The sequence below is a fragment of the Gemelliphila sp. 1F1 genome (assembly GCF_056897515.1).
The window spans coordinates 57,672-115,342 of the sequence record NZ_JBXHBE010000002.1 but is presented as its reverse complement, the minus strand read 5'-3'; the positions used below and the strand labels follow the sequence as shown (position 1 = coordinate 115,342).

Here is a 57,671-nt window from a genome sequence, read left to right as displayed (position 1 = left end):
ACAGGAATAGACTACAACACAACAGACAAAATAGAAGAGAAAATTACAACTGCAGACGGAAAAACATACAAACGAGTACCAGAAAGCACAATTGGAAATGAAACCGGAAAAGTAGTTGAAGGAACAACAGAAGTAACGTATGTTTATGAAGAAGTTAAAGGAAATGTAGTAGTAAAATATGTTGATAAAGAAGGAAATGAAATAAAAACACCAGTAAATGATGAAACAAATGTATCGACAGGAACAGACTACAACACAACAGACAAAATAGAAGAGAAAATTACAACTGCAGACGGAAAAACATATAAACGAGTACCAGAAAGCACAATTGGAAATGAAACCGGAAAAGTTACAGAAGGAACAACGGAAGTAACGTATGTTTATGAAGAAGTAAAAGGAAATGTAGTAGTAAAATATGTTGATAAAGAAGGAAATGAAATAAAAACACCAGTAACTGACATAGAAAATGCATCAACAGGAACAGACTACGACACAACAGACAAGATAGAAGAGAAAATTACAACTCAAGACGGAAAAACATACAAACGAGTACCATCTGAAACAAAAGGAAATGAAACCGGAAAAGTTACAGAAGGAACAACAGAAGTAACGTATGTGTATGAAGAAATAAAAGGTAATGTAGTAGTAAAATATGTTGACAAAGAAGGAAATGAAATAAAAACACCAGTAAATGATGAAACAAATGTATCGACAGGAACAGACTACAACACAACAGACAAAATAGAAGAGAAAATTACAACTGCAGACGGAAAAACATATAAACGAGTACCAGAAAGCACAATTGGAAATGAAACCGGAAAAGTTACAGAAGGAACAACAGAAGTAACGTATGTTTATGAAGAAGTAAAAGGAAATGTAGTAGTAAAATATGTTGATAAAGAAGGAAATGAAATAAAAACACCAGTAACTGACATAGAAAATGCATCAACAGGAACAGACTACGACACAACAGACAAGATAGAAGAGAAAATTACAACTCAAGACGGAAAAACATACAAACGAGTACCATCTGAAACAAAAGGAAATGAAACCGGAAAAGTTACAGAAGGAACAACAGAAGTAACGTATGTGTATGAAGAAATAAAAGGTAATGTAGTAGTAAAATATGTTGACAAAGAAGGAAATGAAATAAAAACACCAGTAAATGATGAAACAAACGTATCAACAGGAACAGACTACGACACAACAGACAAAATAGAAGAGAAAATTACAACTGCAGATGGAAAAACATACAAACTAGTACCTAGTGAAACAAAAGGAAACGAAACAGGAAAAGTTACAGAAGAGCCAACAGAAGTAACATATGTGTATGAAGAAGTAAAAGGTAACGTAATAGTAAATTACGTAGACAAAGATGGTAATGTAATAAAAGAGCCAGTAACTGATACAGAAAATGCGTCAACAGGAACAGACTACAACACAACAGACAAAATAGAAGAGAAAATTACAACTGCAGACGGAAAAACATATAAACGAGTACCAGAAAGCACAATTGGAAATGAAACTGGAAAAGTTACGGAAGGAACAACAGAAGTAACGTATGTATACGAAGAAGTCAAAGGAAATGTAGTAGTAAAATATGTTGACAAAGAAGGAAATGAAATAAAAACACCAGTAAACGATGAAACAAACGTATCAACAGGAACAGACTACGACACAACAGACAACAAACCAGAAAAAATCACAACAGAATATGGAAAAACATACAAACTAGTTCCTAGTGAAACAAAAGGAAACGAAACCGGAAAAGTAGTTGAAGGAACAACAGAAGTAACATATGTGTATGAAGAAGTCAAAGGAAACGTAATAGTAAATTACGTAGACAAAGATGGTAAAGTAATAAAATCTCCAGAAACTGATACAGAAAATGCGTCAACAGGAACAGACTACGACACAACAGACAACAAACCAAATACAATCACAACAACAGATGGTAAAAAATACTACTTCATAGAAGTAAAAGATGGAGATAGTGAAACAGGAAAAGTAGTTGAGGGAACAACAGAGGTAACATATGTTTATGGTAAGTTAGGAAACTATACTCCATATATTCCGACGGAACCTGATAAAGAAATACCAAAAGTACCATATGATGAAACTCCGGAAAGCCCAGAGGACAATCCACCGTTACCATATATAGAAGGATATACACCTAAAGATTCAAATGGTAAACCGCTAAAACCAGTAGATGAAAAAGATCCAACAAAAGGATATATCCCACCAAGTATTATCGATCCGACTGATCCAAGTAAAGATACACCGGTTCCTTATGAAAAAGATCCAGAACCAGAAATTAAAAAAGGAACAGTAGTAGTACGTTATACAGACGAAAAAGGAAATGTAATAAAAGAAGAAGTTGTAAATACTTCAGAAAGTCCAGTAGGAACAGACTACAGCATAATTGAGGCTAATAAACCAACAACAATTACATTTAACGGAAAAACGTATGAATTAGTAAGAACTGAAGGTGATGAAACTGGTAAGGTAGTAGAGGGAGAAACAGTTATTACTTATGTTTATAAAGAACAGAAAGAACCAGTAACTCCAACTCCAGAAGAGAAAAAAGGAACAGTAGTAGTTAAATATGTGGATGAATCAGGAAATCCAATATCAAAAGATGTGTTAGATACACCAGAAAGTCCTATAGGAACAAACTATACAACAGTAGATAACAAACTACTAACAATTACATTTAATGGAAAAACGTATGAATTAGTACCAGAAAAAACAATAGGAAATGAAACTGGTAAGGTAGTAGAAGGACCAACGGTAGTTACTTATGTTTATAGAGAAAAACTATCTCCAACGCCAGATCCAGAACCGGAAGAGAAAAAAGGAACAGTATTAGTACGTTATACAGATGAAAATGGAAAAGTAATAAAAACAGAAGTTGTAGATACACCAGAAAGTCCGGTAGGAACAGACTATACAACAACAGATAATAAGCCGACAACAATTACATTTAATGAAAAAACGTATGAATTAGTACCAGAAAAAACAATAGGAAATGAAACTGGTAAGGTAGTAGAAGGACCAACGATAGTTACTTATGTTTATAAAGAAAAAGTAACTACAACGCCAGATCCAGAACCGGAAGTGAAAAAAGGAACAGTATTAGTACGTTACACAGATGAAAAAGGAAATGTAATAAAAACAGAAGTTGTAGACACACCAGAAAGTCCGGTAGGAACAGATTACGATACAACTGATAATAAACCAACAATAATAGAAAAAGATGGTAAGAAATATATTTTAGTTAAAGTAAAAGATGGAGATAAAGAAGTAGGTAAAGTAGTATCAGGAACTACGATAGTAACTTATATCTACAAAGAAATAACAGAATCTTCTATCGTTCCACCAAAACAAGATGATAAAGTAGTTCCAAAAAATAAGGATAAATCACCAACAGAAGATCCAAAAGTAGAAAACAAAGTTTCTAGAAAATTATCAAATACAGGTGAAAGTTCTACATCGACTGCAACTGCAACAGCAGGATTATTATTACTGGCATTAGCAGGAATTGTTGGAATAAGAAGAAACAAAAAATAAGTTATAGAATTGCAAGGTATAAGAAAGTATTTTCTTTACCTTGCTTCTGTTTATTTATATGAGAAATACTGACAATATAATATTGAATTATTTATTAATTAATAATAATCAGTTACAAAAAAAATTATATCTATCTTCTGGAAAATTATATTGCAGTTAAGTATCTTTTTATTTGTTACTGGTATAGTTATATGTTAGAATTAGTTATAAAATTAGAATAGGAGTATTGTTATGTCTTATGCTTCTGATATGAAACAAGAATTGACTAGAATTAAAATAACAGATGATAGAAGTTTTTTGTCTGAATTATCTGCTTTAATAAAAATGAATGGTATTTTGACGATAAACAATGGAAAGCTTAGTATTAGTGTACAAACAGAAAATGCTGCAATAGCTAGACGTATATTTTCATTAATAAAATATTTTTACGATGTTCATATAAAAATATCCGTTAGAAAAAAAATGCAATTAAAGAAGAACAATGTATATATATGTCGTTTGGATGAGCAAGTAAAAGATATTTTACAAGACTTGTATATACTAAATAATGACTATACATTAAAAGGAAATATATCTAATAAATTAATAGATAACCCAGAAAAAAAGATAGCATATTTACGTGGCGCATTTTTGGCTGGAGGATCTATTAACAACCCTAGAACATCGAATTATCATTTGGAAATTTTTTCGCAATATGAAGAACACAATGAAGATTTAAAAAATATTTTGAATAGCTACACTTTAAATGCTAGAAGTTTAGAAAGAAAAAAAGGTTTTATAGTCTATATCAAAGAATCTGAGAAAATATCTGAGTTTATTCAAATATTAGGTGCTAGTAATGCTTTATTTCAATTTGAAGACGAGAGGATTGTTAGAGATATAAATAATTCTGTTAATAGAATGCAAAATTGTGATTTAGCTAATATGAACAAAACTGTAAATGCCTCTGCCAAACAAGTAGAAGATATTAATATAATAGCAGAAAGACTAGGTCTAGAAAATTTAGATGATAAACTTAGAGTAGTAGCTGAAGCTAGATTAAGATACCCAGAGTATCCGTTGAAAGAAATTGCAGAAGTAGTAGAAGATGGGAAATTATCTAAATCTGGTCTTAACCATAGGTTTAGAAAAATAGCGAAAATAGCAAATGAATTAAGAGAAGGAACATACGAAAAAGATAATTAACGTTAGCAAATCTAACATATATTAGTTCTTATTATATTTAATTGATATAATAGGAACAAAATTTATTACAGGGAGGATTTTATGTCCGATAAAATATTAGATATTTTAACAGTAATTAATGATTTTATGTGGTCTTATTTTATTATAGGATTAGTTATTATTACTGGAATATATTTCACATTTAGTACGAAATTAGTACAATTTACATTTATAAAAGAGATGTTTAGACTTATTACAGAAAAACCTAAAATAGATAAACATGGAAATCAAAAAGGAGTTTCTGCATTTCAGGCATTTACTATATCTGCTGCATCAAGAGTTGGAACAGGAACAATTGCAGGAGTTGCGATAGCCATAGCATTAGGAGGACCTGGATCAGTATTTTGGATGTGGGTAATGGCACTTTTTGGAGGAGCATCTTCTTTTGCAGAGTCTGCTCTTGCACAAGTTTATAAAGTTAAAGATAGAAAAGGTATTTTTCGTGGAGGTCCTGCTTACTATATGGAGAAAGGTTTGGGTCAAAAATGGATGGGAGTTTTATTTGCAATAGTTATTTCTATAACTTATGGATTTGCTTTTAATTCTGTTCAGACCAATACGATAGCACAATCACTTCACATATACAATGTAAACTCTAAAGTTGTTGGTATAATATTATCTATTCTAACAATCTTTGTTATTTTTGGCGGAGTAAAAAAAATAGTAAAAATTACTCAATGGTTAGTTCCCGTAATGGCTGTGGCTTACTTATTAATAGTTGTTGTAATTATGATAATTAATTTTGATAAAATACCGGGACTAATATCAACTATTGTAAAATCAGCTTTTGGATTAGAGCAAGTTGGTGGTGGAGTTATTGGTATGGGAACGGCGATACTATTGGGTGTTAAGCGTGGTATGTTTACCAATGAGGCAGGGCTTGGTTCTACTCCAAATGCTGCTGCAACAGCTGATAGTACGCATCCTGCAAAACAAGGATTTATTCAAACTTTAGGAGTTTATTTTGATACTTGTTTAGTGTGTACAGCTACTGCATTCTTGATTCTACTTTATCCAGGGATAGAATACGGTAATGGAACATTGAAAGGTATACAGTTAACGCAAGCTGCACTTACTTCACAAATAGGAAGTATAGGATCATCGTTTCTAATATTAGCAATATTTTTATTTGGATATAGTTCAGTAATTGGAAATTATTATTATGGAGAAACTAATATTCAATACTTAATACCTAAGAAATGGGCTGTTAATGTTTATAGAGTATTTGTATGTTTATTTGTCTACTTAGGCAGTGTTGCTGATTTGAATTTAGTTTGGGGAATTGCTGATGTTACAATGGGTCTTATGGCAGTGTTAAACTTAATAGCGATAATAGGTTTATCAGGAATAGTATATGTAGTATTAAAAGATTATGTCAAGCAGTACAAACAAGGAAAAGATCCACAGTTCTATTTGGATAATTTACCTATAAAGATTAATAATGCAGATTGTTGGAAAAATAAACCAGAAAAATAGAGCTTATATCTAAGCTAAAAACTATTATAAAAAGTTTTGTATTGCAAATATTAACAAGCCAGGAATAATATTTTCTGGCTTTTTTAATTGAAATAATTAATTAGATATTTCTTGCTTAAAATATATTTTTATGATATATTGAACGTGTAAAGTACTATATTTATTTAAGAGGAGGAATAGATATGGATATAATTAGTATTATTAATCACCCAATTGCTCTAACTGTTTTGGCTCTAGTAGCTTCTTTTGCGTTTATCTATTATATTTATATAGGGATAAGATTTATACAGAAAGGTCTACAAAAAGAAGATTAAGAATTTTAAAGAGCTGAAAAAAGGTTTGATACTTTGTATCAACCTTTTTTATCGTTTATAATAGTATAAATATAATTCATAAATTTAACTAGGAGGTAGAATGATGAATTGGTATGATTATACAATTAAAGCAGCAAAAAATTCAAAATATAATGTAAGTCATTGGTTTAGATATCTTAGAAAAGTAATTTTTGAAGACTATAGTTATCTACTAGAAAAAGATATAGAGAAGTTAATGTCTTCTGACGAACTTACTAATTTTCAAAAAGTTAGTTTAAAATATGCAATGAAAAAAAATTCTCCTACTAATAAGTATGTAATATCTCTTAATAAACCAGTTGAGTTAAATAATGTGAAACAACTAATGGAGAGATATCGAATTGGATAAAATGGAAAAGGTTTTTAGGGATTTTAACGAAGAATTAAAAAAAGAAAATTTATCTTTAGGAATAATTTGTGTTGGAGGATATGTTTTGGAGTATAATGGACTAAGAGCTACTCAAGACATAGATGCTTTTTATGAAGAAGACGAAAAGATAAAAGAGATAATAAAAAAAGTAGGAGATAAATTTGATATAAATACAGAAGAGGAACTTTGGTTAAATAATAGTGTTTCCTCTATGAATAAAATTCCTCCTCTACATATTTGTAAAGTAATATATAACTTTGAAAATTTAATAGTTTATATGGCTCCTATTGAGTATGAAAGCAGTGAGTACGAGAGAACAAGATTTGATAGATATTGGAGAGATAATCAAATATAAAAGTATTAAATCCCCTTTTGTGTTATATGATAACTTAAATAGTTTAGGTTTTAAAAATATAGACTTTTCTGTAATATTAGAAGGATTTTCTAATGCTTATGGTTTGGAATGGTTAGAGGATTTTTTTGAAAAAAATCAAAACGAACTGAAAAATTATTATTAATATAATTAAAACTTTTCAAAAAAAAGATGGTTAGTTTGTACTGAACCCAAAAAGTTAGACAAAAAATTATATATAGGATTTAGTCTTGTAATGAACAAGACTAAGTCCTTTTAATTTAGATTTGATTCTTTTTTTATTATCAATTAATATCCGTATTTCTTTTTGTTTGTAATGTAGAAGTATAGAGAAACAATTATAGCGAAAAATTCTGCAGTAGGTAATGCCAACCATATTCCAACTTCTCCCAAAAGCATAGGTAGTAATAAGATAGCTAAAATAATAAATATAAGAGATCTAAAAAATGATATAATTAGAGATACTCTTCCGTTAGAGAATGCAGTGAACATTGCAGATAAAAAAATACTAACTCCTTCTAATATAAAAGATAATGCAAAAATATAAAACCCTGATATTGCAATATTATAAACATTATTCCCTTGTTCAGTAAAAATTTGCAACACATAATATATAGATGTTATAGCTATAATATATATTATAATGCCACTAATACCAATAAATTTCAAACTAGAATTAATTATATATTTCAATTGTTTTTGTTCTCGGCTTCCATATTTAAAACTAATAATAGGTGATACTCCTAATGAATATCCAAAAAACAGTGAAGATAAAATAAATTGAAAATACATAACTATAGCTATAGCAGCTACACCGTCATTAGAGAAAAATTTTATAAACATCATATTAAATAAAAATGTTGATATTGCATTAGCTATATTGGTTAACATTTCTGATGATCCGTTATAACTAGCTTGTTTTAGAACCTTTTTTCTAAATTTAGGTTTGACAAAAAACAATCCATCTTTATTGAATATAAAAAATAAAGTTCCTATTACAGTAGGTATAGTATATCCTATAATAGTTGCATAAGCAGCTCCAGTTATACCCATATCTAATTTTAATATAAAGTAATAATCAAGTACTACGTTAGTTATTCCTGCTAATATTGTAGAAATTAAGGCTACATTCGGTTTTGCAGATGCTGCCAAAAATACAGAAAATAATATTTGTAAAAATAAAGTAGGAGAAAATATCAAAAATAATTTTAGGTAATTTCTAGCATAATCAAATTGAATATCACTCGCACCTAGTATTGTGACTATTTCATCAATAAAAAAAGTTCCTAATATAATAAAGATAAAGCTTATTATTAAAGTTGCTACTGTAATCATAGAAAAATTTTCTCTTGCAATATCTTCTTTATTTTCTCCTAATTGAAAGGCTACAATGGCACTTCCTCCAGTAGCAAGCATTAAACCCAATGCTAGCATAACAGATATTATCGGCATAACAATGTTTATAGCTCCCAACGCATCTGTTCCTACGAATCTAGATACAAAAACTCCATCAACTATTGTGTAAAGTGCAAGAAATATCTGCATAGCTACAACGGGCATTGTAAATTTTAATAATGTGTAAAAATTGAATTTTTGATTAAAGTTGTTCATTTTTTATCACCTCTTCAAAAGTATTGCTTACTAAATTATTTATATTATAGTATTGCATAATTTTTTCTTTTCCTACAATATCTAAAACTTTCTCTTCTATATTATTTAGTTTGCTAACTATTGGTTTAGCGAAATTAATTCCTTTATTAGTAAATATTAAATATTTTTCTCTTTTGTCTTTTTTACTTTTATAAGTAGTTAAATAACCTTTTGTATAAGTGATTTACAACTACTATTTACGGTTTGTTTTGGTAAAATCCAATTTTGAGAAATTTCTTTTTGTGTTGCTCCGTTTGAATTGTAGATTGTTGTAATAATAGCAAGAATTGTATAGCTTATATTTTCTTTTTTGGCAAAATCTTCGTATGCATAATTGATTTTTGCTATATCTTTTGATATTAAAGCGAAAATATTGTTCATAATTATCTCCTTAAAATAAACATAATCAATTATAGTCCGAAACAAGACTAATGTCAAGAAAGTATAAGCTAAAAATATATTTTATGAATTGTTAATTATGCTTTATTAATTATTAAGAATAATATTTTGTTATAGAATAGTATATGGTTTTGTGCTAAAATTATAATATAGCATAGAGAGGTGTTTATTATGAAATATATAATAATTATAGTTTTAATTTTAACTGTAAGTATCTATTTATTTTGGTTAAAGTTGAAAAAAGGTAAGCCCGGAAGAGTTCATGGCAAAGAAGTAGAGAATAAAACTTATGATGAAGCTTTAGTAGTTGATGTTAGATGGAATAAAGAATATGCTAATGGACATGCTAAAAATGCGATTAATATACCCATTAAAGTCCTTAGAGATGGTAGTAAAATTCTAGATTCTTACAAAGATAAAGATATAATTTTGTATTGTGTGGTAGATGTTACATCAAGAAACACAGAAAAGATACTTAGAGAAAGAGGTTTTACAAAATTATATATTGGAGATGGTGTAAGGCAATATAATTATGGAAAACCTAAATTCAAAAATGTTATTATGTCAGAATTTAAATATTTAAAATCAACAACCAATCATATTTTATTAAATGTAGGTAATGTCCAATTAGAAAGTTCAGAATTGAAATCAGCCCTAAAAGATGTTGTTTCTACTACAAAAGAAATTAGTAATAACTTACTTATTTTGGTATATAGTGATAATCCTTCAAATTCATTGGAAGCTAGCGAATTGTTGGCAAATGCAGGTAAAAAAGTTATTAATTTGATAGAGCCTATGGATGTTAAAAAATATGCTTTTACACCTCTTAATAAAAAAGATTTTGCACCTGTTCCCGAAGAGGATCAAATATCAGAATGTGGTTGAGAAGATTAGATAACAAAGGATAAGGATTATCCTAAAAATTTATATTAGAGGTAAAGAAATGAAAGTTTTGCACGTATTAGCCCAACTACCTATGAAAACAGGTAGTGGTGTTTATTTTACAAATATTGTAGAAGGGTTTAAGAAGTTTGATAATATTGAACAAGTTTGTTTGTATGGAACAAATCCAGATTATAACATAGATATATTAAGTAAAGATATGCAGTATGAAGTTTGTTTTGAAACTGATGAGCTACCATTTTCTATTGTAGGAATGAGTGATATTATGCCGTATAGAAATACTATTTATTCAGAAATGACAGATGAAATGCTAAATATTTGGAAGAAATCTTTTTTGGAAAAATTATTAAAAGCTAAAAAAGAATTTAATCCTGATGTTATAATAACGCATCATTTATGGATTTTGAGCTCTCTTGTTTGTGAGGTTTTTGATGATAAAAAAATTGTAGCTATATGTCACAATACAGATATAAGACAAGCAGAAAAACATATTGAAATGAAAGAAAAATATGTTACTAATTTGAATAGACTAGATAAAATTTTGTCTTTAAGTAATGACCAAATAGACGATATAGTAAAAGTTTATAATTATGATATCAGAAAAATTCAAAATATTGGAGCAGGGTACAATTCTAAAATATTTTATCCTCTTGAAAAATATCACAAAAAAGATAATATAGAGCTTGTTTATGCTGGAAAATTTGATGAATCAAAAGGATTTTATGAATTAATCAAAGCATTTAAACAACTGCAAAAAATTAATGGCAATATTACGCTAGATTTAATAGGGAATGTAAAAGAAGAAGATAAAGAAAAAATAGACAATGCAATAAAAGATGTTCAAAATATTAAAATTTATAATGTAGCCGATCAAAAAGAATTGGCTGATGTGATGCGTACTAAAGATATTTTTATATTACCTTCTTATTTTGAGGGGCTTGGATTAATAGCAGTAGAAGCACTAGAAAGTGGTCTTAGAGCTGTTACTACGAATATAGCTGGATTAATAGAATTTTTGGGTGAAGAAATTAATAATTCAGAAGTTATAGAGTATGTGAAAATGCCAACAATATACGATACAGATAAAGCAGTAGAAGAAGAAAAACCTGAGTTTATAGATAGATTAGCGAATGCAATAAATATCCAAATATCTAGAACTAAAGAAAATAGGAAATTACCAGCCCAAATAATATCTAAAATAAAAAAACACTCTTGGGAAGAAAAAATAAAAGAGTTATATAATATTATAAATTCATTGTAGAAAAAATTCTTCAGAAAATATAATAAAAAAGAGATGATTTTATCATCTCTTTTTTATTTATACTTTATCTCAATAAAATTTTTGTGAAAAATTAACACCAATTAGAAATTAATTTATTATTCTCCAATAATCTTAACTTCACGTTCTAATTCAACATTAAATTTTTCAAATACACGTTGTTGAACTAACTTAATTAGTTTTTTATAGTCATCACAAGTGGCGTTGTTAATATTTACCATAAATCCAGCGTGCTTTGTAGAAACTTGCGCTCCTCCGACAGTAAGTCCTTGACAATTTGCATCTTGTATTAGCTTTCCAGCAAAATATCCTTCTGGACGTTTGAATACTGATCCACAAGAAGGGTATTCTAAAGGTTGTTTTGCGGAACGCATATTATTTAATTCTGTAACTTTATCAATTATTTCTTGTTTATCTTTAGGTTTTAGTTGGAAATATGCTTTGGTGATTATTTCATTGTTTTCTTGAATAATAGAATGACGGTAAGAAAAATTCATAGATCTATTATCGTAGATTTTTATATTACCGTTATTATCAATAGCTTCTACTTTTGTAACTACATCTTTTATTTCACCACCGTAAGCACCGGCATTCATATATATTGCTCCTCCGATACTTCCTGGAATACCGCAAGCAAATTCTAAATTAGATAGTGAGTGTTTGATTAAAAATTGTGTTAATTCAGCAAGTGTAACTCCTGCTTCACAGCTAACTACATAATTGTCAAGAAGTTCGATCTTGTTTAATTTGGATGTTATAACCGTAATGCCTCTAATCCCACTATCAGAAATTAGAACATTTGAGCCGTTGCCCAAAATTGTTATAGGGATTTTTTCTTCTTTAGAAAATTTGATAATACTGGCAAGATCAGCTACATTTTTTGTTAGTATTAAAATATCACTGTTTCCACCTGTTTTGGTATATGAATAATTTTTTAGCGGTTCATTGTATTTTATTTCACTAGTTGTTATTATTTTTTCTATTTTTTTATTAGTCATTATTAACCTCATTAATAATTTTTTGGATAAAATTATTTCTTAGTTGATTATACAGTTTTGTATTTGTTTTTTGAGTATAGTTTTTGGTTTTGAATATTTGATAATCATTAAATATATTTTTGTTTTCTTTTAGTAAATTGTTAAATTTAATGAAATTATTGTATACAGTTGAGTTTCTTTGCACTATAAATAATTTTACAGTATAGTCCATAGTATTAAAATTTATTATTTTACAATAAGATATTAGTCCTTTTGTATTATGAGAAACTCTATGATAGTTTATGTTGTTAAGTCTTTTTTCATCAAATGTTGTAATATCGTGTAAATTATCAACTATTACTAAAATATCAACAATTTCTTCTCCTAGTGAATTTTGAAAGGATGTTGATCCGATATGGATAAACTCACAATTAGGTAGTTTAGGAATAGATTTTATATTTTGTATTTCATTATAAAAAATGTTTTGAAAATCTTTATTTGAAATTTTATTTAAGGTAATAGTTCTTTTCATTTTTACAAGCTCTACTTTAATGTTTTTTCTCTGATAACTGTTATATTTATGTAATATTCTTTTAATATTATAAGTTCTCTTAATAAAAATGTAAAGATAAATACTGATTGATAATTTGATTTTTTTTAATTTTTCTTATAAAATTATATATTAGAATAATGTAATAATTTTATGTGAGGAAATTATAAATTTATGACAGAAAATAATAATGATAAAATGTCAAGAAGATCTAGATATACTAATGGGAAAAGTATTGAGCCCGGAGGATACGCATCTAGAAATGTTGACAAAAATCAAAATAGAGATAATTATGCTGATGATAATAAGATAAGAAGAAGCGCTCCTTCACGAGTTAGTGCTAAGCGAGGTCAATCTGCTGTAAACAGAAATTATTCTCAAAATAATATTAATAGTCAGAGCAATAAATTAACTACTAATAGAGATAGAGGAAGCGCTTCATCAGTGGAACAACAACTTAATTCACTAAAAACCAGAATTAGTAATAGAAAACCTAAGGGAAAAGGTAGCGGAAATATGTGGCGTAAAATCTTTAAATATGGGTTATATTTGACAAGTATCGCTATAATAACAATATTTTTATTATGTGTAGTCTGGATTTATCAAGCGCCAGCGTTTAATTCTGATATTTTGGATAATAATAATAGAACGGTAGTATATGATGTTAATAATCAAGAGGTTGCAAAGTTGGGTAATCAAATAGGTGAGAATGTAGAAATGTCTGAGGTTCCTCAACAAATGCAAGATGCTATTTTGGCTACTGAAGATAATCGCTTTTTTGAACATGGTGCAGTAGATTATAGAAGGCTTGTAGGAGCAGTTTTTTCTAACTTGACTAGTGGTTTTGGATCACAAGGTGGATCTACTATTTCGCAACAGCTAATTAAAAGAACATTCTTGGATGATAATAAGAGTGTTAAGAGAAAAGTTCAAGAAGCATATTTAGCGTATAAACTTGAGCAAAATTATGATAAAGATACTATTTTTAATATGTATATTAATAGAATCTATTATTCAGATGGTGTTTATGGATTAAAAACAGCTGCAAATTATTATTATGGTAAAGAGTTAAACCAGTTAACATTACCACAAATGGCATTTCTTGCAGGAATGCCTCAGCAACCTAATGGCTACAATCCTTACGATCATCCAGAAAATGCTAAGAAACGTCGTGATACAGTGCTATATTTGATGCAGTATCATGGGAAAATAACAGAGGCAGAGGCAACAGAGGCGCAAGCCACTGACATAATGACAGGTATAGTTAGTAGAACAGCTAATGAACGTTATGTACTTTCTAGCGAATTTGATCAAGCATATACTGCCTATATGAGTCAAGTTGAGCAAGAATTAAGAAATAGTCCAGAATTCAAAGATTATGAAGGTGATGTTCTTAATTTAGGACTAAAAGTATATACTAATTTAGATACAACAATTCAAAAAAATATGTCAAATAGTATGAGTTCTAATTTGGCAGGTATTAAGCAGGCAAGTGAAGTTGCTATGGTTGCATTAAATAACGATAATAGTGGAATAGCCGCTCTATATGGAGGAAGAAATTTCAAATATGGAGGATTCAATATAGCGACCCAATCTAAATTACAGCCAGGATCGTCTATTAAGCCTATATTAGCTTATGGTCCTGCAGTAGAATACTTAGGTTGGTCAACTAATCATATGATTAATGACTCTCAGATTCCAGGGACACAAATTCAAAACTGGGATCGTAGATTCCATGGTAATGTTACTATGAATTATGCGTTAACTATGTCATTTAATATCCCAGCTATTAAAACTTATCAAGAAGTAGGATTTTCTAATGTTAAGAAGTATGCCAACAATGTTGGAATGGAAGTTACAGATAATTCTATTACTACTCCTATAGGAGGTAGTGCTGATGGATACAGTCCACTGCAAATGGCAGGTGCTTATGTTCCGTTTTCTAATGGGGGATATTACGCTACACCAAAAGCTATAAAGAAAGTTTACGATAGAGAAGATACAGAGTTAAAGAGCTTTAGTAGAGATGATAGAAAGCAAGTTATTAAAGATAGCACAGCGTATATTATGACCTCTATGCTAAGAAATGTTGTAAATGGAACAGCACAACAAGCTGCTATTAGTGGAGCAGATATGGGAGTTAAGACAGGTACTACTACATACTCAGAAGAAGATGCGAATAAGTATGGCTTTGATATAGATAATTCTGCCAAAGATTCATGGGTAATTGGGTATACAAGCAATTATACTCTAGCTGTATGGCAAGGATTTAGTACAATAGATGGACCTACTAAATATCTAAGTCAGCAAGATACTATAAAAACGCAAACTCTTTATAAAATTAATATGCAAAGTATTGTCAATACTTATAGACCAAAAGGATTTACTGTTCCAAAAGATGTTGGAAATTATGATGGAGGAATAAAAGTTCTTACTGATAGTGAACGTCGAGAGTTAGAGCGTCAACAACAAGAAGCGGCAAGACGCCAAAGTGAAGAAGAAAGTAATTCTCAGGATAGTGATAATAGAACTAGCAATAATTCTGATAATAGTAATACAAACAGCAGTAATACAAATAATAACAGTAATAGTAATTCGACGTCTAATAATAGTAGCAGTACAAATAATAGTACATCTAACAATACTCGGAATAACAACAATCGAGGTAATTAGAGCAAAATAAAATACGGAATGTGTTTTCATAACACATTCCGTATTTATTTTATATTTTTCTTATTTTATTTTCTAATTCTTTAATATTTCTTGAATTAGTTAGAATCATAATATATTTTAATTCTTGTTGCCATTTTTTGATTTCGGTAATTAATTCTTCTTTGCCTTTATTAATTAATATATCTAGAAATACTCTAGAAATTCCTACGGCTTTTGCTCCTAATGATAGACACTTAATAATATCTAAAGGATTTCTAATACCGCCACTAGCTATTATATCTATTTTGTCTTTGTAATTTCTAGCTAATTCTAGAGATTCAGAAGTAGTATATCCTATTTCTTCTAAGTATGGAGAAGGACTAGTATTCCTAGTATTTTCTATTTTAGCGAAGTTTGTTCCGTCTTTTCCGCTAATGTCTACAGTAGAGATATTTAACTTTATGGCTAATTCTATTGTATTACTATTCATACCAAAGCCCGTTTCTTTTAGGATAATTGGAACTTTAGATTTGCTAGCAACATTCTTTAAATTATCCAACCATTTATCAAAATTTTTATCACCTTCTGGCATAATCATTTCTTGAAGTGGGTTAGTATGAAGTTGGACATATTTGGGATTTACTTCTTCTATGGCGTCTAGAATTTTTGAGTAGTGTTTATCTAGACCTATATTTATAGATTTATTTTTTGGATAAGATTTTTTATCCTCTTCGTTTTTTAAGGCAGGAGAATATGATCCTGCAAAAAATTCTAAATCACAAATCTCGCATACTTCTTCTAGTTGTTTGTTAATTAAATTACATTCTTTTCCACCAGAAGTTATTGCGTTTATAAAAAAAGGATATTTCCATTTTTGTCCGCAGATAGTTGTAGATGTATCAATATCATCAATTCCAAAAGAAGGTACACTATTGTAATCTATTCTATAGTTATCTAGGCTAGTATATGTAGTTTTGTCTTTAAGAGCTATATTTATATGGTCTATTTTTCTCATAAGTGCTCCTTATAATTTTGTTAAATCAAGAGTTATATTAAATTTGTTTGTAGAACTTATTCTAAAGCCTAATACCATATCTCCACTTCCTGAGCCACTCTGTTTGCCACAAGGGAATTTCATAATAAATTTTTTCATAGCTATAGTTTCCATAGGTATATTAGAAATTTGTTCTAGATATAGTAAATTTTTTCTTATGTCTTTAATAATAGGTATAATTAAATATCCATTATCTTGTTGTAGATATAGTTTCAATCTCATAACTAATTGATTTGATCTGTCGATAAATTTTTTGTAGCGTCGTTGTTCTAACATTATGTTTATTTTAGATGTAAATCCAAAACTTTTGTTGTTAATATCTTTTTTTGTTTCATTCCAAGCGTTGACATGAATTTTTGTATCAATAATCTCACCAGTCCATTTAGCTATCATTTCTATATTAGCTTTAGTTTCCAATGGTTCAATTATAAGACCTGGCCATTCAATATTATCTATAAGATTTTTAATACTATTTTCGGTAATTAAATTCTTTAGTTTTGCGGTAGAAAACTTCTGATAAAATATTACGCCTTTATGACAACTAGCAGCAACATCGCCCATAGAGCCAGAAATATTATTCATTATAGAAAATAATGTTACTATTTTGAATATTTTGATATTATCAAAAGGAATATTGTAGAATTTCAATATAGCTTTTGTAATTGCTACTAAAACTGCTCCTGATGAGCCTAAACCATATTTTTTATCATCACTTTCTATTAATTCGTTGTATATAGTCAAAGAAAATTCATCATAAATGTTCACATAATCTCTAATAAATTCAATAATTTTTTGTATGTTTGTAAAGTTTTCGTGATCATCATTCATAGAAATTTCTGTGTTGTGCATATTATCATAGATTGTAGTTTTTTCTGCTGGACTAATAAATGCTATAATTTTTTTGTCAACACTTGTAATTATAGCTTTGGAATAATCTTCTAATATAGCATATTCACCTGCTATATATAATTTTCCGTAGGCTACTCCATGCATTGAATTATTTTTTTCTTCCATAGTTTTTGTATTTCCTCATATAATTTATTATGATCTTTTCTTTGATAGAGAACTTTAACATTAGGACCTGCATCCATAGTAAAGTAACATTCTATACCTTTTTCTCTAATATTTCTAACTATATTCATTGCTTCATAACTTTCTTTTGTTAAGAAAGTAAAAGATGGTGTAGCATATCTTGTAGTATTATGCATAGCAAGTGCATTGCTTTCTGTTATTTGTCCTATTTTAGTGAAGTTGTTATTTTTGATTGCGATAATCATTGATTCGAAATCTTGTTTTGCAGTTTTTACCCAATCATCAAAATTTGTTGAAGTTTCTACACATCTTTCCATAGCTTCACGGCTAGATATTTTTTTTCTATCTTCATTCACAACTAGAACTAGCATAGATAAATCTAAATCACATTTAATTTCTTTGACTGTTCCGTCCTCTAGCCAGCTAGCCATCTTGAAAAAACTTCTACAAGATGAACCTGATCCTTCCTTAGATATTTGTATTAACTGTTCTATTGATTTATTAAGATTGAAATATTTGTTACAAGCAAGCACTAATGCTATTGTTCCACTAGAACTAGATGATAGACCTGCTGCTGTAGGGACAGTGTTGTAACTTATTATTTTTATTTTTTCTCTATTTTTAGGTGCTAAGTGTTTATCTATAAAAGTAGTTATTTTTTTGACTTCTTGTTCCGATTGTTGTTCGTTATTAATATAAAATTCGTCTTTTCCTGATAAACTTTTTTCTATTTTTGTTTTTGAATATAAATTATCTAATCTTAGTGATATATTAGGGTTAAATGGCAAAACAGGATGTTTAGATTTTTTCCCCCAATATTTTACTAATGCTATATTAGCATATCCTATACTGAAATTATCCACGATGAATATCCTTTCTCTTTGAGAGCTGTCTGAATTTTTTTTGCATCTTCTAATGTTTTACTCAAGGATATACAACAACCACCGTCGCCTCCACCAGTAAGTTTTGCACCTAAAGAACCATTATTTTTGCAAATATCTATAACTTCATCATTACTAATATGACTAACACCAAGTTTTTTTAACAAACTTTGTGCTTTATCCATATAATAACCTACCTTTTCAACATCATTATTTAATAGATGAGGTATTACATTTTCTGTAATTATACCTAATTTTTCTATATATTTTTTATTTTCAGTTATATTTTGTTTCACCCTAGAAACAGTATCTTTAGTTATTCCTATAACACCAGTATCAATTATTAATAAATAACTTTCTAGACAAAATTTTAGAGGTATAGCCCCTTCTTCTTTAGAAAATATTAAAGGTGTGTTGCTAAGTACTTGATTTACATCAATGCCACTAGGATTTCCATGAATAAACTTTTCGCATTTGTTAGCAATCTCTTTAATATTTGTACATTTATTAGCACGAGCTATTGCTACAGATAATGCTGCTGAAGATCCTAAACCACGCCCAACGGGTATTGTGCTTTTAATGTCTATTTTTGTAGTTTTGTCAATATTGCATTGTTTAGCTATATAAGAAATTATTTCATCTCGCTCTTGTATTTGATTTGTATAGCTCAATGAGGCATTAACAGTCATTTCTATTAACGGAATTGTAATACCTTTTTTTCCGTAAACTACAGAATGTTCACCGAAAAATATTGCTTTTGCGTGCGTCATAATAACCTCTAGTTATATAGTATTTATAGTTATACATATTATAATAAAAAAATTTATCAAAGTAAAGAATATCATATAGTTATAATTATTAAATACTTAGCTTTTTGGTATATGTAGAAATAAAAATAACTTGTTACAATTGGTTATCCAAATGTCATAACAAGTTATTATATTTTAATATATATTATTTATAATTTGGCTCTAGGTGTACTAAGGTTTCACAAGCGAAAAATTCTTGTTGTAGAGCTTTTTCGATTTCTACTGTAATATCGTGACTTTTAATGACGTTTAAATTAGAATCAACAGTAACAGTTACATCAATGAAATAAATAAGACCGTGAGAACGTCCACGAATTTCTTTTATTTCTATAACGTCCTCTATATTACTAACTATATCTTTTATTTTTTCTATCATTTCTATTTCTATACCATCAGTTAAAATATGAGTTGCGTCTTTAAATATATTAATAGCTGTGTAAATGATTATAATTCCAACTATAGTGGCAGCAATACCATCTGCTTGTTTTATTCCTAATATAGATCCTAAAATACCGACTAGTGTACCTATAGAAACAAGTGCATCACTTAAATTATCTAAAGCGGATGCTTTTAGAGAAGAGCTATTTATTTTTTTTGCTAAATTATAATTGTAGTAAAAGACAATTAACATAATAATAGCAGATATTAATGCTAAGATTGCAGTTTCTATTGAAGGAGTAGAGTAATCATCGTTGATTAAATTTTTTATAGCAAATATTACTACTTGAATACCTGCATACATCATTATGAATGAAGCTATAAGACTAGAAATTAACTCTGCTCGAAAATGACCATATAGGTGATTTTCATCTGCAGGTTTACGAGATATTTTTAGTCCTATAAGGACAGCCAAAGATGCTATAACATCAGTTGCGTTGTTAATTCCATCAGCTATTAATGCAGAAGAATTATATAAAAATCCAAATACCAACTTTAAAGATGAAGATATTAAGTAGGCCAATATACTTATCTTAGCACCGCGTTCAGCCTTTTTTAAGTTATCAAAGATACTTCTATTCATATTTGACTCCTATAATATTTATTAAATTAGAGTATTATATCACAAAAAAATATTATTGACAATTAAAATAAAGTAATATACAATTATTGTAAATAGAAAAGAGGTGAATGTCCATTGAAATTACAATAATGCAAAGTTATATAGAATATTTTGTATTGTAAGTTAATGGGCATTTATGTTTAATTTAATATTTTTGTAATTTTCAAATAATTATACTCGTCCATAATGAATTTTTTCAATATTATTTATTATTGATTTAAATGACGTTACAATATAATAAATTTTGTAATTGTATTTTGGACGTGTTTTTTTATGTGTAAAATAGCCTATTAGCTTTCAAATATTTATTTGGAGGTGTTAGATATGCTATATGTTAAAAATTTAACAGTAATGTTAGAAAAAGATTTAAGGACATTGATTAAAGATTTTAATATATCTATTGATAAGGGTTCAAAAGTAGCTTTTGTTGGAGAGGAAGGAAATGGGAAGTCTACTGTTTTACGTTTTATTGCTAATGAGCAACTTAACAGTGATCTAAAAGTTGTTAGTGGTAAACTTGTAAATAGAGATGAAATTGTTTGTTATTTACCTCAACAACTATCTAAAAAATATTTATTAATGACTCCTAGTGAGTACTTTAATTATAATTTTGATTTAAATTATATTGATTATCCAAAATTATATGAATTAGTGGGAAATCTAGATTTAAGTACAGAGTTAATATTTAATTATGAAATTACAATAGAACAGCTTTCAGGGGGAGAAAGACTCAAATTTCTTTTATTATGTGAGTTGTTAAAAAATCCTACTGTATTACTTCTTGATGAGCCTACTAATGACTTAGATATTGGTGCATTGATTTGGTTAGAAAGTTTTATAAAGAGAAGTAAATTGACTATTGTTTTTGTTAGTCACGATAAAAGAATACTGGAGAATTGTGCTGATGTTATTGTAGACTTTGAACAAGTTATGAAGAAGAAAGAATCACGAATTACAATTTTTAAAGGTAGTTATAAAGACTATTTTGATTATAAAATAAATATGTTTGAAACACAGTTAAAGAAACATAATAAAGAACAAGAAATATATGATAAAAAGTACAAACGCTATAATGATGTTTACAACAAAGTACATTATTCTCAAAATCAAGCCGTTCGAAATCCACTAGTAGCAAAAAATTTAAAAGATAAGATGCGTTCTCTAAAATCACAAGAAAAAAAGCTTCATAAAGAAAAAGATTCATTAACTAAAAAACCAGATTATGAAGAATCGATAGTTATTAAGTTTAGTTTTAGTGATATTTATAATAGCAAAACAATTTTAAATTTAAAATTGGACAAATTAGAAATAAATAATAAACTTTTGTTAGAAGAGTGTTCACTAAATATAATAGGATCTCAAAAAGTAGCAATAACAGGGAATAACGGTGTTGGAAAAACTAGTTTATTAAATGAGATTTTAAATTATATGATTAAAAATAATTTAAATTTTAGTTATATGCCACAAAATTATAATGAGAAATTAGATAACAATGTTACCGTTATTGATTATTTAAAAAGAAATTACGCTGAATATCAAAGGGATATGGTAGATATTATTTTGGGATCTTTAAAGTTTACTAGAGAGGAAATGATGCATTATATAAGCGATCTTTCCGAGGGACAAAGAGCAAAAATATTGTTAGCAGAAATTATGATTGAGAAAAAAGATATTATTGTATTGGATGAACCTAATAGAAATTTGTCTATAAAATCTAAAGATGAACTTCTTAGAGCATTGAAGAATTTTTCAGGTGCAATAATTTTTGTTTCGCACGATAGAGAGTTTGTTGACAATTTAGCTACAGATGTTTATAAAATAGAAAATAAAAAACTCCTAAAAATTAAAAATAGTAAAAAATAGTTGCATAATTCTAAAAGGTATGTTACTATATCATTATATTTTATAGATATATAAAATGCGATGAGCCGATAAGTAGAAGTTTGTGTACCGCTAGGATACAGAAAAGAAATCAGTGGTTGAGAGATTTCTCCTAGACACTACTTTGAAGTAGCCGGTGAGTATCTAAAATGAACGTTAGTAGTTTTAGACGTGGTAGAGCGTTAATCTTATTAAGTGCTAATTTATTAGAATAAAGGTGGTACCGCGGAAGTATTTCGTCCTTATATGAAATATTCTACGGTTGATTAAGATATACAAAATAAAACTCCTCGAATATTTCGGGGAGTTTTTTCGTTGTTTTGTATGTTTTATAAAATATTAAAATATCTAGTTAAAAAATAGTAAAGGAGAATGGTTATGTCGGAAATGTCAACAAAATATAACCCACAAGAAGTTGAAAAAAATAGATATCAGTGGTGGCTAGAAAAAGAAGTTTTTAAAGCAAATAATAAAAGTAAAAAAAATCCATATACTATAGTAATTCCACCACCAAATGTTACTGGGAAATTACATATAGGGCATGCTTGGGATACAACGTTACAAGATATGTTAACACGTTATAAACGTTTAAAAGGATTTGATGTATTGTATCTTCCAGGTATGGATCATGCAGGAATATCTACTCAAGCTAAGGTTGAAGCTAAGTTGAGAGAAGAAGGAATTTTACGTCATGATATAGGGCGTGAACAATTTTTGGAAAAAGCGTGGGAATGGAAAGAAGAGTATGCTAGTTATATTCGTGAACAATGGTCAAAATTAGGATTAGGATTAGATTATTCACGAGAAAGATTTACTCTTGATAAAGGTTTAAACGATGCTGTAACAAAAATATTTGTTGATCATTACAATAAAGGTATAATTTATCGAGGAGAGAGAATTATTAATTGGGATCCTGTTCAACGTACTGCACTGTCAAATATAGAAGTTATTTATGAAGATGTCGAAGGAGCATTCTATCATTTAAAATATTTCTTGGCAGATGGAAGTGGAGATTATCTAGAAATTGCTACAACAAGACCCGAAACATTATTCGGAGATACTGCTGTAGCTGTTCATCCAAAAGATGAACGCTATCAAAAATACATAGGGAAAAAAGTATTATTACCAGTATTAAACAAAGAAATACCTGTAATAGCAGACGATTATGTAGAAATGGATTTTGGAAGTGGAGTTGTAAAAATTACTCCAGCACATGATCCTAATGATTTTGAAGTAGGAAATAGACATAATCTTGAAAGAATTATAGTTATGGATGAGAGTGCAGTAATGAATGATTATGCTGCTAAATATTCTGGTCAAGATAGATTTGAGTGTCGTGAGAATTTGATTAAAGATTTACAAGAAGAGGGGATATGCTTTAAGATAGAAAAACATATTCATTCTGTAGGTCATTCTGAGAGAAGCGGAGCGATAGTAGAGCCATACTTATCAAAACAATGGTTCGTAAAAATGCAACCATTAGCTGATAAATCTTTGGATAATCAAAAAAATGAAAATACTAAAGTTAATTTTTATCCACAGAGATTTGAAAATACATTTAGTGGATGGATGGAAAATATTCAAGATTGGTGTATTTCTAGACAACTTTGGTGGGGACACAGAATACCTGCTTGGTATCATAACGAAACAGGAGAAATATATGTAGGAATAGAACCACCAAAAGATATAGAAAATTATACTCAAGATGAAGATGTATTGGATACTTGGTATTCATCTGCCTTATGGCCTTTTTCAACTTTAGGATGGCCTAATGTAGATAATGAAGATTATAAACGTTATTTCCCAACAGATTGCTTAGTAACAGGGTATGATATTATATTTTTCTGGGTAGCACGTATGATTTTCCAAGGTTTAGAATTTACAGGAGAACGTCCATTTAAAGATACTTTAATTCATGGATTAGTGCGTGATGAACTTGGTCGTAAGATGAGTAAATCATTAGGAAATGGTGTAGATCCTATGGAAGTAATAGATCAGTATGGAGCTGATAGCTTACGTTATTTCTTAGCTACTAACTCTACACCTGGCCAAGATTTACGTTATTCAACAGAAAAAATAGAAGCTAGTTGGAATTTTATAAATAAAATTTGGAATGCATCACGCTTCGTTATTATGAACTTAGAAGATATGCGTTATGAAGATATAGATTTATCCGGAGAGAAGAGTCATGCTGACAAGTATATCTTAACTAGATTGCAAGAAACGATAGAAGATTATGAACGACTATTCGAAAAATATGAATTTGGAGAAGCATCTAGAGTACTATACAATTTTATTTGGGAAGAATATTGCTCTTGGTATATTGAAATAGCAAAAATAGCATTGAATGGCGATGATGTAGAGAAGAAACAAATAACAAAATCAATACTAGTCTATGTACTAGAAGCTTCGTTAAAAATGCTACATCCGTTTATGCCGTTTGTTACAGAAGAAATTTGGCAAAATTTACCACACGTTGGAGACAGTATCGTAACTTCGGAGTTTGTTTCTATTGATAAAACTTTAATATTTGAAGAAGCTACAAAAAATATGAAACTTATTCAAGATATTATTATTGCTGTTCGCAACATTCGTAGTGAAGTTAATGCACCTATGTCGCGTGAAATACCAATAAAAATAAAATATGCAAAAGATGAGATTAAAGATGCACTGACTTCGTGTACGGCTTATTTAGAAAAATTTGCGAAACCTAGTGAGTTAATCATTGAAAAAGAAATTGAAATAAGTGATACTGATATAAGTAGAGTATTGCCAGGACTAGAAATATATGTTTCTTTGGCAGATTTAATTGATATAGATAAAGAAAAAGAACGTTTAGAAAAAGAATTAGATAAATTAACGAAAGAAATTGAACGAGTTGATAAAAAATTATCTAATGAACGATTTGTATCTTCAGCACCGAAGGAAGTTGTCCGAAAAGAGCAAGATAAAAAAGCTGTATATGAGGAACAATTTAATACTGTAAAAACTAGATTGGAATCTTTAAATAATTTAAAATAATTAATTAATTCTAAAAATACCCGAAGTAAATTTTTTACTTCGGGTATTTTTTATTTAATTTTTTTCATTGTTTCGGGGAATGTAAATACAAAAATAATGTAACTACAACTTGCTAAAATATAAAATGCAATAGAAGCTGTATATCCATAATGTTGTAAAATGATACTCCATACAAAATTAAATATAGTGTATATTGCATAACCAAAAGCCCAGAATACTCCAAACATAATAGTTAGCTTTTGTGATGAAACATCAGGTAATTCATAAGGATAATTTAAGTATACAGGGTACTGTGAATACATAAAGAATCCAGCTATTGCGAAAAGTGCATACGCTAATGAAGAATTGTAATATACTACTTGTAGTCCTATAAACATTGCAGAAATCATTAATATTCCGTGAGAAATTAAGAAAGGTTTTCTTCTAAAGTGTAATTTACCAAAAAACATACTAACGATAGTACCGACAATCCCTCCTAATGTTACTGATAAAATCATAAATTCTGGTTTAAAACTTCCTCCAACTGCTTCAGCAACTTTATTAGGTAGAGAAACTAGTGGCATAACATATAAGAATAAGAATCCACCGAAACCAAATGCAAAGAAATAAATAAATTTATCTTTAAATGCATCTTTGTAAGTATATGGTTTAACTTTTCCAACATCATTAGAATTTTCTAGTGATTCTAAGTATAATTTTTGAACAAAATAATTTGGAGTTTTCCACGTTACAGTAGGTTTGAAATCCTCAGCAATAAAAATCCATATAATTAACAATAAGATACTAATTATACTGAATCCAATCATAGTATAACGCCAATTTGCAATAAATGTATCTTTAAAAATATAGAACAAAATAGCTACTAGAGCAGCTCCAAAATTATATGCAGCAGTAGTCAATGCACTCGTAATAATTCTTTTATCTTTTGATACAAATTTAGCAACAAATGTGTTAATAAATACTATAATCATTGATCCACCAAATGCCATAATCATTCTAGCAAAAGTGTATAACCAATAATTAGGGCTAAATATAGCTATAAAAGAAAATGATAAACAAATTAATGCAAAAATCACAGCTTTTCTAGGGTTTAATTTTATTAAAATGTATGCTGCCAATAAATTTGATACAATTCTAGCAATTGTAATTGTATAATTAACCACTTCAGAAATCATTGGAGAAACTGATTTTCCATTAAAATAATAATGCGTAATTTGTTTTGATAGGTTGGATCCTGCTACCCAATTGGTAGCAAAAACAACGTATGCAAATAGCAATAAAGCAAACATAAATATTCCTTTTGTTCTTGAAGGAATGTTAGAATTATAATTATTCATAATAAATCCTTTCTGAAAAAATTACAATAAAATGAAAAATAGAATTTATTTTCATTTTTTGATTAATTAATTTTAATAAATTTATTCAATTTAATAAGATAATTAATATATTATCTCATATTGAAACTATAATCAATATAAATTTTCATTTTTCATAGAGAAATCGTTTGCTATAATTTACAATTAGAGAAAATAATATGATTAATTATAGATATTAATGATATATATATGTTATAATTATTTAGTGATAAATTTAACATAAATTAAGAAAGGAGATAATATGTCAAAACTATTAGAAGATCTTAAATATAGAGGATTAGTTTATCAACAAACTGATGAAGAAAATATAGAAAGATTGTTAGAAACGGAGAGTGTTTCTATTTATTGTGGAACGGATCCTACGGGTGATTCTTTGCATGTAGGTCATTTACTACCATTTTTGACTTTAAAAAGATTTGAACAATACGGTCATAAACCTGTAATTTTAGTAGGAGGAGGAACAGGTGTAATAGGGGATCCTTCTGGAAGAAGTGAGGAACGTCAATTACAAACTCTAGATATTATAGAAAATAACACTAGAAAATTAGAAAATCAATTAAGAAATATTTTTCGAGATGGTAAGGAAATAACATTTGTTAATAATGCGGATTGGTTAGGGAAATTGTCTATGCTGGAGTTTTTACGTGATTATGGAAAATTAGTTAATATTAATTATTTGTTAGCGAAAGATTCTATATCTTCACGTCTTGATTCAGGATTATCTTTTACAGAATTTAGTTATACTATTTTACAAGGTATAGATTATGCTTATTTAAATAAAGAATATGATGTAAAGATGCAACTAGGTGGTTCTGATCAGTGGGGAAATATTACTACTGGATTAGAAATAATGCGTAAATTAAGAGGCGATGTAGAAGCTTACGGAATGACTATTCCTCTTATGTTAAAATCTGACGGTACAAAGTTTGGAAAATCAACAGGGGGAGCTGTATGGTTAGATCCAGAAAAAACTACTCCTTATGAATTTTATCAATTTTGGTTTAATACAGCCGATACTGATGTCGTTTCTACTTTAAAGAAATTTACTTTTTTGAATAAAGAAGAAATTGAACTTTTGGCGAAAAGTGTTGAAGATGAGCCTCATTTAAGAAAAGCGCAGAAAAAACTTGCAGAAGAAATGGTTAAAATAGTGCATGGAGAAGAAGCTCTTGCTAGCGCCCTAAATATTACACAAGCACTTTTTTCTGGAAATATAAAAAATCTTAGCAACAGTGAACTAGAGCAAGCCGTAAAAGGTATGCCGAGTTCGAATGTAGACAACAATGAAGAAAATATAGTGGAGTTTTTGGTAAAAACAAAATTAGTATCATCCAAACGTCAAGCAAGAGAAGACGTAAGTAATGGAGCTATTTATGTAAATGGAGAAAAAATTACTGATTTAGATTATATTGTTAATACCAAAGATAGACTACAAAATAAGTATACTGTTTTGCGTAGAGGTAAAAAGAAATATTTATTAGTTAAGTATAATTAAATAAAAAGGGGATATTGCTATGAATTTAAAAGAGCAAGTAGGATATAAAGCAGTAGATTTTGTAAAAGATGGGATGATTGTAGGATTAGGTACAGGATCTACAGTGTATTATTTTATTCACGCTATTGCCGAAAAAGTAAAAAAGGGATTGAAAGTAGAACTAGTATCAACATCTGTTCAAAGTATAGAGTTAGCTAAAAGTTTAGGGCTAGTAGTAAAAGAATTAGAAGAAGTTGATCATATAGATGTTACAGTAGATGGCGTAGATGAAATTGATAAAGATTTCAATGCTATAAAAGGTGGAGGCGCAGCACTATTTAGAGAAAAAATAGTAGCAGATATAACTGATACTGTAGTTTGGATTTATGATGAAACTAAAGATGTTGAGAAATTAGGAGGATTCAATTTACCAGTTGAAATATTACCTTTTGGATATACACATACAATTCGCAAAATGACGGAACAGGGATTAAATCCAGTCTTACGTCTTAAAGATGGTGAAGTTTTGGTAACTGATAATAGTAATTATATAGTAGATTTACATTTAGGATATGGTTTTGATATAGAAGACGTAAAAAATAAGCTATCTAATATAGTAGGGGTAGTTGAGCATGGTCTGTTTTTAAATATTTGTAAATACTGCATAAAAGGAACAGAACAAGGTCCTATTTTGATAACAAATAATAATAAATAAAAATAACTTAGTTATAAATAAATATTTTCAAATACAATTTATCTAAAAATTACAATTTTATAAGATATATTATTTTGAAAATATTTTTTATTCTTGTAGTTTATCTTAGTATTTAATTTATGTTTAGGTTTTTAACAAATTAACATTTATTGAAAGTTTTTATTAATAGTATTAAAGTAAATATTTAATTGTATTCATTATAAAAGTAATTTTTAACTATATTTAAACTAAATTTTAGTTGTCTAAAGTAAAATAATTTAATAAGTATTTATAAAATTTGGAGGTAGTATATATGAAATTATTATTAGCAGAGGATGAACATGAATTAGCTGAAGCATTAGAGGTAATGTTAAAGCATAATAATTATTCTGTTGATACTGTGCATAATGGGAAAGATGCCCTAGATTATCTATTGTTAGATGATTATGACGGTGCTATTTTAGATGTTATGATGCCAGAAATGGATGGTATTACTGTGGTGAAAAAATTGAGGGAATCGAAAAAGCATACGCCAGTTTTATTGTTAACGGCAAAATCTGAAGTAGAAGATAAAGTAGAAGGTCTTGACAGTGGGGCAGATGATTATTTGACGAAGCCATTTTCTACAAAAGAACTACTAGCTAGAGTTCGTTCTATGACTCGAAGACAAGCGACATTTACTAGTAACGAATTAGAATTTGGAAATGTTAAATTAAATAAATTAACATTTGAACTTTCTACAAAAACAGATAGCTTTAGGTTATCAAATAAAGAATTTCAAATTATGGAAATGCTAATTCGTAATCCTTGGAATGTAATTCCTACAGAAAATTTTCTAGAAAAAATATGGGGTTATGATAGTGATTCAGAAATAAATGTAGTGTGGGTCAATATTTCTTATTTGCGAAGAAAATTAAAAGCATTGGATGCTAATATACAAATTAAAGCAACAAGAAATGTAGGATACACATTGGAGGAAATTGATGATTAAATCTCTAAAAAAGAAATTTATCCTAATATCAGTATTTACAACAACTTTTGTTATTGCATTGGTATTTCTTATTATAAATGTAATATATTACACTAACACTACTAATCATAGTGATGAAGTTATAAATAAAATAAAAAATGATGATAATATATTAGTAAATTTATTAGAAGAATATTCTGTGAATGGCAAAAAAGGAATACTGACCTCGGATAAACTTTTTTTCAACGCTGTTTTTGTCGCAGAACTAGATGAAGATAAAAATATAATTAATATTTATAATCGTGGTAATGATGTAGAAACTAAAGAATTTTATTCTCTAGTAGAAAGAGCTATATCGAAGAAACATACTAATGGTTATGTAGACTACTACAGGTATGCATATGCTACAAAAAGTTATGGTAATTTTGTGGTTTTTGTTGACTGTGAACGAGAATTAGTTATGTTTTTTGATTTTGTGAAAAATAGTATTATTATAGCGTTAATAATTATTGGTGGCGTTTCTCTTTTAGTTACGGTTTTATCACAAAAAATTATTGCACCTATAGAAGAAAATTATCGAAAACAAAAACAATTTATAACAGATGCAAGCCACGAACTAAAAACACCACTTACTATTATTAGTTCTAATGCAGATGTTCTTGAGATGGAGGTCGGTAAATCTAAATGGATAGGTAATATTCATAATCAGATAGAAAGACTTACTCATTTAATTAATAGTTTGGTAGCTTTTAGTAGAGTAGAAGAAAGAGAACATATAGAAAAGACAATATTTTCTATGACGGAATTAGTAAAATCAAGAGTAGGAGATTTTGAAGAAATGGCTAACTTCAATTCTAAAGAAATAGAAGCTACAATAGAAGAAAATATCCATTATTTTGGAGAATCACAAACTATTATGCAAGTTGTTGATATATTATTAGATAATGTAATTAAATATGCTGATAATAATAGTAAAATACATTTATCTTTATACAATAGTAAGAAATTTATCCATCTAGTTGTAAAAAATAATGCACAAGGCGTTAAACAAGGAGATTTAAGTAAAGTATTTGATAGATTTTATCGTTTGGATGAATCCCGTAACAGTAAAATTAAAGGTTATGGTATAGGGTTATCATTGGCTAATTTAATTGTAGAAAAACACGATTCTTATGCTTTTGCGTATGCTCCAGAAGATAATGAATTTGTTGTTGAAATCAAATTTAATAAGAATGGTAAAAATAAATACTAATAAAAATAGTTATAGCAATAATTTTTGCTATAACTATTTTATTTATTAAAATGCTTTTTTAGCTACATTATTTAATTTATTGTCAATAAAGTCCCTTATTTTTTCGCTAGTTAATGCTTTTTGAACAGCTTTTACTGCTTCAGAATCTTTGTTATCTTCGCGAGATACTAGAGATACTGCATAAGTAAGATCTCCTGTTTGTTCTACTATAAGAGCATCTTTCTCGGGGCTAAGCCCTATTTTTGTAATATATGCTGGATAGTTAAATACTAAATCTTTTTCTTGGTATGCGTCATTAAGATTTAGTAGTGATATCGGAGAAAATTTTAGGTTCTTTGGATTTTCTGCTATGTTATCTATAGTGATAGAAAAACTGTTAGGATCTTTTAATGTAATTACTTTATGCTCTGCAAGTAATCTTAAAGCACGAGTCATATTAGTAGGATCTGATGGTATTGCAACGTCTGCACCATCTTTAAGATCTTTTATGTCTTTTATATCTTTAGAATAAAATCCTACTACTGCATCGTATATGGGTTGAACTTGTACTAGGTTTGCGTTGTTTCCTTCGTTAAACATTTGCATAAATAGTTTGTGTTGGAAAAAGTTTGCATCTACTTCTTTGTTTTTTAAAGCTACGTTAGCTTGAACATTATCAGAAACTTTTACTATTTCAAGCTTGTATCCTTCTTTATCCAAATCATCTTTTATTAATTCTAGCATATCTGTCATAGGTGCTGTATGTGATGCTACTTTAACAACAGTTTTTTCTTTTTTTGTTTCTGAGCTAGATGAACAACCAGCCAATACTAATACTAGTGCAATAACACTTGTGAAAATTGATAATATTTTTTTCATTTTTATACTCCTATTTTTTTATTTTGTTAGCTACGAAGTAGCCTAAATTTTGAATAATGTAGACGTAAATTATAAATATGACAACTACTAGGTACATAAGTGGATAATCATATTCTTGATATCCGTATCTATACGCAAACTCCCCTAGACCTCCTGCGCCGATAACTCCCATAACTGTGGAATAAGAAAGAACACTTATAGTTACTGATGTAAAGGATAATATCAAATCAACCTTAATATATGGTATAAAAAAGTATTTAATCATTTGTAATTTTGATGCTCCCATACTTATAGCTCTGTCAACAATTTTACTTGGAATGTTTAATAGTGCTTGTTCGACAAAGCGAGAGTATAAGCTTACTGATACTAATGTTAATGGCAGAATTGCTGCTATGTTTCCAAATGATGTATTGAATATGAAACGATTAACAGGAATTAATATAAAAATAAATATTAAAAATGGAACGCTTCTAATTGTATTTAATAATATACTAAGTACTTGATAGGAAAAAGGCTTGTCTAATAAATATTTCTGTTTTAAAGAGAATAATAAAACTCCTAAAGGAATGGCAAACATTAGACAGATAAACATTGACGTAAATAACATAAATGTAGTTTCTAAGAAAGCTTCAAAAATTTTATCTGAATTACGTTCTATTAACTTAATCATTTAACAAAAACTCCTTAACGTGTTTTCTATAATTTTCTTCGTAGTGTTTGTTTGTAGAAACTTTAGGTTTTATTATATCTTTAATAGTTGAATCCTCAATAATTAGAACTTTATCACAAAAATTTTTTAGTATTGATAGATTGTGCGAAATAATTATAATAGATATATCTGTGTTATTTTTTAATTTAATAAGTAAATCAAAAATTTCTTTTTCGCTATTAGCGTCAAGAGCAGAACTTATTTCATCGCATAATAGAATTTCTGGGTTTTGCAATAAAGACATAGCAATAGCTACTTTTTGTTGCTGGCCACCACTAATATTTCTGCACAATGTATTCTTTAGTCTGGAAATACCCATAAAATCTAATATTTTACTTATTTCAACTTTATCAACTTTTTGTTTATTAATTTTATATACCAATGATAGGTTGTAAAAAACAGTTTTTCCCTCTAACAAATTAGCGTTTTGAAATATATAAGAGACATTTTTTCGCATTTTACGAAGTTCGGATTCATTCATATCGTTTAAACTTTTGTTTTTATAAAGTATGTTGCCGTTATCATATGGTACTAGACCATTTATCATTTTTAATATTGTACTTTTTCCTGTTCCATTTTTTCCTATAATACCAATAACTTCTTTTTTGTTTATATTAAAAGAAATATTAGTGAGCTCAAATTTAGAATGATTATATTTTTTTGATACGTTTTCTAGTGAAATAATCATAATTAACCTCCGTTATCAAATATATCATTTTTTAAAGTATAATACAATCAATAAACACCTGTTTCTTTTGGGCTTTAATTTCTGCAAACTAACGAAAACCATTGAAAACAAACGATTGTGGTTCTGTTGTATTTTTATACCGAGAACTGTAACAATGCTTTTTTATGTTTTTGAATATAAAATTTACAATTTCAGTAAACTAAAGTATAATAGTAATATCTTAGAAATTAATGGTGATATGTTATGAAAAAATTAACAATAGTAGAAATTGCAAAAATGGCGGGAGTAGGAACTACTACAGTATCCAGATATTTTAATGGTGGGAGTTTAAAAAAAGAAACTAGCGATAAAATAAAAAAGATCGTCGAAAAATATAATTATACTCCTAATACATTTGCAAAAGCCTTAAAAAGCACAGAAAGTAAAATAATTGGAATAATTGTTCCAACTCTATCATCTTATGTTAGTAGTAAAACATTGATGTATATAGATCAAAAATTAAAAGAAAATAAGTATGAAACTTTAATAATGAATGCTAGTTTTAGCAAAGAATTACAACTTGAATATTTGAAAAAATTAGCTAGACTAAATGTTGATGGAATAATTTTATTGCCAACAACAATGAGTAGGGATTTTGAGAGTGTGATAAATAGTATAGATATACCAGTAGTTGTTTTAGGTCAAGAAGGTGAATATACTTATAGTGTGGAGTATAACGATTTTAATGCTGGTCGTGATATTGCTAATTTTGTTTTGGCTTCTGGACATAATAAAATAGTTTATTTAGGTGTTGGAGAAGACGATGTCGCAGTAGGTATTTATCGTAAATTAGGAGTATTGAAGACCTTGGAGAAGTATGATATATCCGCTAGTCAGATAACTACAACTTTTGATAAGAAAGATAGCTACAATAAAGTTAAAGAAAATATGGATTTGATTAGAGATAACACTTGTATAATATGTGCAACTGATAATATTGCTTATGGTGCTATAAAAGCTCTTGAAGAATATGACCTAGAGGTAGGAGAAAATTATTCGATAGCAGGTTTTGGTAATTACGAATCTTCTTCTTTACTTAAATGTCCATTAACAACTATAGAATTTGATATTAAAGAAGCAGCTAGCAAAACGGTAGAAATAATTTTAAAAATAATAAAAAAAGAAGAAGCTGATTTAAAAACATTAATAGGGTATGATTTGAAAATAAGAAAAAGTGTTATAGATTTAAATTAGATATTATTGTCTAAATTTTTGGAAAATTAAATAATTTTGTATTGACATTTATATTTTAGTCTGCTATACTCAATTTGAATCAATATTAGTAGTAAAGGAGAAGCAACAATGTATAGAGTTATAATTATTTCACAATTAAATACTCGTTGGCAAAGCCACTAGATACAGGTTGTTTCTATTTTTTACAAAGACGTAGATGCAGCCTTACATTAGTTTGTAAAGATGTATCTACGTGGTATAATTTTCAGTCACGTAGATAGTATATCTGCGTGACTTATATTTTTTCAATCATAAGTCACTTAATAAATTTAAGTGGCTTATTTTATTTTTAAGGAGGATTTATTATGAATAATAGAGGAAAGATATTTACATTAATATTAGTTTTGTGTCTAATTTTTGGTTTTATATTTGACGATAAGAACAATAAAGATACTATTGACAATCGGACAAATGCAAAAATAGGAATTTTACAATTGCTAAGTCATCCAGCACTTGATAGCATCTATAAAGGCTTTGAAGATGAGATGAAAAATCAAGGTTATGAAATTGGAAAGAATTTACAATTAGATTTACAAAATGCACAAGGTGATCAAAGTAATTTAGCTACAATGAGTGAAAAATTAGTTTCTGAAAAAAATGATATTTTAGTAGCTATAACTACGCCATCGGCATTATCACTTTCAAATGTAACAAAAGATATACCTATAGTTATGGGAGGTGTTACTTATCCAGTAGAAGCAGGATTAATAAAAAGTGAAGAAAATCCAGGAACTAATATAACAGGAGTTAGCGATAGAACTCCTATAGATAAACAACTAACTACAATAAAAGAAATTTTACCTAATATGAAAAAATTAGGAATAATATATACATCTAGTGAAGATAATTCTATGAAACAAGCAGAGCAAGCTAAGGAATTAGCAGAGAATTTGGGACTAGAAGTAGTTGTGAAGACAATAGCCAATACTAACGATATTCAGCAGGTTACAGAAGCTGTTGCAAGTTCTGTTGATGCAATATATGTTCCTATTGATAATACTGTTGCTAGTGCTATGTCAACTGTAGTAAAAGTTACAGATAGATATAAAGTTCCAGTATTCCCGTCGGCAGATACTATGGTAAAAGATGGTGGAGTATTAGCTATAGGAGTTGATCAATACAACATAGGAGTGCAAACAGCTAGGGTTGTTATAGATATATTGAATGGACAAGATGTAAGTACTAAATCTATAGTTTTTGCTAATGAAGGAATAATATATTTAAATGAATCAAAAGCAAAAGAGCTTAATATTATTATTCCAGAACATATAAAAAATAAATCACAAATTATAAATTAGATAGGAGGAAGAATATGGATATTATAACATCAGCAATTTCACAAGGTATTTTATGGGGAGTATTGTCTTTAGGACTTTTTATAAGTTTTCGTATTTTAAATATTGCAGATATGACAACAGAGGGAAGTTTCCCACTAGGAGCATCGGTAGCAGTAGTAGCTATTTTAAATGGTGTTAATCCGTATTTAGCTATATTGCTAGCTATGGTATCAGGAATGTTAGCAGGTTTAGTAACGGGAATTTTAATTACTGTGTGCAAAATACCTAGTTTACTTGCAGGTATCTTGACTATGACGGCATTGTTATCAATAAATTTACGAATTATGGGGCGTCCTAATCTAAATATTTTGAATAATGATACAGTATTTTCATTTTTAAACAATTTATCTTTGCCCAGTAATTTTTCTATTATAATTGTAGGATTATTAATAACTACATTATTAATTTTTGTAATGTTAATTTTTTTCAAAACAGAATTAGGTCAGAGTTTAATAGCAACAGGAGATAATGAAAAGATGGCAGTATCTTTAGGTATATCTACTAAAATTATGACTATATTAGGTCTTATGATTTCTAATGGAATAATTGCTTTTGCTGGCGGACTTATTGCGCAAAATAACGGTTTTGCAGATGTAAATAGTGGATTAGGAGTTATAGTTATAGCTTTAGCTGCAATTATTATAGGCGAAGTAGTATTTGGAGAGTCAACGTTTTTGGAAAGATTAGTGTATACAATTTATGGAGCTATAATATATAGACTATTGTTAGTTGGAGTTTTGAAATTGCAAGTAATAGAAGCTAATGATTTTAAGTTAGTATCTGCATTAATTATTGCGATATTTTTGACTTTACCACAATTTAAAACTACTTTATTTAACAATAAAAAGGAGAGATAATTATGGAATTTATAAAATTGAATAATATTAATAAAATATTTTTTCCAAATAGTGTAAGAGAGCATCACGCATTAAAAAACGTTAGTCTTAATATAGAAAAAGGAGATTTTATAACAGTCATAGGAGGTAATGGAGCAGGAAAATCTACTTTGTTAAATGCTTTAGCTGGAAGTTTTGCCTTAGATAATGGGAGTATAGTTATTAATGGAGTAGATGTAACAAAAACTGTTGAGTATAAAAGAGCAAAGTATATAAGTAGAGTATTTCAAAATCCTTTGCAAGGAACTGCTCCTAGAATGACCGTTGCAGAAAATATGGCTTTGGCGTATAGCCGTGCTAATAAAAAATTTTTTAGTTTTAGTTTGACAAAAGAACGTAGGAGATATTTTAAAGAACAATTAGTAACTTTAAACTTAGGATTAGAAGACAGATTAGATAGCGAGATGGGGGTTTTATCAGGAGGACAAAGGCAGGCTATATCTTTACTTATGGCTACTATGGAAACACCTAAATTGTTACTACTTGATGAGCATACAGCAGCACTTGATCCGAAAACTCAAAGAATTATTATGGAAATAACAGATAGAGTAGTAAGGGAAAAAGAAATTACTGCTTTGATGATAACTCATAATATTCATGATGCACTTAAGTATGGAAATAGGTTAATAGTTTTAAATCAAGGTAAAATTGTAAAAGATATAAAAAGTGAAGATAAAGAAAAGCTAACTTCTATAGATATTTTTAATATGATAGATAACTGTTAATGAATATGATAATAACGTGGTGAGAACTACGTTATTATCATATTTTTTAAATTGGATATGTTTGTAAATAAGATATATATAAGTTATAATCTATATAATAATGGTTGCGAGGTAATATTGAGATATGCGAATAACGATAGTATGTGTTGGAAAAGTAAAAGAAAAATTTTATCGTGAAGCACTTAAAGAATATGAAAAGAGATTAAGTGCTTATATAAAGTTGACTATTATAGAAGTTAGTGATGAAAAAGTAAAAGTAGAAAATGATTCAGAAATTAAAATAGCTATGGATAAAGAGGGGCAGAATATACTTTCTAAAATAAAAGAAAATCAATATGTAATAACTTTAGAAATATTAGGAAAAAGGGTTACCAGTGAAAAGTTAGCAGAAAATATTAGTAATTTGGCTATTCGTGGAAAAAGTGATGTTGTTTTTGTAATTGGAGGAAGCTATGGGCTGGCAGACTCTGTAAAGAATAGAAGTAATTATTCATTGTCTTTTAGTGATATGACATTTCCACATCAACTGATGAGAGTAATTTTATTAGAACAAATTTATAGAAGTTATAGAATTATTAACAATCAAAGCTATCACAAGTAAGGAGTTTTGTAGATGAGTGTATATTTAGAAAGAATGGATGATTATATATTAACTAAAGAAAAAAGGCCTACACCAAGTCAATGGCAAGCTATATCGTTAAGTGGTTGTGATATTTTGGTTTCGGCTGCTGCTGGAAGTGGAAAAACAGAAGTTTTGTCCGAGCGTATATCACGAAAAATTGCTGTTAATAGATGGGATATAAATAGAGTTTTAGTTTTAACTTTTACTAATGCTGCTGCGGAGAATATGGTTAGTAGAATTGAAAATAAGATAGAAGAAAAACTAACTGTTACCGAAAAAAAGGAAGATATTGAATTTTTAAAGCGTCAAAGATTGCTTATGGGAGAGGCACAAATAAGTACGATTGATAGTTTTTGTGTGTCTGTGTTAAGAAAATTTTACTATTTAGTAGAAGAAAATATAAAAAATAGAGTACATTATTTATCTCCAGATTTTAAAGTTTTGGTAAACAATAGTAACTTGTTAAATAGTTCAATAAATTATGTATTAGAAGATTTTGCCAATCAAAATAGCGAAATGTTTAGTATATTTTTCTATGAACATTTGGATAATTATACAGATGATATACGCGGATTTCTTCGTAATCTTTATAATAAAATGCTTAGTATTGTAAATTATAGAGAATATATAGAAAATGAATTAATCAAAAATATAGAATATTGCTTAGGAAATATTAATTACAAAACTATATATAATCTATTGGAAGATATTGATGTAGACAATATACATAATAAAATTCACAATATAGAAAGTGCTATTAAATTGTATAAACAGGAAGTATCTAAAGTAGGGGATATTTCTAATTTGTTAACTAACCTAAAAGATAATGGTAATATATCAATTTACAATATGAGCTATCTTGAAAATATATTTAATTCATATGATATGACTGAAGAAATTGGTAACAATAAGACAGCAACGATTGAATATTTAAATAATATACTACAAAATATAGCTTCTTATAATAGGGATGATAGCATTTTAATAAATAACGTTTATAATCAAATTGTAAATATAAGAAATATAGTGAAAGCTTTATATAATGCACAAGTATATATACAATGTTTAAGACAACTGCTGCTAAGTATAGATGATGAATTTATTTCTAGAAAGCGAAATAATAATTATTTAGATTTTTCGGATTTGAATCATTTAACTATTAGAGCACTTGAAAAGAAAATTAATGGACAGAAAATAGTTACAGAAGCTGCTTTGTATTATCGAAATTTATTTTTAGAAATTTATGTTGATGAATATCAAGATAATAACGATTTGCAAGAATATATTTTAAATTTAATACGAGGTACTAATAATACTTTCTTTAGAGTTGGAGATGTTAAGCAATCTATATATGGATTTAGAGGATCTAATTCTGAACTTTTTGAGGAAAAGTATCGTGAATATAACAACATATCAGAATATATTGCAGATGATATTTACGATGTTTTTAAAGATTATAAAATTGACTACTCTGGTAATGGAATTTGTATAATTTTAAAAGAGAATTTTAGAAGTGACGAGAATATTTTGACGACTAGTAATTTTGTTTTTAATAGATTGATGTACAAAAATAACGCAGGAATAAGTTATGAGTTAGATAATGTACTATATTATCCTAAAGTAAAGCCTAAAAAAGAATCATTAACACCAACATATTTAATATCATCTAACGAAAAAGGGGTAACCGATGAACAGCTAGCCCATAATATTGCAAAAGAAATTTTATATATTTTAGAAAATAGCAATAATGAGTTATCTTTTAGCGATTTTGCTATATTATTTAGAGAACGATCTGATTTTGTAAGCAAAATAAAAGAAATTGTTGAACAATATGGTATTTCTGTTGATTATAGGGCGGGAGATGCTTTTAAAAATTCTCATAGCTTTAATATTATTTTAAACCTATTAAAGTTTATTGATAATCAAGAAAGAGATATTAGTTTGATAGTTTTGTTACGAAGTGCGATTTTTAATTATTCTAATGATGAACTTCTTGCACTATCTATGAGAAAAGGTAATAGTTTGTTTGATAAGTTGAGTATATCTACAAATAGTAAAGATGCACATACTATTAATTTATTAAAAAAATGGATAAATTATAGTTTGAATAATTCTCCGCTAGATACAGTAAAACAGGTGGCAATGGATACTGATTTTGTTGAATATTTAACTACTTTTGATATAGATGATTTAGAAGTAGAATATTATGAAAATTTACTGACAATTATTTTTGAAGCTAGCCAAAATAATTCAAACCTAAGTTATATTCTAGAATATTTAGAAAGTATTACAGATGGAAGAATAGATATAGAGGGCAAACAATCAGCCAATAGTGTAAAATTTACTACTATACATAAATCAAAAGGATTAGAATATAAATATGTATTTTTAGTAGGTTTAGATAAAAATAAGAACAACAACTTAATTAAATCTCCTATATTCTCTAAAGAATTAGGGATAACAATAAAATCAGAATACGCCAATTTAACTAGATTGTATAATTTGAACTTTAACTTTGTAGAGAAAAAGAATATTGAAGAAGAAATTAGAATTTTATACGTCGCATTTACTAGAGCAGAAAAAGGATTATATTTGGTAGCAAAAAATATAAATTTAGGAAAACAATTTTTTAAAGAGATAAATGATAAAGAACAGATATTAAGGAGAGTACCTGAAATAAAAAAATATGGAGATTTGGTAAAAATAGTTTTAGAATATTATGAAAAAGAAACTTTAGCCAATATTAATAATCCTACTGAACAGGGAGCTATATTTGAATATAAAGAATTGTTAAAAGATTTAGAAGTGGTAGATAGTAATGTCCCAATAGATTATTCTATATTTGAAAGTGTTGATAAAAAAGAACTTTATTTTGATAAAACTATAAAGAAGGTAGAACAAAAAATATATCCGACAAAAACTTCTTACAGTGCGTTGAAAAATTCCGATAAAATAATAAAAAATAATAAAAGTAAAGAATATTTAAAATTAAAAAATTTAGTAAAAAACAATAATGCTATTCTTAGAGGAAATATTGTTCATAAATTGTTTGAAAGATTAGTTTTGGACATAAAATTAGGAATAACGATCGAAAATTTAACAAGTTATTTAGAATCAATGGTTCAAGTAGATAATGTTATTTTTAATGTTAAAGAAAAGAGAATTTTAACGAGAGAAGAATTTGAATTTATTAATAATGATAATGATATGGACTTTATTAATAAATTTGTAGAAAATAAAGATATTATTAATTTTATAAATAACGCTGTTGATATTGAAACTGAAATAACATTTACTACGTATATTTCTAATGATGATATCGAAAGTATAAAAAATAATAAAATTGCTAATTTTGAAATTAATAATGATAAAAGTTCTAATACTATTTTGCAAGGAGTAGTGGATCTCCTAATAAAAGTTGATGAAGATAATTATATAGTATTAGATTATAAAACAGATAATTTAAAATTAGAAAAAGATTTTATAGATAGGCATAAAAATCAATTACTTGTATATTCCAATGCTGTAAAAAATTTTTATGGTAATAATATTAATGTTGATAAATATGTTTATTCGTACGTTTTAGGAAAATTAATCAAAGTATAACATAATATTGTATATGATAAATAATAAAGTTGTAATAATCCCAAAAGATAAAAAAATATCTTTTGGGATTATTTTTATGCAATCTGTAAATAAAGATTTTATTAAAATGAAATTTTACATAAATTTTACATAAACAAAAATTAAACTTTACATATTGTTTTTATAATGTATATAGAACAGGAAAAACTCATAATTAGGAGGCAAAATTTATGAAAAAATTTATTAGATATCTGTCTGTAATTATACTGTCAATATTTATTGTAGGTTGTAGTAGTAATGAATTTATAAAAGATAGTAAAATTACAGTTATTTCTAGAGAAGATGGTTCGGGGACTAAAGATACATTTACTAATTTGATAGGAGTGTATGAAGTTGTAAATTCAAAAAAAATTGAAAATACTACAATAGATTCGGATATTATACAAAGTACAGGTGCAATAATAAGTAGTGTAGAATCAAATAAATATGCTATAGGGTATATATCTTATGGTTCTTTGAAAAATAATGTTAAGGCATTAAGTATTGATGGTATTGAAGTTACTAAGGAAAATATAAAAAATGGCAACTATAAATTATCAAGAACCTTTAACATTGTAATAAATAATGATAACAATAAAGATGAAGTTAAAGATTTTGTTAATTTTATTTTATCAAAACAAGGTCAAGAAATAGTAGAGAAATCCAAGTATATATCAAAAGAAAACTTTGGTGATTTTGTTAGTACATATCCTAGCGGAAAAATAACTATTTCTGGTTCATCATCAGTTTCTCCTGTAATAGAGAAATTAAAAGAAGCATATTCAAAAATAAATGGTAATGTAAGTATAGAATTAAATCAAAGTGATTCTACAAGTGGAATTGAAAATGCTATATCTAATGTTAGTGATATAGGATTAGCTTCACGTTCGCTTAGTGAGAAAGAATTAAAAGAGAATATAACTGTTAGCTCAATAGCAGTTGATGCACTTGTAGTTATTGTAAATAAAGAGAATAGTTTGGGTAATTTATCTAAAGATAAAATTAGAAATATTTATCAAGGAAAAATAACAAATTGGAAAGATGTTTAGAGGAAGCTAATAATGAAACGACAAGAAAAAATATTTAAATCGATTTTCTTAATATCAACTTGTGTATCCATTTTATCGGTTGCGTTAATATTTGTATTTTTATTTAAAAATGGACTTAGTGGCATTTATAGTATAGGTTTTGTAAATTTTATTACAGGAACTACGTGGAAGCCAATACTGAATATATACGGAGTGTTGCCAATGATTATTACAACATTTTATGTGACAATTATTGCTTTAGTATTAGCGACACCAATAGGAGTTTTGAGTGCTATATATTTAGCATATTTTTCAAATAAAAGATATTATGGGTTAATAAAACAGAGTATAAATTTGCTGGCAGCTATTCCGTCAGTAGTATATGGATTTTTTGGAGTTATGATAATAGTTCCGTTCATAAGAAATGTATTTAGAGTTAGTGGTAGTAGTATATTAGCGGCAGGTATTGTCCTAACTATAATGATACTTCCGACTATAATATCTCTAGGTGAAGTAGCGATAAGAGGTGTAGATAATAGTTATTATGAGGCATCATTAGGACTAGGAGCAACAAAAGAAAGATCTGTTTTGGCAGTAGTATTACCAGCAGCTAAATCGGGAGTAATAACTAGTATAATTTTGGCTATGGGAAGAGCAATTGGAGAAACAATGGCAGTAATAATGGTAAGTGGGAACCAAGCAAGAATTCCTACAAGTTTATTAGATGGAGCAAGAACATTAACTAGTAATATCGTATTAGAGATGGGATATGCAACTGGGTTACATAGAGAAGCATTGATATCTACATCGTTAGTTCTTTTAGTAATTACATTTTTTATTAATATAGTATTGAATCACTTTACAAGGAAGGTGAAATAAATGAGATATAGACAACTAGAAGCTAAAGTTTTTAGAATTTTATTAAATATAGCAATAACTATTTGTTTAGTATTCCTTGCAAGTATAGTATGTTATATTGCAATAAAAGGAATTACTTATATAAAATTAGACTTGTTTTCTTTAAAATATACTTCAGAAAATGCCTCAGTAGTACCAGCTATTATAAATACTTTAATAGTAGTATTTTTTACGCTATTAATTTCGACAGTAGTAGGAGTGTGTTCTGCTATTTATCTAAATGAATATGCAGTAAAAGAAAACTTATTTGTAAAGATTATTAGAATAGCTATACAGACCTTACAAAGTACTCCTTCGATAGTATATGGATTATTTGGTACTTTATTATTTGTTAATGTTATATTCAAGGGATATAGTATTATATCGGGAATAATTACTTTATCTATAATGGTGTTACCTCTCATAATAATAAGCACAGAAGAAGCATTAAAAGTAGTGCCTTCTAGTTTAAAGGAAGGAAGTTATGGTCTAGGTGCTGGTAAAATAAGAACTATTTTTAAAATTATTTTGCCATCAGCTTTACCTGGAATATTTTCTGGAATAACTCTTTCAGTAGGAAGGGTTTTTGGAGAAAGTGCCGCTCTTATATATACAGCAGGAACAGTTGCACAAATAGCAACATCGTATGATTCTTCAGGAAGAACTTTAGCTGTTCATATGTTTAATTTATGGAATGAGGGAATGAACACAGAAAAATCATATGCTACGGCACTAGTGTTACTTATTATAGTAATTTTTATAAATTTATTGTCAGTATATATAGATAAAAAATTAACGAAAAGACTTTTAGGTAATTAATAGTAAATATTATAAATAAAATAGGAGAATATTATGAAAAAGAAGATTGAAGCAAAAAATTTAGATTTGTATTATGGAGATTTTCAAGCATTGAAAAATATAAATTTAACTATTGAAGAAAATAAAGTAACTTCATTTATAGGACCAAGTGGGTGTGGAAAGAGTACTTTTTTGAAATCTATAAATAGAATGAATGATTTAATAGATGGTTGCAAAATAACAGGAGAAATAACACTAGATGCAAAAAATATAAAAACATTCGATGTCAATGAATTAAGAAAAAAAATAGGAATGGTATTTCAAAAGCCTAATCCATTTCCAATGAGTATCTATGATAATATTGCATACGGTCCAAGAACGCACGGTATTAAAAGCAAAGCAGAGCTTGATCACATAGTAGAAACATCGTTAAAAGGTGCTGCAATTTGGGAAGAAGTAAAAAATAAATTAAATAAAAGTGCTCTGTCAATGTCTGGAGGTCAGCAACAACGTTTATGTATTGCTAGAGCTTTAGCTGTAAGTCCAGAAGTTTTGTTGATGGATGAGCCTACGAGTGCATTAGATCCTATATCAACTGCTAAAGTAGAAGAGTTGATTTTAAGTTTAAAAGATAAATATACAATAGCCGTAGTTACTCATAATATGCAACAAGCAACGAGAATTTCTGATAATACAGCATTCTTTCTACAAGGTGAAATTATAGAGTTTGGAGTTACTGAAGAGTTGTTTTTAAATCCTAAAAACAAAAAAACAGAAGATTACATAACAGGAAGATTTGGATAAGGAGAATATAATATGAAAAGAACATTTGAAAAAGATTTAAAACAATTAAAAAATAAACTGACTGAGATGATGACATTGTGCCAAGAAGGAGTTAGTTTATCTATAAATGATTTTATAACAGGAACACAGGAACATTTGGACATAATAAAGGATATAGAGTTAAAAATAAATAGGTTGGAACAAGATATAGAATCTGATTGTATTAGATTTTTTATTCAACAAACTCCAGTAGCTAAAGATTTAAGAAATGTATCTTCACTTCTCAAAATGATTACAGATATAGAAAGAATAAGTGATATGGCTTGTGACATAAGTATTATTACTAAAACTACAAATGTAAGATATGCTCCTAATGCGGAAAATTTTATAGAAATGACTAAAAAGGTTTTAGAAATGCTTGATCTTGCAATAAAATCAGTATCAACAAGAGATTTAGAACTAGCTAATGAAGTTATCTCATTAGATAATAGTGTAGATGAATTATATTATATTATAAAAAATGATATAATAAAGAGTATAAAGTTAGCTAACGGAAATGAAAGTGAAGTAATTGATGTTTTGATAGTTGCTAAATATTTAGAAAGAATTGCTGATCACTCTACAAATATAGCAGAGTGGATAATTTATTATCTTATCGGCATTCACAAGGGAGAATAATTTTAAATGATAGTTATTGTTGAAGATGATAATAGTATTCAAGAGTTAATTTCTTATACTTTTACAAATCAAGGGTATCAAGTTAAATCTTTTTATAATGGTGAAAATTTAATAAACTTTTTAAAAGAATATTCTGTAACTATTGTTATATTAGATATAATGCTTCCCGGAAAAAGTGGTATAGAATTGCTTTCTGAGATAAGAAGTGATAGTTTATTAGATGATGTATACATAATAATGTTGACAGCTAAAGGTGATGAATATAGCAAAATATTAGCTTTAGATAATGGTGCAGACGATTATATAACTAAGCCATTTAGTGTATTAGAATTATTATCACGTGTTAAAGCAGCATTTAGAAGAATAAAGAAAAATAGTAAGAGTGATTACTTATACTATAAAGATTTAAAAATTGATACAGTAGGTCACAGTGTATATTTAAACAATAATTTAGTAGAACTAACAGTAAAAGAATATAAATTGTTAGTAATATTAATGGAAAATAGAGGACGAGTTATTTTAAGAGATACTTTGCTAGACAATATTTGGGGTTATAATTTAGAAAGTAGTAGAACTTTAGATGTTCATATAAGTTCTCTTCGTTCTAAATTAAAATCTATATCTGCTGATATAGAGACTGTAAGAGGGCTCGGTTATAGAATAAGGTGAAATTATGATAAAAAAAATAGCTAATTCAATAATAATAGTATCAACAATATCGCTTATATTATCTATGATTTTAATTTTCTTTTACAATTATAAGCAATATATTGATAGTCAGACTAGAGATCAAAAAGGAACAATATTAATTTTAAAAAATAGTTTAGAATACTCAGGGACAAACTTTTTATCTACTTTAGAAAATAATGATTATGAAATAACTTTATTAAACATTAACGGGGAAATTTTATTTGATAATACAAATAAAAAAATGGTGGGTATTGTAGAAAATAAAGAAAATTACAAGATAGGTTATGGTTACAAGTATAAAGATAATAATATCATAGAAACAAAGTTGTATAGTGCAGTAAACGTAGGAGAAAATATACTAAGAATATCTAGTAAACAATATACTCCAATAACTATATTCTATGGTATAAGTCAACCTATTTTAATATTTCTAGTTTTAATATATGTAATATCTGTACTTTTAGCTAAAAAATTATCACAAAATATTGTAGATCCGTTGTATAATATTGATTTAGATAATCCGTTAAAAAATAACGTTTATGATGAAATAAGTCCTTTATTGTTACATTTAGCAAAACAAAAAAAAGAATTAAAGAAAAGTATTCAAAAACTTTATGAAAAAAATGAAGAAATTATCCACATTACCGAAAATATAAAAGAAGCTGTAATAATTTTAGATAAAAATGGTAATGTGGTATCTACTAATCATACAGCTCAAAAAATATTTAATATAAATGTTAATGAATATTATTTGGATAATTTTAAAGACTATAACTATAGAGAAGTAATTAATAAGGCGATAAAAGGGGAAAGTAACAAAGGAAGAATATTTCTAAATGATAATATCTATAGAATAACTGCAAAAGTAAGTTCATTTAAAAATGAAGATTTAGCTATTTTTGTATTTTTAGAAGATATAACGCAAGAGGAGAAAAATTTAAAATTTCGAAAAGAATTTTCTGCAAATGTATCTCACGAGTTAAAAACACCACTTTCATCAATAATGGGAATGAGTGAAGCAATAGAACAAGGATTAGTAAAAGATGAAGACACCAAATTCTTTGCTAGTAAAATAAATAAAGAATCAATGAGGTTATTAAATTTAATTAGTGATATAATAAAGCTATCCAAGATGGACGAAGGTAATTTATATGACAAATTTGAGTTAGTAAATATAAATGATATAATTGTTGATATAATTAATAATCTTGAAAACAAATATACGAAAAAAAATATAAAAATTATTACAGATATTGAACCAGTTCAAATACAAGGTATTAAAAGATTAATATATGATATGATTTATAATATTATTGATAATTCAATAATTTACAACGTAGAATCTGGAACGGTATATATAGAATTGAATGAAAATTATTTATTAGTAAAAGATAGTGGTATAGGTATAAGTGAATCTGATCATCAACGTGTATTTGAAAGATTTTATAGAGTTGATAGATCACATTCTAAACTTACAGGAGGTACAGGATTAGGATTATCAATAGTAAAAAATGTTGCTAATATTCATAAGATGCTCGTGCAACTAAATAGCAAAATTAATAAGGGAACAGTAATAAAATTAATTTTTAATAATAGCTAGAATAAATTGAATAATATAACAAAGTTAGATATTCCTAATTAGAGTTTTCTATTTATGGAATATCTTTCTTATAAATATAACATATTTATACATATTTTAATTAGTAATATTTATATAGACTTATAAAATTGATAATACAACTAATAGACAATGTATATACGTTGTGATATAATTTTTATGATTAATTTTTAGGAGGATATTGTGGATTATATCGTAAATACTATAAAATTTTTAATTGATTTCATTTTACATATTGATGATCATTTAGGAGAGTTGATGAATACATACGGTCCTTGGTGGATGTATGGCATTATATTTTTAATAATATTTATTGAAACAGGTGTGGTATTTATGCCGTTCTTACCAGGAGATTCTTTACTATTTGCTAGTGGAGCTTTGTGGGCAGCTACAGGAAATAATGTGTTTCTGTTACTATTTATATGTATATCAGCAGCGGTAATAGGAGATAATTGTAACTATTTTATAGGACGAAACTTCTCTGAGTACTTAAAGTCGAAATCTTGGTTCAAGAAATTTGTTAGTGATGAAAACTTATCTGATGCAGAAAAATTTATTGAAAAGCATGGAGGAAAATCTATTTTCTTAGCTAGATTTTTCCCAATTATTAGAACAATTGTTCCGTTTTTAGTAGGAGCAGGGAAGATGGATTATCGCAAGTTTAGAGTTATAGACTTCTTTGGTGGTTTGACTTGGTGTACTATATTCGTTACAGTAGGATACTTATTCGGTAATATTCCTTTCGTAAAAGATAATTTCTCTTTAGTAGTTATAGCTATTATTTTAATAAGTTTAATTCCTATATTTATAGGAGCTATAAAAGCAAGAAAATCTGCAAAATAAATTTGTATTAAAAAGATAATAGTAATGTACATCGTTTTATTATTATCTTTTTTATTATTGTGTTGAAAAAGGTTACATAATAATGATATAATGTAAGAAAAGATTATAAAAGGAGAAATATTATGCCAAGAATAGTAGTTCGTGGAATGGAAAAAGAAGATTTAAAAAAAGTAGATGGAAAATTGCTGGATAGCGTAGCAGAAATTATACAAAGACCTAAAGATACTTTTACAATAGATTTGGTTGAGAGTGTAGCAATAGTTGAAGGACAAGAAATTTCACGTGTTTATATTGAAATCTCTTGGAAAAATAGACCTACAGAAGTTTGTGAACAAGTTGCTAAGGCTATAAATACTATTTTAGAAAGTATAGGCTACAAAAAAGTTTATGTTTACTTTAAAGATATAGATTTAGAAAAAGAATTTGTATTTTAAAATTTATTAAATAAAATTATTACTAAACAAAAATATTTTCCAAAATATGTTGTTAATCTTTACAATGTATTTTGGAAATGTTTTTTATTGTTAAGTTTCAATATATTATAAAAATATTTTATTAATATTTACTATATAAAAAATGATAAAGATATCTTTATATATGATTTATATTAGAAAAATCGTGTGTATTATGTTATAATAAAATATAAAAATTTTAAAGAGAGGAGATTGGAAGAATGACAAATAGTTCAAAAGAACAAGAAAAATTAAATGATGATTTAATTGAAGAAAAAGAAATTAATGATGAAAGTATAGTATTATTTAATGGAAAATATAATACTTTGAATGACGAGTTGAACTCAAATCAGGAGGATGTGACAGAACAATCTTCGGAGAGCAACGAAGAGTATTTGGAGTTATTAGAACAAATAAAAAATAAAGTTTCGGAAGAAAGCAAGGATTCAAATGATTTAGAAGATACATTGGTACTAGATAGGGAAGAATTAAATAGAGCGTTAGAAGAAGAAAAAGTAAAGATAAACAAAGAAGAAACATTAATAACGGACATAAAATTAGCAGAAGTAGCAATGGCAGGAGCGTCGTTGTCAGCATTAAGTGAAAGAGAATTTAATTCTGAAAATGAACCAATACAAATTAATGAAAATAGAAAAGCTGTTTTGGAAGTTATAGGATTAAAGAAAAAAATAGGATTAAAAACTATTGTAGAAGATATAACTTTTGATATGCATGAAGGAGAAATAATTGGTTTATTAGGTCCTAATGGTAGTGGTAAGACTACAATTATGCGTATGTTAGTAGGTCTTACTAAAATTACAAAGGGAGATATTTTCTGTTTTGAGAAATCACTTGGCCTTGGTGATACTGCTATGCTTTCTGAGATAGGTTCTATGATAGAATCTCCAGAATTTTATAATTATATGACAGGATATGCAAATTTAAAACAATTAGCACGTCTTTCTACAAAGAAAATAACTAAGCAAAAAATAAAAGAAGTTTTAGAATTTGTAGGATTAGAAAAAGTTGCTAGGAAAAAAGTTAAGACATATTCTCTAGGAATGCGTCAAAGATTGGGATTAGCACAAGCGTTGTTAATTGATCCAAAAATATTGATTTTGGATGAACCTGTTAATGGATTAGATCCACAAGGTGTTCAAGATTTTCGTAATAAATTAAAAGAAATTGCTGCAACAGGTGTTTCTATATTAATTTCTTCTCATTTGCTTGATGAAATAGAAAAAGTATCGGATAGAATTATCGTACTGGAGCAAGGACACATTATCGCAGATGATACAATAAATAACTTGATTTCAGAAGATGTAGAAAAAACATTAATTTCTACTTATGATGATAAATTAGCAGAATCATTAATCAAAGATTTAGATATTGACTATACATACACTAAAGAAGGATTTGTATTTGAAAATCTTCAAAAAGAAGATAAAGCTAGAGTAATTTCTTATTTAGTAAATAGTTATGTGGAAATTGATACAGTGAAAATAGTTAAAAAATCTCTTGAGGAAAGATTCTTAGAAATAACTGGTAAAGGAGGAGAGAAATAATGAAATTATTAATTAATGAATTTATAAAAGATTATAAAAAGAAGACTACTTGGTTATATTTTATACTTATGTTCGGATTAGTTGTAATAATTGAGTACATAAGTAAGTTTAACTATGGCGAAGAACTTCCTAGTCATACGGTTATAATAAGTAATTCGTTTATGTCTATCATTGATATAGCGATTGTTTTTTCTATGATAATTTTTGCTAATAACCTTTCACAAGAGTATTCTAAAGGAACTATTAAATTTTTATATTCGAAACCTAAGTCTAGAACAGCTATTTTAACAGCGAAGGTATTTGAAGCTATTTTCAACGTTATTTTTATGTCTTGTGTAGGATTTGTATTTTCTTTGTTTGTACAAAAGTATGTTGTTTACAAAAAAGATTTTAATTTCTTTAGTTTGCTAAAAGAAAAAATGTCAGACGAATATTTCGGAAGAGTTCTTTGGGAACAACTAGGAGTCAGTTTGTTAACTATGTTGTTATATAGTATATTCTTTATTTCGTTGGTATTACTAATCTGTACTTGGCTAAAAACTCAAATATTATCTCTTATAGTAGTTATGCTTATGATTGTTGGTAAAAGTATAATTTCTGGATTGTCAATATGGGTAGCTACTAAATTTACAGCAGCCAAATATATATTTACTAATATATCATTATTGCCTAGCTATTACTATTCAGAAACAACTAGAGAATATGTTAAAGATCTATATAAATTAAATGTTACAGAGTTGTTCTTAATGACTTTATGTTACACGGTTTTATTTATAGTTGTTTCATATATAATTAATGCAAGAAGAGATGTAACTTTAGATTAGTTGGAGGGTGTAGATGAAAAGTAATTTAGAAAAATTAAATAGGATACTAGATATACTAGATATAGATAATCAAATTGTATGCGGTAATTTTGACAACTATGAAGAAAGTTTAGAGCAAATAAAATTTTCTAACGATGGCGTAAAAAAAGTTGTATTAAGATACTTACAAAGAATGAAGAAATCTATTGAATATAATTTGAAAAAAGAAAAATTAGTAAAAGTTTATAGCTCAGTAGCAGTGTATACGTTGTTCGTACCTAGTGAAGAAAATGAAAGTGAATTTTATATTCTATCTCCTTACTTAGAGAACTATATATCTGTTAACGACTACAAAGAAATGTTGATTAAACAAAGTTTAGATATTGAAGATAATGTTAAAAACTTAGTTGTATCATTCCCAGTTACTAATAAAAAGAAATTTAATTATTTGTTAGAATTAATTGCAGAACGAGAAGACATCAATTATTTAGAAGAAATAGAAATATTCCAAGATACTAGTGTCAAAACAACTAAAAAAATCACATATGATACTCAATATGGAGTAAATGAAGTTTTGGAAAATCAAGCAAAACTTCATAGAGAGTTAAGAGAAGCTTTACTTCTAGGGGATATAACTAAAGTGGAAATGATGTTTGATTTGCGTGGCTATTCACTTACTTGCGTAGATTATCCTACTGAAGACAACGCACATAGAAGAAAGTTAAATTACGTTAATGATGTTTTACATGCAGTACTATTAAATAGTGAAGCTAGTTTAGTAGATGTTGATAGTTTATGGATAAATATAAAAAATAAACTGGATAACTATGATTTTTCTGAAGATATAATTAGAAAATATTGTTTATTAATAGATAAAGAACGTTATAAAAATAAACAACAAGTAGTAAGAAATTGCATTTTATATATTAATGACCATATACGAGAAAAAATTAGCTTAAATGATGTCAGTGATTATTTAGGAGTAAACAAAAGTTATTTGTCTTCTATATTTAATAGAGAAATGGGCTTTAGTATAGTTGATTATATTCACGACAAGAGAATATCTAACTCTAAGTACTTACTAAGCAATACAGACTTCTCTATTTCTGAAATATCTGATTATGTAGGTTACTATGATACAAGTTATTTTATAAGAATTTTTAAATCTTTAGAAAAAATAACTCCATTGAAATATCGCGAATTATCAGCAAAAGAAAATAATATTTAATTAGAGGATACTAGAACTATGATTCTAGTATCTTTTTTTGTCTAATATTGTGTTAAAGTATCATTCTTATAAAATTATAATATATAGATATTAATATGTTGACAAAAATTTCAAAAAGTTGTAAACTACAGTCTACAAGTGTAGATTATAAATTTAGTATGGAGTGATAAAATTGCGAAAAACATTATTAATTAAAGGCATGAGTTGTGTAAACTGTGCCAGCAAAATAGAAAAAAATTTACAAAGTATTAAAAATATAAATGATGCTAAAGTTAATTTTGCTAGTGAAAAGTTAATAGTTGATTATAATAACGAAGAAACTTTGGATGAAATTTATAGAACTGTAGAACAATTAGGATATAAGATTTCATCACAAAAAAGTTATAAGGAAGTATTTATTATTAATGGTATGGGATGTGTTAGTTGTGCCAGCAAAATTGAACGTGTTGTTAGAGAACTTGATGGTATAGAATCGGCACAAGTTAATTTTGCAACAGAAAAATTATATGTAACTTCTAGTAGTAATGTTAGAGAACAAGTAATATTCGTTGTTGAGAAATTAGGTTATAATATAAATATTGTAAATAGTGAAACTACCGATTTAAAAAATAGTGATGATAACAAATTAAAGTCCCAACTACAATTATCAATATTGTTGATAATACCGCTACTATATTTATCTATGGGACATATGGTAGGATTGCCTATTCCTACAATTTTGCACAATAATTTTTATATGGCTTTAGCACAGTTAATATTATCGGTGCCTATAATTATTGTTAATTTTGGTTATTATACTAAAGGAATAAAAAATTTAATACAAAAGCAACCTAATATGGATTCCTTAGTTGCTGTTGGAACATCTGCGGCTTTTGTACAAGGTATAGTAGCTATATTCTTTATATATAAAGGAGAACAAGTAGATATTTATTTTGAATCAGGAGCAGTTATCTTAACATTAATTACATTGGGTAAATATTTTGAACAAAAAGCTAAAAATAAGACTACAAAGTCAATACAATCTTTACTAGATTTAGCTCCAAAATATGCAACAAAAATAGTTGACGGCAAAGAGCAAAATATTCCTGTAGAATTGGTAAAAGTAGGAGATTTACTAATTTCTAAAGCTGGCGAACAAATAGCTGTTGATGGTGTTGTAGAAAAAGGTAATGCACAAATAGATGAATCTATGCTAACTGGAGAGAGTATGCCAGTTACTAAAAGTATAGGAAATACTATTATAGGAGCTACTCTAAATAAAAATGGACTTGTTTACTACCGTGTAACACGTGTAGGAGAAGATACTACGTTAGCACAAATTAAAAATTTTATTGAAGAGGCACAAGGATCAAAAGCACCTATTGCAAAATTAGCAGATAAGATTGCCGGTTATTTTGTTCCTATAGTTATAGTAATAGCACTAATTACATTACTTTATTGGATATTTGTAGGTCAGGATTTACAATTAGCTTGGGAAACATTTATTGCAGTTTTAGTTATTGCTTGTCCTTGTGCGTTAGGATTAGCTACTCCCACAGCTATTATGGTAGCTACAGGAAAAGGAGCTCAATATGGAATTCTTGTAAAAAATGCGGAAGCATTTGAACGAGTTAGTACAGTAGATACTGTAGTTTTGGACAAGACAGGTACGATAACTAGAGGAGAGCCAATAGTAACTAATATATTGTCTAACATTGATGAAGAACTATTGTTAACTTACACAAGTAGTGTAGAGATGTTCTCAACACACCCGATAGCAAAAGCTATTGTCAATAAATCTAAAGAGAATAACATTTCTATACTTCCGACAGAAGATTACAAAATTTTGGAGGGATTAGGAGTTTATGCAAAAGTTTTAGAAAAAGATGTATACATAGGTAATATTATCCTTGCTGAGAAATATGCTAAACAAATAATATTCAAAAAAGAAGCAGATCAATTATCAAATGAGCAAAAGACTGTATTGTTTGTAATTGTAGATGGAGAAATTGTCGGGATAATTGCTATCGCTGATGAAATCAGGGCTAGCAGTATTAAAGCTATTTCTTCTATAAAAAATTTAGGCATTGATGTTATTATGTTAACAGGAGATAACAGTTTAACAGCACAAACTATTGCTAAAAAGGTAAATATAGAACGAGTATACTCAGAAGTATTCCCTAATGACAAAGCAAATATTGTTAAGTCATTACAAAATGAAGGGAGAGTAGTTGCTATGGTAGGGGATGGTATTAATGACGCTCCGTCATTAGTTCAGGCACAAGTCGGTATGGCAATAGGTGCAGGTAGTGATGTTGCAATAGAGTCAGCTGATATTGTATTAATGAATAGTGATTTAAAGGACGTGTATACTGCGATTAAATTGAGTAATAAAACATTAAAAACTATTAAACAAAATTTATTTTTTGCATTTCTTTATAATGTTTTAGGAATACCAATAGCTGCGGGTATATTGTATCCAATATTATTAAATCCTATGTTAGCGGGACTTACTATGAGCTTTAGTTCTATTTCGGTAGTTCTAAATGCTCTTAGATTGAATTATTGGACAGGTAAATAGGAGGCTATATGATAACACAAGCTGAATGGAATGTTATGGATATAGTTTGGGCTAACCCCAAAATTGATGCCATTACTATCCATAAAAATTTGGAACCAAAATTAAAGTGGAGTATATCTACTGTAAAGACATTAATTTCACGTTTAGTTAAGAAAAATTACTTAAATGCAGAAAAAATTGGAAAAACATATTTTTACTCTGCTACTAAAAATAAACAAGAACTAATTTATCAAAAAATAGATAACACATTTGATTTAATATGTGATACTAATCAAGGAGAGGTAATGTTGCATATTTTGGATATTGTTAAGTTAAGTGATGGTGATATACAAAATATAATATCAAAATTGGAAATTATGAAATTGAAGGCTCCTAAAAAAATAAAATGTAATTGTTCTAAAGGACGTTGTCAATGCAAGCCTTTGAATAAAAATTTATAATATAATATTTTTAGAAAATAAATTATCTTCCTCTTGACATTTTTTAAGTTTTATTATAGTATTAGTAAATAATTATCGTGACAAAGTGAAATACAAAGTAGATTTTATTTTACTAATATTAATAAAGAGAGTTGAGTTCGTGGCTGAAAAACTTGACATTAATTTTTAAAATAAGGAACACTACTTTGAACAAATTAATATTTTTATTTGATTAGAGGTACTTTTTAAGTATAAATTAGGGTGGCACCACGAGATTGAATCGTCCCATATAAGCATTAGCTTGTATGGGATTTTTATTATTGAGAGGAGGAGAATATTAATGGCAATAATTAATATACCTAGAGGAACGCAAGATATATTACCAGAAGAATCTAAAAAATGGCAATATATAGAAAACAAATTAAGAAAAATAAGTAATAATTTTTGTTATGATGAGATAAGAACTCCTATGTTTGAATCTACGGATTTATTTGCGAGAGGTGTAGGGGATACAACCGATATAGTTCAAAAAGAGATGTATACTTTTTTTGATAAGGGTAACCGTTCTTTAACTCTTAGACCTGAAGGAACTGCAGGAACTGTACGTTCGTATATAGAAAATAAACTTTTTGCAAATAGTATAAAACCTCAAAAATTATTTTATATAGGACCTATGTTTAGGTATGAAAGAAAACAAAAAGGAAGATATCGTCAATTTGTACAGTATGGCGTAGAAGTTATTGGAGATGAAAGTCCTAGAATTGACGCGGAAGTAGTTAGTTTAGCTTATAATATTTATAAAAGTTTTGGGATAAATAATATTAAAGTAAGTATTAATTCGTTAGGAAATACTAGTGAAAGAAGAGAATACAATGAAGCATTAGTTAAGCATTTTGAACCTAGAATAGATGAATTTTGTGATGATTGTAAGAATAGATTACACAAAAATCCTATGAGAATATTAGATTGTAAAATTAATGCAAATCACGAGCTTATGTCAACAGTTCCAAAATTGTTGGATTTTTTGGGAGAAGAATCAAAAAATTATTTTAATGAAGTTTTAAGACATTTAGATAATTTAGGAGTTAAGTATGAAGTAGATAACAATTTAGTTAGAGGATTAGATTATTACACTCATACAGCATTTGAAATTATGATAGACAATCCAGATGTGGAACTAAAAACTCTTTGTGGTGGAGGACGCTACAATGGGCTAGTAGAACTATTAGGTGGACCTAATGGTGAAAAAGGAATAGGGTTTGCATTAAGTATAGAAAGACTGCTACTTGCATTAGAGA

General features: G+C 27.8%; 50 protein-coding genes and 1 other annotated feature (2 of these 51 cut by a window edge). Of the genes, 37 read left to right on the top strand and 13 right to left on the bottom strand.

Annotated features, from left to right (window positions below; translation table 11 throughout):
* From AC1XWJ_RS02770 to AC1XWJ_RS02740, 7 genes are all read left to right on the top strand, one after another.
* A protein-coding gene (locus AC1XWJ_RS02770) for a MucBP domain-containing protein (protein ID WP_483334368.1) crosses the window boundary here: on the top strand, positions 1-3,570 show its end. It extends 4,029 nt beyond the left edge of the window; the window shows 3,570 of its 7,599 coding nt (coding positions 4,030-7,599); its start codon lies off the left edge, out of view; it ends in the stop codon at positions 3,568-3,570.
* Positions 3,571-3,801: 231 nt separating this feature from the next.
* Positions 3,802-4,755: a DNA-binding protein WhiA gene (whiA, locus tag AC1XWJ_RS02765; protein ID WP_483334367.1), complete on the top strand. Its 954-nt coding sequence runs from the start codon at positions 3,802-3,804 to the stop codon at positions 4,753-4,755.
* Positions 4,756-4,836: 81 nt separating this feature from the next.
* Positions 4,837-6,270, top strand: a complete 1,434-nt coding sequence (locus AC1XWJ_RS02760; protein WP_483334366.1) for an alanine/glycine:cation symporter family protein — start codon at positions 4,837-4,839, stop codon at positions 6,268-6,270.
* A 182-nt stretch (positions 6,271-6,452) separates the two neighbouring features.
* Complete coding sequence (locus AC1XWJ_RS02755; protein WP_483334365.1) at positions 6,453-6,584, top strand: hypothetical protein; 132 nt, start codon at positions 6,453-6,455, stop codon at positions 6,582-6,584.
* 103 nt (positions 6,585-6,687) lie between these two features.
* Positions 6,688-6,972 (top strand): hypothetical protein, encoded by a 285-nt coding sequence (locus AC1XWJ_RS02750; protein ID WP_483334364.1) that lies wholly within the window; start codon positions 6,688-6,690, stop codon positions 6,970-6,972.
* Position 6,973: 1 nt separating this feature from the next.
* Entirely contained in the window at positions 6,974-7,348 is a 375-nt protein-coding gene (locus tag AC1XWJ_RS02745) for a DUF6036 family nucleotidyltransferase (protein ID WP_483334586.1), read from the top strand.
* Complete coding sequence (locus AC1XWJ_RS02740) at positions 7,317-7,511, top strand: hypothetical protein (protein WP_483334363.1); 195 nt, start codon at positions 7,317-7,319, stop codon at positions 7,509-7,511. The genes AC1XWJ_RS02745 and AC1XWJ_RS02740 overlap by 32 nt, the downstream gene beginning before the upstream one ends.
* Before the next feature lie 143 nt (positions 7,512-7,654).
* Here AC1XWJ_RS02740 and AC1XWJ_RS02735 read toward each other — a convergent pair whose 3' ends face one another.
* Positions 7,655-8,977: an MATE family efflux transporter gene (locus AC1XWJ_RS02735; protein WP_483334362.1), complete on the bottom strand. Its 1,323-nt coding sequence runs from the start codon at positions 8,975-8,977 to the stop codon at positions 7,655-7,657.
* A gap of 198 nt (positions 8,978-9,175) precedes the next feature.
* Positions 9,176-9,397, bottom strand: a complete 222-nt coding sequence (locus tag AC1XWJ_RS02730) for a MarR family transcriptional regulator (RefSeq protein ID WP_483334361.1) — start codon at positions 9,395-9,397, stop codon at positions 9,176-9,178.
* Between the two features lie 189 nt (positions 9,398-9,586).
* Here AC1XWJ_RS02730 and AC1XWJ_RS02725 point away from each other — a divergent pair, with 189 nt between their 5' ends.
* Both AC1XWJ_RS02725 and AC1XWJ_RS02720 read left to right on the top strand, forming a co-directional pair.
* A complete protein-coding gene (locus tag AC1XWJ_RS02725) occupies positions 9,587-10,300 on the top strand; it encodes a rhodanese-like domain-containing protein (protein ID WP_483334360.1) in 714 nt (237 codons plus the stop codon).
* 58 nt (positions 10,301-10,358) lie between these two features.
* Complete coding sequence (locus AC1XWJ_RS02720) at positions 10,359-11,579, top strand: glycosyltransferase family 4 protein (RefSeq protein ID WP_483334359.1); 1,221 nt, start codon at positions 10,359-10,361, stop codon at positions 11,577-11,579.
* 116 nt (positions 11,580-11,695) lie between these two features.
* Here the strand turns inward: AC1XWJ_RS02720 and murB are convergent, their stop codons facing one another.
* The gene (murB, locus tag AC1XWJ_RS02715) at positions 11,696-12,595 is read right to left on the bottom strand and encodes a UDP-N-acetylmuramate dehydrogenase (RefSeq protein ID WP_483334358.1); all 900 of its coding nucleotides are present in this window, start codon (positions 12,593-12,595) and stop codon (positions 11,696-11,698) included.
* Positions 12,588-13,106 carry a GrpB family protein gene (locus AC1XWJ_RS02710; RefSeq protein WP_483334357.1) on the bottom strand — a complete coding sequence of 173 codons (519 nt, stop codon included), beginning with the start codon at positions 13,104-13,106 and terminating at the stop codon, positions 12,588-12,590. Before AC1XWJ_RS02710 ends, murB begins: the two co-directional genes overlap by 8 nt.
* A gap of 192 nt (positions 13,107-13,298) precedes the next feature.
* On the opposite strand from AC1XWJ_RS02710, the gene AC1XWJ_RS02705 reads away from it, so the two are divergent.
* Positions 13,299-15,797, top strand: coding sequence for a transglycosylase domain-containing protein (locus tag AC1XWJ_RS02705; RefSeq protein WP_483334356.1), 2,499 nt, complete (start codon positions 13,299-13,301; stop codon positions 15,795-15,797).
* Positions 15,798-15,846: 49 nt separating this feature from the next.
* On the opposite strand, the gene fni is transcribed toward AC1XWJ_RS02705, so the two are convergent.
* The 5 genes from fni to AC1XWJ_RS02680 form a co-directional block, all read right to left on the bottom strand.
* Entirely contained in the window at positions 15,847-16,791 is a 945-nt protein-coding gene (gene fni / locus AC1XWJ_RS02700) for a type 2 isopentenyl-diphosphate Delta-isomerase (protein WP_483334355.1), read from the bottom strand.
* A 9-nt stretch (positions 16,792-16,800) separates the two neighbouring features.
* Positions 16,801-17,844, bottom strand: coding sequence for a GHMP family kinase ATP-binding protein (locus AC1XWJ_RS02695; RefSeq protein WP_483334354.1), 1,044 nt, complete (start codon positions 17,842-17,844; stop codon positions 16,801-16,803).
* Positions 17,811-18,725: a diphosphomevalonate decarboxylase gene (gene mvaD / locus AC1XWJ_RS02690; protein WP_483334353.1), complete on the bottom strand. Its 915-nt coding sequence runs from the start codon at positions 18,723-18,725 to the stop codon at positions 17,811-17,813. Before mvaD ends, AC1XWJ_RS02695 begins: the two co-directional genes overlap by 34 nt.
* A complete protein-coding gene (gene mvk / locus AC1XWJ_RS02685; protein ID WP_483334352.1) occupies positions 18,707-19,513 on the bottom strand; it encodes a mevalonate kinase in 807 nt (268 codons plus the stop codon). Before mvk ends, mvaD begins: the two co-directional genes overlap by 19 nt.
* 184 nt (positions 19,514-19,697) lie before the next feature.
* On the bottom strand, positions 19,698-20,573 hold the full coding sequence (locus AC1XWJ_RS02680) for a cation diffusion facilitator family transporter (protein WP_483334351.1): 876 nt from the start codon (positions 20,571-20,573) through the stop codon (positions 19,698-19,700).
* Positions 20,574-20,936: 363 nt separating this feature from the next.
* Here AC1XWJ_RS02680 and AC1XWJ_RS02675 point away from each other — a divergent pair, with 363 nt between their 5' ends.
* On the top strand, positions 20,937-22,475 hold the full coding sequence (locus AC1XWJ_RS02675) for an ATP-binding cassette domain-containing protein (protein WP_483334350.1): 1,539 nt from the start codon (positions 20,937-20,939) through the stop codon (positions 22,473-22,475).
* A gap of 51 nt (positions 22,476-22,526) precedes the next feature.
* Positions 22,527-22,740 (top strand) — a binding site (T-box leader).
* Between the two features lie 131 nt (positions 22,741-22,871).
* Positions 22,872-25,514: a valine--tRNA ligase gene (locus AC1XWJ_RS02670; RefSeq protein WP_483334349.1), complete on the top strand. Its 2,643-nt coding sequence runs from the start codon at positions 22,872-22,874 to the stop codon at positions 25,512-25,514.
* Positions 25,515-25,564: 50 nt separating this feature from the next.
* On the opposite strand, the gene AC1XWJ_RS02665 is transcribed toward AC1XWJ_RS02670, so the two are convergent.
* Positions 25,565-26,851 carry an MFS transporter gene (locus AC1XWJ_RS02665; RefSeq protein WP_483334348.1) on the bottom strand — a complete coding sequence of 429 codons (1,287 nt, stop codon included), beginning with the start codon at positions 26,849-26,851 and terminating at the stop codon, positions 25,565-25,567.
* 280 nt (positions 26,852-27,131) lie between these two features.
* Here AC1XWJ_RS02665 and tyrS point away from each other — a divergent pair, with 280 nt between their 5' ends.
* From tyrS to AC1XWJ_RS02645, 4 genes are all read left to right on the top strand, one after another.
* Positions 27,132-28,385, top strand: coding sequence for a tyrosine--tRNA ligase (gene tyrS, locus AC1XWJ_RS02660; RefSeq protein ID WP_483334347.1), 1,254 nt, complete (start codon positions 27,132-27,134; stop codon positions 28,383-28,385).
* A 19-nt stretch (positions 28,386-28,404) separates the two neighbouring features.
* Positions 28,405-29,079: a ribose-5-phosphate isomerase RpiA gene (gene rpiA / locus AC1XWJ_RS02655; RefSeq protein ID WP_483334346.1), complete on the top strand. Its 675-nt coding sequence runs from the start codon at positions 28,405-28,407 to the stop codon at positions 29,077-29,079.
* A gap of 292 nt (positions 29,080-29,371) precedes the next feature.
* Positions 29,372-30,049 (top strand): response regulator transcription factor, encoded by a 678-nt coding sequence (locus tag AC1XWJ_RS02650; RefSeq protein ID WP_483334345.1) that lies wholly within the window; start codon positions 29,372-29,374, stop codon positions 30,047-30,049.
* The gene (locus tag AC1XWJ_RS02645) at positions 30,042-31,280 is read left to right on the top strand and encodes a sensor histidine kinase (protein ID WP_483334344.1); all 1,239 of its coding nucleotides are present in this window, start codon (positions 30,042-30,044) and stop codon (positions 31,278-31,280) included. Before AC1XWJ_RS02650 ends, AC1XWJ_RS02645 begins: the two co-directional genes overlap by 8 nt.
* Positions 31,281-31,325: 45 nt before the next feature.
* Here the strand turns inward: AC1XWJ_RS02645 and AC1XWJ_RS02640 are convergent, their stop codons facing one another.
* From AC1XWJ_RS02640 to AC1XWJ_RS02630, 3 genes are read right to left on the bottom strand one after another with little or no spacing between them, the layout of a single operon-like run.
* On the bottom strand, positions 31,326-32,138 hold the full coding sequence (locus tag AC1XWJ_RS02640; protein ID WP_483334343.1) for a MetQ/NlpA family ABC transporter substrate-binding protein: 813 nt from the start codon (positions 32,136-32,138) through the stop codon (positions 31,326-31,328).
* 10 nt (positions 32,139-32,148) lie between these two features.
* Positions 32,149-32,808 (bottom strand): methionine ABC transporter permease, encoded by a 660-nt coding sequence (locus tag AC1XWJ_RS02635; RefSeq protein WP_483334342.1) that lies wholly within the window; start codon positions 32,806-32,808, stop codon positions 32,149-32,151.
* Positions 32,801-33,535, bottom strand: a complete 735-nt coding sequence (locus AC1XWJ_RS02630) for an ATP-binding cassette domain-containing protein (protein ID WP_483334341.1) — start codon at positions 33,533-33,535, stop codon at positions 32,801-32,803. Before AC1XWJ_RS02630 ends, AC1XWJ_RS02635 begins: the two co-directional genes overlap by 8 nt.
* Positions 33,536-33,778: 243 nt before the next feature.
* Here AC1XWJ_RS02630 and AC1XWJ_RS02625 point away from each other — a divergent pair, with 243 nt between their 5' ends.
* From AC1XWJ_RS02625 to hisS, 21 genes are all read left to right on the top strand, one after another.
* Positions 33,779-34,768, top strand: coding sequence for a LacI family DNA-binding transcriptional regulator (locus AC1XWJ_RS02625; RefSeq protein WP_483334340.1), 990 nt, complete (start codon positions 33,779-33,781; stop codon positions 34,766-34,768).
* Positions 34,769-35,112: 344 nt separating this feature from the next.
* Positions 35,113-36,105, top strand: a complete 993-nt coding sequence (gene trpX, locus AC1XWJ_RS02620; RefSeq protein WP_483334339.1) for a tryptophan ABC transporter substrate-binding protein — start codon at positions 35,113-35,115, stop codon at positions 36,103-36,105.
* Positions 36,106-36,119: 14 nt separating this feature from the next.
* Entirely contained in the window at positions 36,120-37,001 is an 882-nt protein-coding gene (locus AC1XWJ_RS02615; protein ID WP_483334338.1) for an ABC transporter permease, read from the top strand.
* A 2-nt stretch (positions 37,002-37,003) separates the two neighbouring features.
* Positions 37,004-37,765: an ABC transporter ATP-binding protein gene (locus AC1XWJ_RS02610; protein WP_483334337.1), complete on the top strand. Its 762-nt coding sequence runs from the start codon at positions 37,004-37,006 to the stop codon at positions 37,763-37,765.
* Between the two features lie 124 nt (positions 37,766-37,889).
* Entirely contained in the window at positions 37,890-38,366 is a 477-nt protein-coding gene (gene rlmH / locus AC1XWJ_RS02605) for a 23S rRNA (pseudouridine(1915)-N(3))-methyltransferase RlmH (RefSeq protein WP_483334336.1), read from the top strand.
* A 12-nt stretch (positions 38,367-38,378) separates the two neighbouring features.
* Positions 38,379-41,993 (top strand): UvrD-helicase domain-containing protein, encoded by a 3,615-nt coding sequence (locus tag AC1XWJ_RS02600; protein ID WP_483334335.1) that lies wholly within the window; start codon positions 38,379-38,381, stop codon positions 41,991-41,993.
* Between the two features lie 209 nt (positions 41,994-42,202).
* On the top strand, positions 42,203-43,060 hold the full coding sequence (locus AC1XWJ_RS02595) for a substrate-binding domain-containing protein (RefSeq protein ID WP_483334334.1): 858 nt from the start codon (positions 42,203-42,205) through the stop codon (positions 43,058-43,060).
* Positions 43,061-43,072: 12 nt separating this feature from the next.
* Positions 43,073-43,918, top strand: coding sequence for a phosphate ABC transporter permease subunit PstC (gene pstC, locus AC1XWJ_RS02590; protein WP_483334333.1), 846 nt, complete (start codon positions 43,073-43,075; stop codon positions 43,916-43,918).
* Entirely contained in the window at positions 43,919-44,755 is an 837-nt protein-coding gene (pstA, locus tag AC1XWJ_RS02585; protein ID WP_483334332.1) for a phosphate ABC transporter permease PstA, read from the top strand. It abuts the gene before it with no gap.
* 33 nt (positions 44,756-44,788) lie between these two features.
* Positions 44,789-45,538 (top strand): phosphate ABC transporter ATP-binding protein PstB, encoded by a 750-nt coding sequence (gene pstB, locus AC1XWJ_RS02580; RefSeq protein WP_483334331.1) that lies wholly within the window; start codon positions 44,789-44,791, stop codon positions 45,536-45,538.
* Positions 45,539-45,550: 12 nt separating this feature from the next.
* Entirely contained in the window at positions 45,551-46,195 is a 645-nt protein-coding gene (gene phoU, locus AC1XWJ_RS02575) for a phosphate signaling complex protein PhoU (protein ID WP_483334330.1), read from the top strand.
* 6 nt (positions 46,196-46,201) lie between these two features.
* Complete coding sequence (locus AC1XWJ_RS02570) at positions 46,202-46,864, top strand: response regulator (RefSeq protein WP_483334329.1); 663 nt, start codon at positions 46,202-46,204, stop codon at positions 46,862-46,864.
* A gap of 4 nt (positions 46,865-46,868) precedes the next feature.
* Complete coding sequence (locus AC1XWJ_RS02565) at positions 46,869-48,485, top strand: sensor histidine kinase (RefSeq protein ID WP_483334328.1); 1,617 nt, start codon at positions 46,869-46,871, stop codon at positions 48,483-48,485.
* A 201-nt stretch (positions 48,486-48,686) separates the two neighbouring features.
* Positions 48,687-49,346 (top strand): VTT domain-containing protein, encoded by a 660-nt coding sequence (locus tag AC1XWJ_RS02560; RefSeq protein ID WP_483334327.1) that lies wholly within the window; start codon positions 48,687-48,689, stop codon positions 49,344-49,346.
* 122 nt (positions 49,347-49,468) lie between these two features.
* Entirely contained in the window at positions 49,469-49,780 is a 312-nt protein-coding gene (locus tag AC1XWJ_RS02555) for a DUF1904 family protein (RefSeq protein WP_483334326.1), read from the top strand.
* Positions 49,781-50,019: 239 nt separating this feature from the next.
* The gene (locus AC1XWJ_RS02550) at positions 50,020-51,363 is read left to right on the top strand and encodes an ABC transporter ATP-binding protein (RefSeq protein WP_483334325.1); all 1,344 of its coding nucleotides are present in this window, start codon (positions 50,020-50,022) and stop codon (positions 51,361-51,363) included.
* Positions 51,363-52,187 carry an ABC transporter permease gene (locus AC1XWJ_RS02545; RefSeq protein WP_483334324.1) on the top strand — a complete coding sequence of 275 codons (825 nt, stop codon included), beginning with the start codon at positions 51,363-51,365 and terminating at the stop codon, positions 52,185-52,187. Before AC1XWJ_RS02550 ends, AC1XWJ_RS02545 begins: the two co-directional genes overlap by 1 nt.
* A 13-nt stretch (positions 52,188-52,200) precedes the next feature.
* On the top strand, positions 52,201-53,394 hold the full coding sequence (locus AC1XWJ_RS02540) for a helix-turn-helix transcriptional regulator (RefSeq protein WP_483334323.1): 1,194 nt from the start codon (positions 52,201-52,203) through the stop codon (positions 53,392-53,394).
* Between the two features lie 163 nt (positions 53,395-53,557).
* On the top strand, positions 53,558-55,954 hold the full coding sequence (locus AC1XWJ_RS02535) for a heavy metal translocating P-type ATPase (RefSeq protein ID WP_483334322.1): 2,397 nt from the start codon (positions 53,558-53,560) through the stop codon (positions 55,952-55,954).
* Between the two features lie 8 nt (positions 55,955-55,962).
* Positions 55,963-56,394: a BlaI/MecI/CopY family transcriptional regulator gene (locus AC1XWJ_RS02530; RefSeq protein ID WP_483334321.1), complete on the top strand. Its 432-nt coding sequence runs from the start codon at positions 55,963-55,965 to the stop codon at positions 56,392-56,394.
* A 325-nt stretch (positions 56,395-56,719) separates the two neighbouring features.
* Positions 56,720-57,671, top strand: partial view of a histidine--tRNA ligase gene (gene hisS, locus AC1XWJ_RS02525; protein ID WP_483334585.1) — the 5' portion only. Its footprint extends 323 nt past the window's final position; 952 of the gene's 1,275 nt are visible here — the first part of the coding sequence; it begins with the start codon at positions 56,720-56,722; its stop codon lies beyond the right edge, outside the window.

Bases quoted from the DNA above. Each gene is read 5' to 3' on its own strand.
- AC1XWJ_RS02595 (WP_483334334.1), top strand. From the start codon at position 42,203: ATGAAAAAATTTATTAGATATCTGTCTGTAATTATACTGTCAATATTT.
- AC1XWJ_RS02665 (WP_483334348.1), bottom strand. From the start codon at position 26,851: ATGAATAATTATAATTCTAACATTCCTTCAAGAACAAAAGGAATATTT.
- AC1XWJ_RS02760 (WP_483334366.1), top strand. From the start codon at position 4,837: ATGTCCGATAAAATATTAGATATTTTAACAGTAATTAATGATTTTATG.
- AC1XWJ_RS02695 (WP_483334354.1), bottom strand. From the start codon at position 17,844: ATGGAAGAAAAAAATAATTCAATGCATGGAGTAGCCTACGGAAAATTA.
- tyrS (WP_483334347.1), top strand. From the start codon at position 27,132: ATGTCAAAACTATTAGAAGATCTTAAATATAGAGGATTAGTTTATCAA.
- AC1XWJ_RS02745 (WP_483334586.1), top strand. From the start codon at position 6,974: ATGGAAAAGGTTTTTAGGGATTTTAACGAAGAATTAAAAAAAGAAAAT.
- AC1XWJ_RS02600 (WP_483334335.1), top strand. From the start codon at position 38,379: ATGAGTGTATATTTAGAAAGAATGGATGATTATATATTAACTAAAGAA.
- AC1XWJ_RS02530 (WP_483334321.1), top strand. From the start codon at position 55,963: ATGATAACACAAGCTGAATGGAATGTTATGGATATAGTTTGGGCTAAC.
- fni (WP_483334355.1), bottom strand. From the start codon at position 16,791: ATGAGAAAAATAGACCATATAAATATAGCTCTTAAAGACAAAACTACA.
- rpiA (WP_483334346.1), top strand. From the start codon at position 28,405: ATGAATTTAAAAGAGCAAGTAGGATATAAAGCAGTAGATTTTGTAAAA.
- rlmH (WP_483334336.1), top strand. From the start codon at position 37,890: ATGCGAATAACGATAGTATGTGTTGGAAAAGTAAAAGAAAAATTTTAT.
- AC1XWJ_RS02670 (WP_483334349.1), top strand. From the start codon at position 22,872: ATGTCGGAAATGTCAACAAAATATAACCCACAAGAAGTTGAAAAAAAT.
- AC1XWJ_RS02630 (WP_483334341.1), bottom strand. From the start codon at position 33,535: ATGATTATTTCACTAGAAAACGTATCAAAAAAATATAATCATTCTAAA.
- AC1XWJ_RS02610 (WP_483334337.1), top strand. From the start codon at position 37,004: ATGGAATTTATAAAATTGAATAATATTAATAAAATATTTTTTCCAAAT.
- AC1XWJ_RS02720 (WP_483334359.1), top strand. From the start codon at position 10,359: ATGAAAGTTTTGCACGTATTAGCCCAACTACCTATGAAAACAGGTAGT.
- AC1XWJ_RS02550 (WP_483334325.1), top strand. From the start codon at position 50,020: ATGACAAATAGTTCAAAAGAACAAGAAAAATTAAATGATGATTTAATT.
- AC1XWJ_RS02645 (WP_483334344.1), top strand. From the start codon at position 30,042: ATGATTAAATCTCTAAAAAAGAAATTTATCCTAATATCAGTATTTACA.
- AC1XWJ_RS02555 (WP_483334326.1), top strand. From the start codon at position 49,469: ATGCCAAGAATAGTAGTTCGTGGAATGGAAAAAGAAGATTTAAAAAAA.
- pstC (WP_483334333.1), top strand. From the start codon at position 43,073: ATGAAACGACAAGAAAAAATATTTAAATCGATTTTCTTAATATCAACT.
- AC1XWJ_RS02565 (WP_483334328.1), top strand. From the start codon at position 46,869: ATGATAAAAAAAATAGCTAATTCAATAATAATAGTATCAACAATATCG.
- AC1XWJ_RS02570 (WP_483334329.1), top strand. From the start codon at position 46,202: ATGATAGTTATTGTTGAAGATGATAATAGTATTCAAGAGTTAATTTCT.
- pstA (WP_483334332.1), top strand. From the start codon at position 43,919: ATGAGATATAGACAACTAGAAGCTAAAGTTTTTAGAATTTTATTAAAT.
- pstB (WP_483334331.1), top strand. From the start codon at position 44,789: ATGAAAAAGAAGATTGAAGCAAAAAATTTAGATTTGTATTATGGAGAT.
- phoU (WP_483334330.1), top strand. From the start codon at position 45,551: ATGAAAAGAACATTTGAAAAAGATTTAAAACAATTAAAAAATAAACTG.
- AC1XWJ_RS02710 (WP_483334357.1), bottom strand. From the start codon at position 13,106: ATGAAAAGAACTATTACCTTAAATAAAATTTCAAATAAAGATTTTCAA.
- AC1XWJ_RS02750 (WP_483334364.1), top strand. From the start codon at position 6,688: ATGAATTGGTATGATTATACAATTAAAGCAGCAAAAAATTCAAAATAT.
- AC1XWJ_RS02650 (WP_483334345.1), top strand. From the start codon at position 29,372: ATGAAATTATTATTAGCAGAGGATGAACATGAATTAGCTGAAGCATTA.
- AC1XWJ_RS02540 (WP_483334323.1), top strand. From the start codon at position 52,201: ATGAAAAGTAATTTAGAAAAATTAAATAGGATACTAGATATACTAGAT.
- whiA (WP_483334367.1), top strand. From the start codon at position 3,802: ATGTCTTATGCTTCTGATATGAAACAAGAATTGACTAGAATTAAAATA.
- AC1XWJ_RS02725 (WP_483334360.1), top strand. From the start codon at position 9,587: ATGAAATATATAATAATTATAGTTTTAATTTTAACTGTAAGTATCTAT.
- murB (WP_483334358.1), bottom strand. From the start codon at position 12,595: ATGACTAATAAAAAAATAGAAAAAATAATAACAACTAGTGAAATAAAA.
- AC1XWJ_RS02675 (WP_483334350.1), top strand. From the start codon at position 20,937: ATGCTATATGTTAAAAATTTAACAGTAATGTTAGAAAAAGATTTAAGG.
- AC1XWJ_RS02680 (WP_483334351.1), bottom strand. From the start codon at position 20,573: ATGAATAGAAGTATCTTTGATAACTTAAAAAAGGCTGAACGCGGTGCT.
- AC1XWJ_RS02640 (WP_483334343.1), bottom strand. From the start codon at position 32,138: ATGAAAAAAATATTATCAATTTTCACAAGTGTTATTGCACTAGTATTA.
- AC1XWJ_RS02545 (WP_483334324.1), top strand. From the start codon at position 51,363: ATGAAATTATTAATTAATGAATTTATAAAAGATTATAAAAAGAAGACT.
- AC1XWJ_RS02755 (WP_483334365.1), top strand. From the start codon at position 6,453: ATGGATATAATTAGTATTATTAATCACCCAATTGCTCTAACTGTTTTG.
- AC1XWJ_RS02730 (WP_483334361.1), bottom strand. From the start codon at position 9,397: ATGAACAATATTTTCGCTTTAATATCAAAAGATATAGCAAAAATCAAT.
- trpX (WP_483334339.1), top strand. From the start codon at position 35,113: ATGAATAATAGAGGAAAGATATTTACATTAATATTAGTTTTGTGTCTA.
- AC1XWJ_RS02735 (WP_483334362.1), bottom strand. From the start codon at position 8,977: ATGAACAACTTTAATCAAAAATTCAATTTTTACACATTATTAAAATTT.
- AC1XWJ_RS02705 (WP_483334356.1), top strand. From the start codon at position 13,299: ATGACAGAAAATAATAATGATAAAATGTCAAGAAGATCTAGATATACT.
- AC1XWJ_RS02625 (WP_483334340.1), top strand. From the start codon at position 33,779: ATGAAAAAATTAACAATAGTAGAAATTGCAAAAATGGCGGGAGTAGGA.
- AC1XWJ_RS02615 (WP_483334338.1), top strand. From the start codon at position 36,120: ATGGATATTATAACATCAGCAATTTCACAAGGTATTTTATGGGGAGTA.
- AC1XWJ_RS02635 (WP_483334342.1), bottom strand. From the start codon at position 32,808: ATGATTAAGTTAATAGAACGTAATTCAGATAAAATTTTTGAAGCTTTC.
- mvk (WP_483334352.1), bottom strand. From the start codon at position 19,513: ATGACGCACGCAAAAGCAATATTTTTCGGTGAACATTCTGTAGTTTAC.